Origin of the sequence: Pantoea sp. GABEPS69, assembly GCF_045780835.1 — a bacterium.
GTDB classification, from domain to species: Bacteria; Pseudomonadota; Gammaproteobacteria; order Enterobacterales; family Enterobacteriaceae; genus Pantoea; species Pantoea septica.
In genome coordinates this window covers 3,911,937-3,968,477 of the sequence record NZ_CP118618.1, presented here as the reverse complement: position 1 = coordinate 3,968,477, position 56,541 = coordinate 3,911,937, and the positions used below count along the sequence as shown (strand labels likewise).

The 56,541-nt window shown below is 58.9% G+C and carries 52 protein-coding genes, 1 tRNA gene and 1 pseudogene (2 of these 54 running past the window's edge); 32 read left to right on the top strand and 22 right to left on the bottom strand.

The window, feature by feature from the left end:
- Window positions 1-742: the 3' portion of an L-threonine 3-dehydrogenase gene (tdh, locus tag PVE98_RS19200; RefSeq protein WP_096072338.1), read on the top strand. It extends 287 nt beyond the left edge of the window; the window shows 742 of its 1,029 coding nt (coding positions 288-1,029); its start codon lies beyond the left edge, outside the window; it ends in the stop codon at window positions 740-742.
- A 25-nt stretch (window positions 743-767) separates the two neighbouring features.
- Here tdh and PVE98_RS19195 read toward each other — a convergent pair whose 3' ends face one another.
- From PVE98_RS19195 to envC, 4 genes are all read right to left on the bottom strand, one after another.
- Window positions 768-1,679: a hypothetical protein gene (locus PVE98_RS19195; protein ID WP_096072339.1), complete on the bottom strand. Its 912-nt coding sequence runs from the start codon at window positions 1,677-1,679 to the stop codon at window positions 768-770.
- Complete coding sequence (locus PVE98_RS19190) at window positions 1,672-2,898, bottom strand: glycosyltransferase (RefSeq protein ID WP_096072340.1); 1,227 nt, start codon at window positions 2,896-2,898, stop codon at window positions 1,672-1,674. Before PVE98_RS19190 ends, PVE98_RS19195 begins: the two co-directional genes overlap by 8 nt.
- 104 nt (window positions 2,899-3,002) lie before the next feature.
- Window positions 3,003-3,908, bottom strand: coding sequence for a divergent polysaccharide deacetylase family protein (locus tag PVE98_RS19185; RefSeq protein ID WP_096072341.1), 906 nt, complete (start codon window positions 3,906-3,908; stop codon window positions 3,003-3,005).
- A complete protein-coding gene (gene envC / locus PVE98_RS19180) occupies window positions 3,909-5,210 on the bottom strand; it encodes a murein hydrolase activator EnvC (protein WP_096072342.1) in 1,302 nt (433 codons plus the stop codon). It lies immediately after the preceding gene.
- A gap of 254 nt (window positions 5,211-5,464) precedes the next feature.
- On the opposite strand from envC, the gene PVE98_RS19175 reads away from it, so the two are divergent.
- The 5 genes from PVE98_RS19175 (at window position 5,465) to cysE (ending at window position 8,580) form a co-directional block, all read left to right on the top strand.
- A complete protein-coding gene (locus PVE98_RS19175) occupies window positions 5,465-5,896 on the top strand; it encodes a rhodanese-like domain-containing protein (RefSeq protein WP_096072343.1) in 432 nt (143 codons plus the stop codon).
- Window positions 5,897-5,916: 20 nt separating this feature from the next.
- On the top strand, window positions 5,917-6,171 hold the full coding sequence (gene grxC / locus PVE98_RS19170) for a glutaredoxin 3 (RefSeq protein WP_033754368.1): 255 nt from the start codon (window positions 5,917-5,919) through the stop codon (window positions 6,169-6,171).
- 39 nt (window positions 6,172-6,210) lie between these two features.
- The gene (gene secB, locus PVE98_RS19165) at window positions 6,211-6,675 is read left to right on the top strand and encodes a protein-export chaperone SecB (RefSeq protein ID WP_033754370.1); all 465 of its coding nucleotides are present in this window, start codon (window positions 6,211-6,213) and stop codon (window positions 6,673-6,675) included.
- Window positions 6,675-7,691 (top strand): NAD(P)H-dependent glycerol-3-phosphate dehydrogenase, encoded by a 1,017-nt coding sequence (gene gpsA / locus PVE98_RS19160; protein WP_187143614.1) that lies wholly within the window; start codon window positions 6,675-6,677, stop codon window positions 7,689-7,691. The genes secB and gpsA overlap by 1 nt, the downstream gene beginning before the upstream one ends.
- Before the next feature lie 67 nt (window positions 7,692-7,758).
- Complete coding sequence (cysE, locus tag PVE98_RS19155) at window positions 7,759-8,580, top strand: serine O-acetyltransferase (protein WP_033754376.1); 822 nt, start codon at window positions 7,759-7,761, stop codon at window positions 8,578-8,580.
- On the opposite strand, the gene trmL is transcribed toward cysE, so the two are convergent.
- From trmL to cpxR, 3 genes are read right to left on the bottom strand one after another with little or no spacing between them, the layout of a single operon-like run.
- Window positions 8,577-9,047: a tRNA (uridine(34)/cytosine(34)/5-carboxymethylaminomethyluridine(34)-2'-O)-methyltransferase TrmL gene (gene trmL, locus PVE98_RS19150; protein ID WP_096072345.1), complete on the bottom strand. Its 471-nt coding sequence runs from the start codon at window positions 9,045-9,047 to the stop codon at window positions 8,577-8,579. The two genes, cysE and trmL, sit on opposite strands and share 4 nt — an antisense overlap.
- Before the next feature lie 35 nt (window positions 9,048-9,082).
- The gene (gene cpxA / locus PVE98_RS19145) at window positions 9,083-10,462 is read right to left on the bottom strand and encodes an envelope stress sensor histidine kinase CpxA (RefSeq protein ID WP_407568534.1); all 1,380 of its coding nucleotides are present in this window, start codon (window positions 10,460-10,462) and stop codon (window positions 9,083-9,085) included.
- Window positions 10,459-11,157 (bottom strand): envelope stress response regulator transcription factor CpxR, encoded by a 699-nt coding sequence (gene cpxR / locus PVE98_RS19140; protein WP_033754385.1) that lies wholly within the window; start codon window positions 11,155-11,157, stop codon window positions 10,459-10,461. Before cpxR ends, cpxA begins: the two co-directional genes overlap by 4 nt.
- 149 nt (window positions 11,158-11,306) lie before the next feature.
- Here cpxR and cpxP point away from each other — a divergent pair, with 149 nt between their 5' ends.
- The 6 genes from cpxP to PVE98_RS19110 all read left to right on the top strand — a co-directional run bounded on the left by cpxP (window position 11,307) and on the right by PVE98_RS19110 (window position 16,803).
- Window positions 11,307-11,816 (top strand): cell-envelope stress modulator CpxP, encoded by a 510-nt coding sequence (gene cpxP / locus PVE98_RS19135; protein ID WP_333620362.1) that lies wholly within the window; start codon window positions 11,307-11,309, stop codon window positions 11,814-11,816.
- 509 nt (window positions 11,817-12,325) lie between these two features.
- Entirely contained in the window at window positions 12,326-12,511 is a 186-nt protein-coding gene (locus tag PVE98_RS19130) for a general stress protein (RefSeq protein ID WP_033754389.1), read from the top strand.
- Between the two features lie 208 nt (window positions 12,512-12,719).
- The gene (gene fieF, locus PVE98_RS19125) at window positions 12,720-13,622 is read left to right on the top strand and encodes a CDF family cation-efflux transporter FieF (protein ID WP_313619674.1); all 903 of its coding nucleotides are present in this window, start codon (window positions 12,720-12,722) and stop codon (window positions 13,620-13,622) included.
- A gap of 205 nt (window positions 13,623-13,827) precedes the next feature.
- Window positions 13,828-14,790, top strand: coding sequence for a 6-phosphofructokinase (gene pfkA / locus PVE98_RS19120; RefSeq protein WP_033754393.1), 963 nt, complete (start codon window positions 13,828-13,830; stop codon window positions 14,788-14,790).
- Between the two features lie 149 nt (window positions 14,791-14,939).
- A complete protein-coding gene (locus PVE98_RS19115) occupies window positions 14,940-15,929 on the top strand; it encodes a sulfate ABC transporter substrate-binding protein (protein WP_096072349.1) in 990 nt (329 codons plus the stop codon).
- A gap of 115 nt (window positions 15,930-16,044) precedes the next feature.
- The gene (locus PVE98_RS19110; RefSeq protein ID WP_096072350.1) at window positions 16,045-16,803 is read left to right on the top strand and encodes a CDP-diacylglycerol diphosphatase; all 759 of its coding nucleotides are present in this window, start codon (window positions 16,045-16,047) and stop codon (window positions 16,801-16,803) included.
- 40 nt (window positions 16,804-16,843) lie between these two features.
- On the opposite strand, the gene tpiA is transcribed toward PVE98_RS19110, so the two are convergent.
- The 3 genes from tpiA to fpr all read right to left on the bottom strand — a co-directional run bounded on the left by tpiA (window position 16,844) and on the right by fpr (window position 19,185).
- Window positions 16,844-17,611 carry a triose-phosphate isomerase gene (gene tpiA, locus PVE98_RS19105; protein ID WP_072010464.1) on the bottom strand — a complete coding sequence of 256 codons (768 nt, stop codon included), beginning with the start codon at window positions 17,609-17,611 and terminating at the stop codon, window positions 16,844-16,846.
- An 83-nt stretch (window positions 17,612-17,694) separates the two neighbouring features.
- Entirely contained in the window at window positions 17,695-18,321 is a 627-nt protein-coding gene (locus tag PVE98_RS19100; RefSeq protein ID WP_096072351.1) for a DUF1454 family protein, read from the bottom strand.
- A gap of 117 nt (window positions 18,322-18,438) precedes the next feature.
- The gene (gene fpr / locus PVE98_RS19095) at window positions 18,439-19,185 is read right to left on the bottom strand and encodes a ferredoxin--NADP(+) reductase (RefSeq protein WP_096072352.1); all 747 of its coding nucleotides are present in this window, start codon (window positions 19,183-19,185) and stop codon (window positions 18,439-18,441) included.
- A gap of 289 nt (window positions 19,186-19,474) precedes the next feature.
- Between fpr and emrD the strand changes: the two genes are divergently transcribed.
- A complete protein-coding gene (gene emrD / locus PVE98_RS19090; RefSeq protein WP_200879045.1) occupies window positions 19,475-20,665 on the top strand; it encodes a multidrug efflux MFS transporter EmrD in 1,191 nt (396 codons plus the stop codon).
- On the opposite strand, the gene glpX is transcribed toward emrD, so the two are convergent.
- The 3 genes from glpX to PVE98_RS19075 all read right to left on the bottom strand — a co-directional run bounded on the left by glpX (window position 20,655) and on the right by PVE98_RS19075 (window position 24,182).
- Window positions 20,655-21,665: a class II fructose-bisphosphatase gene (gene glpX, locus PVE98_RS19085; RefSeq protein WP_096072354.1), complete on the bottom strand. Its 1,011-nt coding sequence runs from the start codon at window positions 21,663-21,665 to the stop codon at window positions 20,655-20,657. The two genes, emrD and glpX, sit on opposite strands and share 11 nt — an antisense overlap.
- A 123-nt stretch (window positions 21,666-21,788) precedes the next feature.
- Window positions 21,789-23,306: a glycerol kinase GlpK gene (glpK, locus tag PVE98_RS19080; RefSeq protein WP_033754415.1), complete on the bottom strand. Its 1,518-nt coding sequence runs from the start codon at window positions 23,304-23,306 to the stop codon at window positions 21,789-21,791.
- 27 nt (window positions 23,307-23,333) lie between these two features.
- Window positions 23,334-24,182 carry an MIP/aquaporin family protein gene (locus PVE98_RS19075; protein ID WP_033754419.1) on the bottom strand — a complete coding sequence of 283 codons (849 nt, stop codon included), beginning with the start codon at window positions 24,180-24,182 and terminating at the stop codon, window positions 23,334-23,336.
- A 419-nt stretch (window positions 24,183-24,601) separates the two neighbouring features.
- On the opposite strand from PVE98_RS19075, the gene zapB reads away from it, so the two are divergent.
- Window positions 24,602-24,841, top strand: a complete 240-nt coding sequence (zapB, locus tag PVE98_RS19070; protein WP_033754422.1) for a cell division protein ZapB — start codon at window positions 24,602-24,604, stop codon at window positions 24,839-24,841.
- A gap of 55 nt (window positions 24,842-24,896) precedes the next feature.
- On the opposite strand, the gene rraA is transcribed toward zapB, so the two are convergent.
- From rraA to priA, 6 genes are all read right to left on the bottom strand, one after another.
- The gene (gene rraA / locus PVE98_RS19065; protein ID WP_033754424.1) at window positions 24,897-25,382 is read right to left on the bottom strand and encodes a ribonuclease E activity regulator RraA; all 486 of its coding nucleotides are present in this window, start codon (window positions 25,380-25,382) and stop codon (window positions 24,897-24,899) included.
- A 160-nt stretch (window positions 25,383-25,542) separates the two neighbouring features.
- Window positions 25,543-26,874 carry an HslU--HslV peptidase ATPase subunit gene (gene hslU / locus PVE98_RS19060; protein ID WP_033754427.1) on the bottom strand — a complete coding sequence of 444 codons (1,332 nt, stop codon included), beginning with the start codon at window positions 26,872-26,874 and terminating at the stop codon, window positions 25,543-25,545.
- 9 nt (window positions 26,875-26,883) lie between these two features.
- Window positions 26,884-27,414, bottom strand: coding sequence for an ATP-dependent protease subunit HslV (hslV, locus tag PVE98_RS19055; RefSeq protein ID WP_071997483.1), 531 nt, complete (start codon window positions 27,412-27,414; stop codon window positions 26,884-26,886).
- Window positions 27,415-27,504: 90 nt separating this feature from the next.
- Window positions 27,505-28,455, bottom strand: a complete 951-nt coding sequence (gene ftsN / locus PVE98_RS19050) for a cell division protein FtsN (RefSeq protein ID WP_096072355.1) — start codon at window positions 28,453-28,455, stop codon at window positions 27,505-27,507.
- A gap of 153 nt (window positions 28,456-28,608) precedes the next feature.
- Window positions 28,609-29,613 (bottom strand): DNA-binding transcriptional regulator CytR, encoded by a 1,005-nt coding sequence (cytR, locus tag PVE98_RS19045; protein WP_239670388.1) that lies wholly within the window; start codon window positions 29,611-29,613, stop codon window positions 28,609-28,611.
- 175 nt (window positions 29,614-29,788) lie between these two features.
- Window positions 29,789-31,984 (bottom strand): primosomal protein N', encoded by a 2,196-nt coding sequence (priA, locus tag PVE98_RS19040; RefSeq protein WP_096072357.1) that lies wholly within the window; start codon window positions 31,982-31,984, stop codon window positions 29,789-29,791.
- 233 nt (window positions 31,985-32,217) lie between these two features.
- Between priA and rpmE the strand changes: the two genes are divergently transcribed.
- Window positions 32,218-32,433, top strand: coding sequence for a 50S ribosomal protein L31 (gene rpmE, locus PVE98_RS19035; protein ID WP_033754439.1), 216 nt, complete (start codon window positions 32,218-32,220; stop codon window positions 32,431-32,433).
- 389 nt (window positions 32,434-32,822) lie between these two features.
- On the opposite strand, the gene metJ is transcribed toward rpmE, so the two are convergent.
- Window positions 32,823-33,140, bottom strand: a complete 318-nt coding sequence (gene metJ / locus PVE98_RS19030) for a met regulon transcriptional regulator MetJ (protein ID WP_033754441.1) — start codon at window positions 33,138-33,140, stop codon at window positions 32,823-32,825.
- A 265-nt stretch (window positions 33,141-33,405) separates the two neighbouring features.
- Between metJ and metB the strand changes: the two genes are divergently transcribed.
- From metB to metF, 3 genes are all read left to right on the top strand, one after another.
- Entirely contained in the window at window positions 33,406-34,566 is a 1,161-nt protein-coding gene (metB, locus tag PVE98_RS19025; protein WP_096072358.1) for a cystathionine gamma-synthase, read from the top strand.
- 2 nt (window positions 34,567-34,568) lie between these two features.
- On the top strand, window positions 34,569-37,004 hold the full coding sequence (locus tag PVE98_RS19020) for a bifunctional aspartate kinase/homoserine dehydrogenase II (RefSeq protein ID WP_407568533.1): 2,436 nt from the start codon (window positions 34,569-34,571) through the stop codon (window positions 37,002-37,004).
- A gap of 212 nt (window positions 37,005-37,216) precedes the next feature.
- Entirely contained in the window at window positions 37,217-38,113 is an 897-nt protein-coding gene (gene metF, locus PVE98_RS19015) for a methylenetetrahydrofolate reductase (protein WP_048785085.1), read from the top strand.
- Between the two features lie 29 nt (window positions 38,114-38,142).
- Here the strand turns inward: metF and PVE98_RS19010 are convergent, their stop codons facing one another.
- Window positions 38,143-39,744 (bottom strand): gamma-glutamyltransferase family protein, encoded by a 1,602-nt coding sequence (locus PVE98_RS19010; protein WP_407568532.1) that lies wholly within the window; start codon window positions 39,742-39,744, stop codon window positions 38,143-38,145.
- A gap of 525 nt (window positions 39,745-40,269) precedes the next feature.
- On the opposite strand from PVE98_RS19010, the gene PVE98_RS19005 reads away from it, so the two are divergent.
- On the top strand, window positions 40,270-40,563 hold the full coding sequence (locus tag PVE98_RS19005) for an HTH-type transcriptional regulator (protein ID WP_033754453.1): 294 nt from the start codon (window positions 40,270-40,272) through the stop codon (window positions 40,561-40,563).
- A 40-nt stretch (window positions 40,564-40,603) separates the two neighbouring features.
- Here the strand turns inward: PVE98_RS19005 and PVE98_RS19000 are convergent, their stop codons facing one another.
- Complete coding sequence (locus tag PVE98_RS19000) at window positions 40,604-41,197, bottom strand: HD domain-containing protein (protein ID WP_096072360.1); 594 nt, start codon at window positions 41,195-41,197, stop codon at window positions 40,604-40,606.
- Window positions 41,198-41,260: 63 nt separating this feature from the next.
- On the opposite strand from PVE98_RS19000, the gene PVE98_RS18995 reads away from it, so the two are divergent.
- The 13 genes and pseudogenes from PVE98_RS18995 to bcsB form a co-directional block, all read left to right on the top strand.
- Entirely contained in the window at window positions 41,261-41,725 is a 465-nt protein-coding gene (locus PVE98_RS18995; RefSeq protein ID WP_048785091.1) for a MarR family winged helix-turn-helix transcriptional regulator, read from the top strand.
- An 88-nt stretch (window positions 41,726-41,813) separates the two neighbouring features.
- Window positions 41,814-42,242 (top strand): organic hydroperoxide resistance protein, encoded by a 429-nt coding sequence (locus PVE98_RS18990; RefSeq protein ID WP_033754461.1) that lies wholly within the window; start codon window positions 41,814-41,816, stop codon window positions 42,240-42,242.
- Window positions 42,243-42,500: 258 nt separating this feature from the next.
- Window positions 42,501-44,174 (top strand): annotated as a pseudogene (eptB, locus tag PVE98_RS18985) (kdo(2)-lipid A phosphoethanolamine 7''-transferase); the annotation flags it as partial.
- 131 nt (window positions 44,175-44,305) lie between these two features.
- Window positions 44,306-44,382 (top strand) — tRNA-Pro (locus PVE98_RS18980).
- 1,179 nt (window positions 44,383-45,561) lie between these two features.
- Window positions 45,562-47,172, top strand: coding sequence for a dipeptide ABC transporter periplasmic-binding protein DppA (gene dppA / locus PVE98_RS18975; RefSeq protein WP_033754464.1), 1,611 nt, complete (start codon window positions 45,562-45,564; stop codon window positions 47,170-47,172).
- Window positions 47,173-47,471: 299 nt separating this feature from the next.
- Window positions 47,472-48,491, top strand: a complete 1,020-nt coding sequence (dppB, locus tag PVE98_RS18970) for a dipeptide ABC transporter permease DppB (RefSeq protein WP_033754467.1) — start codon at window positions 47,472-47,474, stop codon at window positions 48,489-48,491.
- A gap of 9 nt (window positions 48,492-48,500) precedes the next feature.
- Window positions 48,501-49,403 carry a dipeptide ABC transporter permease DppC gene (dppC, locus tag PVE98_RS18965; RefSeq protein ID WP_033754469.1) on the top strand — a complete coding sequence of 301 codons (903 nt, stop codon included), beginning with the start codon at window positions 48,501-48,503 and terminating at the stop codon, window positions 49,401-49,403.
- 11 nt (window positions 49,404-49,414) lie between these two features.
- Window positions 49,415-50,401, top strand: a complete 987-nt coding sequence (gene dppD / locus PVE98_RS18960; protein WP_033754472.1) for a dipeptide ABC transporter ATP-binding protein — start codon at window positions 49,415-49,417, stop codon at window positions 50,399-50,401.
- Complete coding sequence (dppF, locus tag PVE98_RS18955) at window positions 50,391-51,413, top strand: dipeptide ABC transporter ATP-binding subunit DppF (protein ID WP_096072362.1); 1,023 nt, start codon at window positions 50,391-50,393, stop codon at window positions 51,411-51,413. Before dppD ends, dppF begins: the two co-directional genes overlap by 11 nt.
- 450 nt (window positions 51,414-51,863) lie before the next feature.
- Complete coding sequence (bcsO, locus tag PVE98_RS18950; RefSeq protein ID WP_096072363.1) at window positions 51,864-52,448, top strand: cellulose biosynthesis protein BcsO; 585 nt, start codon at window positions 51,864-51,866, stop codon at window positions 52,446-52,448.
- On the top strand, window positions 52,439-53,242 hold the full coding sequence (bcsQ, locus tag PVE98_RS18945; protein WP_033754478.1) for a cellulose biosynthesis protein BcsQ: 804 nt from the start codon (window positions 52,439-52,441) through the stop codon (window positions 53,240-53,242). Before bcsO ends, bcsQ begins: the two co-directional genes overlap by 10 nt.
- Window positions 53,243-53,292: 50 nt before the next feature.
- On the top strand, window positions 53,293-55,392 hold the full coding sequence (gene bcsA, locus PVE98_RS18940; RefSeq protein ID WP_333620713.1) for a UDP-forming cellulose synthase catalytic subunit: 2,100 nt from the start codon (window positions 53,293-53,295) through the stop codon (window positions 55,390-55,392).
- Window positions 55,389-56,541 carry the beginning of a cellulose biosynthesis cyclic di-GMP-binding regulatory protein BcsB gene (gene bcsB / locus PVE98_RS18935; RefSeq protein WP_096072365.1) on the top strand. Its footprint extends 1,421 nt past the window's final position, so 1,153 of the gene's 2,574 nt are visible here — the first part of the coding sequence; the start codon lies at window positions 55,389-55,391; its stop codon lies off the right edge, out of view. Before bcsA ends, bcsB begins: the two co-directional genes overlap by 4 nt.

Here is a 56,541-nt window from a genome sequence, read left to right as displayed (position 1 = left end):
CTGCCGCAACTGTCGCGCCGGCCGCACCCATCTGTGCCGCAATACCATTGGCGTCGGCGTCAACCGGCAGGGCTGCTTTGCCGAGTATCTGGTGATCCCCGCCTTCAACGCCTTCCGCATTCCCGACAATATTTCCGACGAGCTGGCCGCGATTTTCGATCCCTTCGGCAATGCGGTGCATACCGCGCTGTCGTTCGATCTGGTGGGCGAAGATGTGCTGATCTCCGGCGCCGGCCCTATCGGCATTATGGCGGCGGCGGTGTGCAAACATGTCGGCGCGCGCAACGTGGTGATTATCGACATCAATGACTATCGCCTTGAGCTGGCGCGCACCATGGGCGTGACGCGCGCGGTCAACGTGGCGCATGAAGATTTGCGCGCGGTGATGCGCGAGCTGGGCATGACGGAAGGGTTCGACGTAGGGCTGGAGATGTCCGGCGCGCCGCCGGCGTTTCGTACCCTGCTGGAGGTAATGAATCACGGCGGGCGTATTGCGCTGCTGGGTATCCCGCCAGGCGAGATGGCGATCGACTGGAATCAGGTGATCTTCAAGGGGCTATTTATTAAAGGCATCTACGGCCGCGAGATGTTTGAAACCTGGTACAAGATGGCGGCGCTGATTCAGTCAGGGCTCGATCTGACGCCCATCATCACGCACCGCTACGCTATCGACGACTTCCAGCAGGGCTTCGATGAGATGCGCTCTGGACGTTCAGGAAAAGTGGTGCTGAGCTGGGATTAAAAAAAGCCGCGCGGGCGGCTTTGGTTTATTGCTGCTGCTTCTCCGCATCCGTCAGGTAGCGCACCTTGCGGGTGTAGTCCTGGCCTTTAAAGGTCAGCGGCTGACGAGGATCGGCCAGATATTTTTGCCATTCGGAAAGCGGGAAGCCGCCGTGCGCGCCTACCACCTCAGGCGGTATGACGCCCGGCTTGCCGCCGATGCGCTTGGATACCGGCCAGTTCGCCCACTCGCCCAGGTTGACGGTGCGCAGGTCGAGCAGATCCAGCAGGCACGCCAGCGGCAGCTGATCGGTCGGCGGCTGGCTGTCGTTCATTAATTTCCAGGTATCGTCGAACAGCGTCAGCCAGAGCGGGCAGACGCGCTGCCAGGTCTGGCGCGTGGCCGCCAGATAGGCGCCGTTAACGTGATCTTCGAGGAAAGGACGCACGCTGAGCTGATAGTAGGCGGGAATCGTCTCCTGCGCCGCGCCGGCCAGTTTGGCAATCATCTTGCCCTGGCGAAAGCTGGAGTAAAAATGGCCGTCTTTCATGTGAATGTCAGGCATTTTAAGCAGGTTGAGATCGGAATCGATCATCAGGATCCCGTCGCCCTGCGCATGCAGCGGCGCCTGCATTTTTATCAGACGGCTGCGATAAATTTGCTTGTAGGGATAGGTTTCTTCGCGATGAGGCACCTCCAGCGTCACAATGCGGGTTTTACGCGGCAATTCGCCAAAGGCGGCGGCGGGCTGGTCGCTAACGATAACGATCTCCTGCGCCGCGGTAGCAAAGCGCTCGGCAAACAGCGCGCTGAGCTTCGCTTCCTCAACGTAATCCTCTCCGGTACAGGGAATGACGATAGAGGTCACAGGGATGGCGCCCTGCACGTCGGGCTGCGCGTAAGGCAGATTATGGCGTGCGTGCGCGCGACGAAAACGGGGATTAAGAAAGTTAAGCATGCTTCTTCCTTGTGACGCTTTTTAGGATGGTTTCCACGCCGTTTACATAGTTTTCGATGGCGTACTGCGATCGAACGCGCGCCGACGCGGCATGGGTTAATCGTTGACGTAAGGCCTCGTCCTGCCAGAGCGTAACGAGATGCTGAGCTAACTGCGCCACGTCGCCATATTCGAACAGCAGGCCGGTGTCGTCAGGGCTGATTAGCTCCTCTGTGCCGACCACGCGTGAGCCTATCACCGCCGTATTGACCAGCATTGCTTCCAGCACCACGCGCGGCAGCCCCTCGCTGCGGGAAGCCAGGATGAAGACGTCGAAAGCGGCGAGGTAATCCAGCGCGTTATTCTGAAAGCCGGTAAAAATGACCCGATCGAGAATCGCCTCTCTGGCGGCCTGCTGACGCAGCGCAGCCGCTTCAGGTCCATCGCCGACCACGATCATTTTCCAGCTCGCTTCGGGACAGGCCTGTTTGAAATGGCTCAGCGCCTGCAGAACATGGTGGTTCGACTTACGCAGGATCAGCGAGCCGATGGTGCCGAAAATAAAGGTTTCCGCCGGCAGGTTTAAGCGCTGGCGCACCGCCGCGCGGTCAGGCAACGGCTGGTGGATATCAATGGCGTTAGAAACGGTAAAACAGCGTGACGCCTCAACGCCGCCGTCACGTAAGGTCTGATTCACGCCGTGAGAAACGGCGATAACGGCATCGCACCCATCATTCACCATTTTCGCCAGGCGGGCATTCATCAGCGGCTCAATGCGGCAGTGCTGTACCACGGCAATATCAAGCTCTTGTGCGGCGAGGTAGCCTTCAACATTGGTGCTGGGCTGATTATTCATATAGAGCGTATCGTAGCGGCCTTGCTGCAGCAGCGCGCGCAGCTTGCGGGCATTTGGCCGGACGCGCCAGCGCGCGTCGATAGCGTCGACCGCCTCTTTTTTCAGGCGGCGATTGAAGAAAAGCAGGGCGCGTGCCGCTTCCTTAGCGAGCTTCGCCCAGCCGGGCTGCTTTTTCTGAGGAATAAAGACGACCGGTATAGCGATGGCGTTCAGCACCGATTCGATGGTTTCACCGTTACCGCGCGCGTAGTTGTGGTAAAAGCAGCAGGTGATATCGAAAGCGTCGCGGTCGATGCGCTTAAGCAGTTCCAGCATGCTGTTGGTGCCGCCGCCCCATTCTCTGCCGTTATCCAGCAGCATAATCTTTTGTTTCGCCGTCCTCATCCTGACAGAAATCCTTATAACCGGTCTGCGTCGCTCGCACCGGATTATAGTGATTTCTGATCAGAAAAGAATGTTAAGGCTGAAACACCGCGCGAAATAGCGTGTTAAAAAAGCTGCTTCAGTCCGGTTACCACTACGCTCTGGCTCGCACTCTCCCACACCGCATCAAGCGCCTTCGTCGCCGGAACCGGCTGCGGCTGCACTTTACAAATGCCTGGCGGCTGGAAGCCCGGCTTATGCGGGCGCGGCCGCGGCTGCGGTTTCGCTGGCGACGTTGCGCCGTGCAGCGGTTCGTTCAGCAGCTGGCTTGGGCGCACCAGCGTAATATCCGCAGGCAGCGTCGGCAGCATCTGCTGCAGCACGCGCACCGTATTGGGATGCGGATGGCCGATAGCGATGGCGTAGCCGTCGCGCTGCGCCAGCTTCACGGCGCGCGTAAACTGCTGGCGAATCGCGTTGATATCCTGGCTGTCGTCCAGGAATACGCGGCGCTTCAGCACCTTCACGCGCGTGCCTTGCGCGGCGGGCACCGACTGGCTGTTGCCGATGGTCATGCTGTCGAGAAAGTAAAAATTGTACTGATTAAGCGCCTGCATCATCTTTACCATGCCGGGCAGGCTGGAAGTCATTTTGCTGCCCATATGGTTGTTCAGGCCGACGGCGTAAGGCACGCTGTTGACCGCGCTGCGCAGGATGCGCGCGATCTCTTCGCTGCTCATCTCCGGCGTCAAGGTATTCTTCTCCAGCGGCTGCTTGCTGAGCGGCGCCATCGGAAGATGGATCAGCACCTCATGGCCGCTTTGATGCGCTTTCGTTGCCATCTGGCGCGCGCCGGGCGCATCAGGCAGCACCGCGACGGAGATCGCGGCGGGCATCTGCAGCACTTTGTTCTCTTCAGAAGGGCGATAGCCGAAGTCGTCGATAACGATGGCGAGTTTGCCCGCATAGGCGGCGCAGCTTAACAGCAATCCGCCGATAGCGGCGGCGAGATGGCGACGTTGAAAAAACACTTATCTTCCTAACCACGGGAGTGGATTGACGGCCTGTCCCTGACGTCGGATTTCAAAATAGAGCGACGGCGTACCGCGTCCGCCGCTGGTGCCCACCAGGGCGATAGGCTGTCCTGCCTTCACCTGGGCGCCAACGCTAACCAGCGCGCTCTGGTTATAGCCGTAGAGACTCATATCTCCTTTGCCGTGCTCAAGCACCACGACGAGCCCGTAACCCTGCAGCCAGTCGGCCATCAGCACGCGCCCGTCGGCAATCGCTTTGACTTCGGCGCCTTCCGGCGCATCGATCACCAGCCCTTTCCAGCGCAGTTCGCCCTGAAGCTGTTCGCCGAAGCGATGTTCGATACGACCGCGCACCGGCCACAGCGCCTGGCCGCCTGCGCGGCCCAGACCGCCGGTTCGCGCCACCAGCTCGCGCTCGCTCTGGGTAGGCTGGTAGGTCGAGCCTTTGGCTTTCGCCTGCGCCTGACGCTGGCGCACTTTTTCCGCCTCCCGCGCCTCGCGCGCCGCGCGCTCTCGCGCTTCGCGTTCCGCCCGGGCGATTTTGTCCTGCAGGCGGCTTTCGTTCTGCCGCATCTCCACCAGATCGGCCTGGTCTTTTTCCAGCGCGTTCTCCAGTTCGCTCAGCGTTTTCTTACGTGCCGCGCTCGCCTGCTGCAGCTTCTCCTGCTGGCCTTGCTGCTGCGCCAGCAGCGTTTTTTGCTGCTGCTGTTTCTGCTCCAGCGACGCTTTTTGCTCACCCAGCGTTTGACGCGTTTTTTGCAGCGCGTCGATGCTCTGCTGACGCGCGTCGTTAAGGTAGCCGAAGTAGGCGAGAATACGTTCGCTGCGCTGGCTCTCTTCGCCGCCCAGCAGGAGCTGCACGCCGTTATGCTTGCCCTGACGGAAAGCCGCATCCAGCTGCTGAGCCAGCAGGGTTTCCTGCTGCGTCTGCTGCTTTTCAAGCCGCGCGATAGAGGCGGTGAGCTGGCTGACTTCGCGGCTGAGTGCGCTCAGGCTGTTGCGAGTGTCGCGCAACTGACGGCTGGCCTGCGCAATGATCTTTTCCTGGCTCTGCAACTGATCGAGCAGCTTGCTGCGCGCAATCTTCTGCGCCTTAACGCTTTTCTCTTTTTCGGCGATATTTTGCTGAATGGATTTCAACTGCGATTTGCTGTCGTCGGCGCTGTGCGCGGCCGCAGGCAATAACAGAACGCCCGCGCAGAGCAGGCTGAAGGAGAGAGTGGACAGGTGTGCAGGCAACGGGCGTTTCTTTCCGCTGTGACGAGTCCTTGTGGCTAAAACAGTCGCTTTTCCCTTCATAGGCCAATGATTATTCCACGATGAACAGCCGCTTACCAGCGCAACGCCGCGGGATTTCCTTTTCCAAAGATGTCGGTATTTATCCTGATGCCGAATAAGGGTTGCGTCATTTTTGCGATACGGCAATTTTTTTTAGAAAATGACGCACAAATCGTAACTCTGGCCGCTTAGCGTCTGTACATGAGAAGTGGCGCAGGTATACTCAGAACCCTTGTTTTTAGCTTAATTAGCCCGGTCTGGAGTCTTTACCCCTCATGCAAGAAATTATGCAGTTTGCAAGCAATCACACCATCCTCAGTCTGGCATGGGTCGTTTTACTGATTTTGGTGATTGTTACCACCTTTAAAGGGATGTTTTCTAAGGTGAAAGTTATCAGCCGCGGCGAAGCGACCCGCCTGATTAACAAAGAAGAGGCGGTAGTAGTGGACGTGCGGTCGCGTGACGATTACCGCAGAGGACATATTTCGGGCGCGCTGAACGTTGCGGCGGCGGACATCAAAAAAGGCAGCTTCGGCGAGCTGGAAAAGCATAAAGCTCAGCCCATAATTGTGGTGTGCGCTACCGGCCAGAGCGCGAGCGAGCCGGCTGAAAAACTGAGCGCCGCTGGCTTTAGCCAGGTGACCGTTCTGAAAGACGGCATCAGCGGCTGGAGCGGAGACAACCTTCCGCTGGTGCGCGGAAAATAACATCTACCGAGGTACGTAACATGGCTAATGTTGAGATTTACACCAAGGCGACCTGTCCTTTCTGCCACCGGGCGAAGGCGCTGTTGAGTCAAAAAGGTGTGTCGTTTCAGGAGATCCCTATCGACGGGAACGCCGCGAAACGCGAAGAGATGATCAAACGCAGCGGCCGCACCACCGTGCCTCAGATTTTCATTGACGCGCAGCACATCGGCGGCTGCGACGACCTTTACGCGCTGGACAGTCGTGAAGGATTAGATCCGCTACTGCAGGCGTAAGAGCGGCGCAGGATTTTTCAACTCACAGGACTTAGTCAGATGTCAGAACAAAACACCAACGAAATGCAATTCCAGATTCAACGCGTTTACACCAAAGACGTTTCTTTCGAAGCGCCGAACGCGCCGCAGGTTTTCCAGAAAGAGTGGGAACCGGAAGTGAAGCTGGATCTGGATACTGCGTCATCACAACTGGCTGACGAAGTGTATGAAGTGGTGCTGCGCGTGACCGTGACCGCCAGCGTTGGCGAAGAAACCGCATTCCTGTGCGAAGTTCAGCAGGCGGGCATCTTCACCATCAGCGGCATCGAAGGCACGCAGATGGCGCACTGCCTGGGCGCTTACTGCCCGAACATCCTGTTCCCGTACGCGCGCGAATGCATCACCAGCCTGGTGTCTCGCGGCACCTTCCCGCAGCTTAACCTGGCGCCGGTAAACTTTGACGCGCTGTTCATGAACTACCTGCAGCAGCAAGGCGAAGGTGCCGAACCACATCAGGATGCCTGATGACTACACACGCTTCGATTAGCGTCATCGGTGCCGGCTCGTACGGCACCGCTCTGGCCATTACCTTAGCCCGCAACGGCCATCCCGTGCTGCTGTGGGGACACAATCCCGCGCATCTGGCGCAACTGCAGGCCGAACGCTGCAACAGCGCTTTTCTCCCCGACGTGCCTTTTCCCGACAACCTTGAGCTTGAGCCCGATTTAGCCCGCGCCATTGCGGCCAGCCGCGATCTGCTGGTGGTGGTGCCGAGCCATGTGTTCGGCGACGTGCTGAAGCAAATTAAACCGCATCTGCGTTCTGAGTCGCGCATCGTCTGGGCGACCAAAGGGCTGGAGAGAGAGACCGGAAGACTGCTGCAGGATGTGGCGCGCGACATCCTCGGCGACGCTACGCCGCTTGCGGTGATCTCCGGGCCGACCTTCGCCAAAGAGCTGGCGGCGGGCCTGCCGACCGCGATCGCGCTGGCGGCGACCGATGCCACTTTCGCCGACGATTTGCAGCAAAAGTTGCACTGCGGCAAGAGCTTCCGCGTTTACAACAATCCTGATTTTATCGGCGTGCAGCTTGGCGGCGCGGTGAAAAACGTCATCGCCATCGGCGCGGGCATCTCCGACGGCATCGGCTTCGGCGCTAATGCGCGTACCGCGCTGATTACGCGCGGCCTGGCGGAAATGAGTCGTCTCGGCGCCGCGCTGGGGGCCGATGCGACCACCTTTATGGGCATGGCCGGCTTAGGCGATCTGGTGCTGACCTGTACCGATAATCAGTCGCGCAACCGTCGTTTCGGCCTGATGCTGGGCCAGGGTGAAGAGGTGGATAACGCGCAACGCATTATCGGACAAGTTGTAGAAGGCTATAGAAACACCAAAGAAGTCAAGGCGTTGGCTGAGCGTGTCGGCGTTGAAATGCCGATTACCGAGCAAATCTATCAGGTGCTCTATTGCGGAAAACCGGCGCGAGAGGCAGCATTGAGCCTGTTAGGCCGTACAAGGAAGGACGAAAACGGTTCAGGCTGATGCGGGATGCGCAGCATGGTCACCTGTAGCGCCATTCAGGCGCTTTTTTTTTCGGGAGAAAACTGCAATGTCGTCTGATGAGTTAGAACTGGTCTGGAACAACATCAAAGCGGAAGCGCGCGCGCTGGCCGATTGCGAGCCGATGCTGGCCAGCTTTTATCATGCGACTTTGTTGAAACACGAAAATCTCGGCAGCGCTCTGAGCTATATGCTGGCCAACAAGCTCGCCAATCCCATTATGCCCGCTATCGCCATTCGCGAAATCGTCGAAGAGGCCTATCGCCAGGATCCTTCGATGATCGCTTCGGCCGCTCTCGACATCCAGGCGGTGCGCCAGCGCGACCCGGCGGTAGATAAGTACTCTACGCCGCTGCTCTACCTGAAAGGCTTTCATGCGCTGCAGGCCTATCGCATCGGCCACTGGCTGTGGAACGAAGGGCGTCGCGCGTTAGCGGTCTATCTGCAAAACGAAATTTCCGTCTCCTTCGCCGTGGATATTCATCCGGCGGCGAACATCGGGCACGGCATTATGCTTGACCACGCCACCGGCATCGTTATCGGCGAAACGGCGGTCGTGGAGAACGACGTCTCAATCCTGCAGTCGGTGACGCTGGGCGGTACCGGCAAAACCAGTGGCGATCGCCATCCGAAAATCCGCGAGGGCGTGATGATCGGCGCAGGGGCGAAGATCCTCGGCAATATCGAGGTCGGGCGCGGCGCGAAGATCGGCGCAGGCTCGGTGGTATTGCAGCCGGTGCCCCCGCATACCACCGCCGCAGGCGTGCCGGCGCGCATCGTCGGTAAACCCGCGAGCGACAAACCCTCGATGGACATGGATCAACACTTCAACGGCACCGTGCCGGGCTTTGAGTTCGGCGACGGGATCTAACTGAGCCGCGCGCCTGCGTAATCAAGCTGGCGCCAGGCTTCATACACCACCACCGATACCGCATTCGACAGATTCATGCTGCGGCTCTCCGCACGCATCGGGATGCGGATTTTCTGCTCTGGCGGCAGCGCGTCGAGGATCTCGGCAGGCAGTCCGCGGCTCTCCGGGCCGAACAGCAGATAGTCGCCCGCCTGGTAGCTCACCGCGCTGTGCGCCGGCGTTCCCTTGGTGGTGAGCGCAAACAGCCGCGCCGGCTGCTCGGCGCGCAGAAACGCCTCATAGCTTTCATGCTTCTGAATCGCGGTAAATTCGTGATAGTCGAGACCGGCGCGACGCAGCCGTTTATCGTCCCATGCGAAACCGAGCGGCTCAATCAGATGCAGCCTGAAGCCGGAGTTGGCGCAGAGGCGAATAATATTGCCGGTATTCGGCGGGATTTCTGGTTCAAATAAGACGATGTTAAGCATAAGGCCCCCGATAACAGGGGCCGAAGCATAGCAAATTATTGGCGGCTGGAGGAGTAGAGCGGCAGCCAGAGCGTCAGGCGCAGCCCGCCGAGCGGGCTGTCGTCGGCCTTCACCCAGCCGCGGTGCTGCTGGATGGCTGTTTCGACAATCGCCAGACCGAGCCCCGTGCCGCCTGACTCGCGGTCGCGCGCCTCATCGGTGCGGTAGAAGGGACGGAATATCTGCTCGCGATCTTCCGGGCTGACGCCTGGGCCGTCATCGTCGACATGCACCGTCAGGCCGCTGATATCTACCGAAAAGCTGACGCTGATATGCGAGTGCGAGTAGCGTAGCGCGTTGCGCACGATGTTCTCCAGCGCGCTCTCCAGCGCATGCGGGTTGCCGTAAAGCGGCCAGGGGCCGGGCGGATAGGGCACGTCGAGCTGCTTGCCCATCTGTTCGGCTTCGAACTTCGCATCTTCCAGCACGTCGTTCCAGAGCTGATTCGCTTTCATCGCCTCGCTGACCAGCGCGTTCTTGTGCTGGGTGCGCGACAGCACCAGCAGATCGTTGATCATGCCGTCCAGACGCTGCGCTTCCATCTCGATACGCTCCAGCTCTTTGCCTTCGCTGTGGCGGCGGCGCAGCAGCGCCGTGGCCAGCTGCAGACGCGTCAGCGGCGTGCGCAGCTCATGGCTGATATCTGACAGCAGACGCTGCTGCGAGGTCATCATGCGCTCGAGCGCGCTCACCATCTGGTTGAAGCTGGAGCCGGCGGCGAGAAACTCCTGCGGCCCCGATTCCAGTTCCGGATGCTGGCGCAAATTACCGCTGGCGACTTCATCCGCCGCGTATTTCAGCTTTCGTGCCGGACGCGCCAGGCTCCACGCCAGCCACAGCAGCAGCGGCGAACTGATCAGCATGGTGACGATCAGCAACAGCAGCGGCCGGTCAAACAGCAAATTGATAAAATCGAGCTGCGAGCTGGTCGCCGGTCGAATCAAGTAGAGCTGATAGTTATCTTCGCCGTCGCGCACCGCGAAGGGGCCGACCATTTCGATACGGCCATACTTCTTTTTCTGCGGATGATCGGCATTGTCGGACTGTCCGATAAAGTTGCGGATCACCTGCATTTCATTATGCTGCGCACCAATGACGCGGCCTTCGCTGGTGACCAGCAGCAGGCGCTGGCCCGGCGGCGCCCATTTGTCGATAGCGCGTGAGAGCCGGCGCCACCACATCAAATCGTTGGGCGGATCCTGCGCCAGTTCCACTTCGACATGCTGTTCAATCATGGTGCCCTGGCGCTGCTCGCTATCGAGCAGCGAAACCATCTGGCGGGAATCGAGCTTGGGCACCATCAATACCAGCATCAACACCAGCGCCAGGGTTAGCCAGAAAATGGCGAAGATGCGGGTGGTGAGGCTGCCAATCATGAAGCCGAGACCATCAGATAGCCGCGGCCACGTAAGGTTTTGAACCAGGGATGGCCGTCGCGGCGCTCAGGCAGTTTGCGGCGCAGGTTAGAGATATGCATATCGATAGCGCGGTCGAACGGCGTCAGACGCTTGCCAAGCACCTCCTGGCTCAGATGCTCGCGCGAGACGACCTGGCCGAGATGCTGCGCCAGCAGGTAGAGCAGGGTGAACTCGGTGCCGGTAAGATCCAGCGTCTGATTGTCGAAACTCGCTTCCTGACGGCCTGGGTTCAGGCGCAGGCAGTCCACTTCCAGCGTCGGCGAACTGCTGTCGTGCTGCTGTTGCTGCTCGCTCCAGTTGGAACGGCGCAGAATCGCGCGTATACGCGCCACCAGTTCGCGATCGTTAAACGGCTTAGGCAGATAGTCATCTGCGCCCAGTTCAAGCCCCAGCACGCGATCCAGCTCGCTGCCGCGCGCGGTCAACATGATAACGGGCGTCTGATGTTGCTGGCGTAGCTCTTTCAGCGTGTCGATACCGTTCTTTTTCGGCATCATCACATCGAGCAAAAGTAGATCAATAGAGGTATCCAGCAGGCTTAACGCCTGTTCGCCGTCGCTGGCTACCACCACCTCAAACCCTTCCATTTCTAACAGTTCTTTAAGCAGCGAAGTCAATTCGCGGTCATCGTCAACCAACAGGATTTTATTCATTTTTTATTGCCCTCCGCAGGCAAAATACCGTGTTCCTGACTTGTCAATCCAACGCTTTACGTAGTTTTACACCCCCTGACGGATGTTTGCAGCTGTCGCCGTACACTGGTCCTCGTTGAATCGCAAAACGGAACGGACTGGAGTAAACGATGCGCACAGTAACCGCCGTCGTCATTGCCTCAGCGATGGTTCTCAATCACGCCAGCGCAGGAGTGGCAGACACGACGACGATTGACGAAATGCATCACGGCGGATTGACGACAGGCAGTATGACGCAAAATCCGCAAAGCCACATGTTCGACGGCATCGAGTTGACGGAAGAACAGCGTCAACAGATGCGAGACCTGATGACACAGGCGCGATATGAACGTTCCCCTGTCAGCATCGGCGATATCGAAAACATGCATGGCCTGATTACGGCGGACACTTTTAACGAAGCGGCTATCCGCGCCCAGGCTGAGAAAATCGCTCAGGCGCAGATCGAACAGCATGTCGAGATGGCGCGCATTCGCAACCAGATGTATCACTTGCTCACGCCGGCTCAGCAGGCCGCGTTGCAGAAGAATTACGAGCGGTGGCTTGCCGAGCTGCGCAAGCTCTCAAATTTGCAGTCGGCTTCATCGCTGCAAGCAGTGAGTAGTACCAGCAGTAACCAGTAACATAGTATCCCTGTTTTCCTTGCCATAGACACCATCCCTGTCTTCCCCGCCATGATGGCGGGGTTTTTTTTGCGTTTTTTCGCGTTTCCAGCCGTAGTGTCAACTTTGACAGGCCGATCTCTCTTCAGCATTAACACTTTATTTATGAAAGGCACTAACCCCTTAAATCTTCAGGCATTTAGCAAACTATTGTTCTTTATCGTCTCGTTTATTTTTTTATAAAGCATATGTTATGTCGTGAAAATATATCTACAAGCGAAGCGGATTTAAATAAAAAAGCGAAGCGACTATTTATTTAAATATATGATAAGAAGAAACTAAGCTTTACGATTATATTTAAAGTTAATAATTATCAATAAGTTAATTATTTTGCCGTTTTCTTGAATTCTTCTGGCTTACCTCTACACTTAATTTTGTCGCAGCAAGGAAAGCGCACACCCCGGGAATTTAAATGGAGTGCAGTAACCACATTACGTAAACAATCTGAATATATATTAACGGAGTAAGTTATGGCAGAACATCGTGGTGGTTCAGGCAATTTCGCAGACAATCCGCAAAAAGCCTCTGAAGCCGGTAAAAAAGGCGGCAAAAGCAGCGGCGGTAGCGGTAATTTCAAAAACGATCGTGAAAAAGCCTCTGAAGCAGGCAAAAAAGGCGGTCAGAACAGCCACGGCGGCGGCCGTAGCTCTTCCTGACGAGGTTAGAGCTTAGCGGTAAACCGTGCGTTTCCCACGCGGGAAACGGTACCCCGTCCTCTTTGAGGGCGGGGTTTGTTTTTTCTGGCATTCTGCCAGCTTTTCTCTTCTGATGACGCAGGGTTTATGCGCAGCGACAATCTGGATGTTAAACTTTAGCCATTCCTTTGTTTCGGGTGCATGCCTGTAATGGCTGAGGGAGCACACTATGCAACCCACCTATGCTCGTCTGGTCAAGCGCGCGGCGCTGGCGGCGACGATCCTGGCGACCTGCCTGCTTCTCGTCAAAATTTTTGCCTGGTGGTATACCGGTTCGGTCAGCCTGCTGGCGGGCCTGGTCGACTCGCTGGTGGACATCGCCGCCTCGCTAACTAATCTTTTAGTCGTGCGCTACGCGCTGCAACCTGCTGACGCTAACCATACTTTTGGTCACGGCAAGGCGGAATCGCTGGCGGCGCTGGCGCAAAGCATGTTTATCTCTGGTTCGGCGCTGTTCTTGTTTTTGACCGGCCTCCAGCATCTGGCTTCGCCGAATACGCTGCGCGCGCCGCTGGTCGGGGTGGGGGTTACCGTGGTGGCGCTCTGTTCGACGCTGCTGCTGGTCGCGTTTCAACGCTGGGTCGTGCGCCACACGCACAGTCAGGCGATTCGCGCCGACATGCTGCACTATCAGTCCGATGTGGTGATGAACGGCGCTATTCTGATCGCTCTGGGCTTAAGCAGCTATGGCTTTGCTCGCGCAGACGCGCTGTTCGCGTTAGGTATCGGCGTCTACATCTTGTACAGCGCATTGCGGATGGGCTATGACGCCGTGCAGTCGCTGCTGGATCGCGCGCTGCCGGAGGAAGAGCACAATATCATTCTCGACCTGGCGCTGAACTGGCCGGGCGTGGAGGGCGTGCATGACGTGCGTACGCGTCAGTCGGGGCCGACTAAATTCATCCAGCTCCATCTGGAGCTTAATGACGATTTACCGTTAGTGCAGGCGCATCGCGTAGCGGATCAGGTAGAGAAGGCGCTGCGTCAGCGTTTCCCCGGCTCGGACGTGATTATTCATCAGGATCCCTGCTCTGTCGTGCCGATTGAACAGCAGAATTCACCCGGCTTTTAACCTGATTGAATCAATTTAATCTATTTAAAATGACGAAGCGCTAACATTACTGCAAAAAAATTAGTGAAAACTTGTCTGACCTGAATCAATTCAGCAGCAAGCCTTTGATATACTATCTGCCATCACGGGTCGCGCATAGGGTATGCCGCTTAGCGGCGCACGACAGGCAGGATTAACTTTTCGTTTTAACAATCCAGAGGTTGTCATGATCAAAAAAATTGGTGTATTGACCAGCGGCGGCGACGCCCCCGGCATGAACGCAGCCATTCGCGGCGTTGTGCGATCAGCGCTGAGCGAAGGACTGGAAGTTTTTGGTATCTATGACGGCTATCTGGGACTGTACGAAGATCGGATGATCAATCTCGACCGCTACAGCGTATCGGACATGATTAACCGCGGCGGCACCTTCCTGGGTTCGGCGCGTTTCCCTGAGTTCCGCAACGATGAAGTGCGCCAGGTCGCGATTGAGAATATGAAAAAGCGCGGCATCGATGCGCTGGTTGTCATCGGCGGCGACGGCTCCTATATGGGCGCGAAGCGTCTGACCGAAATGGGCTTCCCGTGCATTGGCCTGCCAGGCACCATCGATAACGACGTTGCGGGTACTGACTACACTATCGGCTACTTCACCGCGCTGGAAACCGTGGTCGAGGCGATTGACCGCCTGCGCGACACCTCCTCTTCGCACCAGCGCATCTCTATTGTCGAGGTGATGGGACGCTACTGCGGCGACCTGACTCTGGCGGCGGCGATTGCGGGCGGTTGCGAATTTATCGTGCTGCCGGAAATTCCTTACACCCGCGAAGAGCTGGTCATGGAGATCAAAGCGGGCATCGCCAAGGGCAAAAAGCACGCCATCGTGGCGATCACCGAACATATCTGCGATATCGACGACCTGGCGAAGTACATCGAAGCGGAAACTAAACGCGAAACGCGCGCGACCGTGCTCGGTCATATTCAGCGCGGCGGCGCGCCCTGCGCTTACGACCGTATCCTCGCGTCTCGCATGGGCGCCTATGCCATTGAGCTGCTGCTGCAGGGCTACGGCGGCCGCTGCGTCGGCATCCAGAACGAGAAGATGGTGCATCACGACATCATCGACGCTATCGAAAACATGAAGCGTCCGTTTAAGCGCGACTGGCTGGAAACCGCGAAAAAACTCTATTGATCCTAAACACGCTTCAGGCGCGCCTCTCAGGCGCGCTTTTATTTTAGTTGTCTATATTCCTGCCAGTTATAAATGCTTATTTTTAATTCTTTTAGCTCTAAAATGGTTTATGTCACGCTACCGGTATAATGACATCGGGAGCGTGCATAATGAACAAGTGGAGTATCGGTATTACCCTTCTGCTGGCCTCTGCCAGCGTTCTGGCAAAGGATTACCAGCTGTTAAACGTCTCTTACGATCCGACGCGCGAGCTGTACGAGCAGTACAACAAAGCCTTTGCGGCGCACTACAAGCAGGAAACCGGCGACAACGTGGTAATCCGCCAGTCGCATGGCGGCTCAGGCAAGCAGGCGACCTCGGTTATTAACGGCATTCGCGCCGATGTCGTGACGCTGGCGCTGCAATCCGATGTCGATGCCATCGCCGAACGCGGCCGTATCGATAAGAACTGGCTCAAGCGTCTGCCGGATAACTCCGCGCCTTACACCTCCACCATCGTTTTCCTGGTGCGCAAAGATAATCCCAAAGGCATTCACGACTGGTCCGATTTAATTAAGCCAGGCGTTTCAGTCATTACCCCGAATCCGAAAACCTCAGGCGGCGCGCGCTGGAACTATCTGGCGGCATGGGGCTGGGCGCTGGATCAAAACAACGGCGATCAGGCGAAGGCGCAGGCTTACGTAAAAGCGCTGTTTAAAAACGTCGAGGTACAGGACTCCGGCGCGCGCGGCGCAACCAATACCTTTGTAGAGCGCGGTATCGGCGATGTGCTGATCGCCTGGGAAAACGAAGCCTATCTGGCAGTCGATAAGCTGGGCAAAGACAAATTTGAAATCGTCACGCCGAGTGAATCCATTCTGGCTGAACCCACCGTTTCCGTGGTGGATAAAGTGGTGGACGATCAGGGGACGCGCGCAGTTGCGGACGCCTACCTGAAGTATCTCTACTCGCCGGAAGGCCAGACTATCGCAGCGCAAAACTACTATCGCCCGCGCGATGCGGAAGTGGCGAAGAAATTCGCCAGCACTTTCGCGCCGGTGAAGCTGTTTACCATCGATAATAAGTTCGGCGGCTGGACGCAGGCGCAGAAAACGCACTTTGCCGATGGCGGCACCTACGATCAGGTGATGAAGCCTTAATCGCGCCAGCGCAGTTAAGACGGCCAGCCAGCGTGCTGGCCGTTTTTATTTGTGCGTGACATTGCGCGGCAGCCAGGCGAGGATGCGCAAAAAAAGCGGAAAGAGGAGTCTTGCTATGCAGGGACGTCGTCGTGCGCTGGGCCTGATTGCGCTGCTGCTGTTGATCCTGATAAGCGGTTTAGCGATTGCCGCCTTCCACCTGCATAAAAACAGCGATGCGCTGTGGCACATCGTCAGTGAAAAGTGCGAGCCGAATCAGCGCGCAACGGGCAAGCCCACGCCTTGCCAGCGCGTCGAGCTTGAGCAAGGCTATGCGCTGCTCAAAGATCTGAACGGGCCGCTGCAGTATCTGCTGATCCCGCTGGCGAAAATCACCGGTATGGAAAGCCCGGCGCTGCTCAATCCGGCGACGCCCAATTTCTTCGCCTTCGCCTGGCAGGCGCGCACGCAGCTGGCGGCAAAGCGCGGCTCGCCCATTGCCGATAGCGCGCTGTCGCTGGCGATCAACGCCGAATATGGCCGCACCCAGAATCAGCTGCATATCCATATCTCCTGCCTGCGTCCCGATGTGCGCCGCGCGCTGGACCGCCTTGCACCCGCGCTCTCCAGCCGCTGGCAGACGGAACAGCTGCGCCAGCACGCTTACCGGATACGCGCGCTCAGCCTGCCGGAGCTGACGCAGCAGAGCCTGTTTATCCGTGTGGCCAACGAAATCCCCAACGCGCGCAGCGAGATGGGCAAATACGGGCTGGCGCTGGCGGCGCTGCCGGATGGACGCCTGGCGGCAATGGCGCTTGAGCGAAACTGGCTATTGCTAAATCGCGGCTCGGCGGAAGAGCTACAGGACCACAGCTGCGAGATTTTGCGGCAATAAAAAAGGCGGCCATCAGGCCGCCTTTTTTGCGTATCGAAGGTTACGCTTTTTTCGCTTCCGCAGCCGCTTTAACGATAACGGCGAAGGCGTCAGCCTTCAGCGAGGCGCCGCCGACCAGCGCGCCGTCGATGTCCGGCTGGGTAAAGAGTTCAGCCGCGTTCTTATCGTTAACAGAACCGCCGTACTGAATGATCACCTGCTCGGCGACCGCAGCGTCTTTCTTCGCGATGTGCTGGCGAATAAATTTGTGTACCGCCTGCGCCTGCGCCGGGGTCGCTGATTTGCCGGTGCCGATAGCCCAGACCGGCTCATAGGCGATAACCACGCCGTTAAAGGCTTCCGCGCCCTGGGTTTCCAGCACAGCGTCGATCTGGCGCGCGCAGACTTCTTCAGTCTGACCCGCTTCGTTTTCCGCTTCGGTTTCACCAATGCACAGCACCGGCACCAGGCCAGCTGCTTTCAGCACGGCGAATTTCTTCGCGATGAACTCGTCGCTCTCTTTGTGGTAGGTACGACGCTCAGAGTGGCCGATGATGATATATTTCGCGCCGATATCTTTCAGCATGTCCGCGGAGGTTTCGCCGGTGAAAGCGCCCGAGAGGTTGACGTCGACGTTCTGCGCGCCCAGAGCGATGTGGCTGCCGGAGATGGCGTGTTTCGCCTGGTCGAGATAGATAGTCGGCGGGGCGATCGCCACGCCGCAACCGTCAACGCCGGAGAGCGCTTTGCGCAGGCCTTCGATCAGCTCGCCTGTCATCTGCTTGCTGCCATTCAGTTTCCAGTTACCCATAACCAATGGATGTCGCATTCTATCCTCCGCGTTACGCGATTCATTAAATTGCACTGCCGTCAGGCAGCGTAGACTGCCAGACAGTATAGAGATCTATCAGGTCAATGGCTTTGCTTTTCGTCATTTTTGCCGCCCTGATCGGCAGGCGGCAGCGCCAGTTTTATGGGCTCGACGGCGAAGGTCAGGCCCTTGTCGCCGTTGTCCGCGACCACGAAACGCAGGGCGCCTTCGGTGTGGGAAAAATAGCGCGCGCCTTTGCCTTCGCTCAGCAGCGCGTTCAGCTTTTGCCGCGCTTCGTCCGGGGAAAGACCGGGTACAAAAAAGCGCAGCAGCGCCGTCATGTAGGCGAGCGCTTTCTCCTGCGACGCTTTCTGATCCGGTCCCGGCACCGGCAGCCAGGTCAGCTGTAGCGTCTTCACTTTTCCGGTTCCCTGTTCCAGCGCGGTGGAGGCGTAGAGCGTTTCGCTGATTTTACTCGCCGCGCGCGTCAGGCGGCTGCTGTCGTTTCTGTTATCGATGGCGCGATACTCCATCAGCGGCAGGTCGGCGTTGGCGGCGTTATACCTTTCGCGGAACTGGCCGATGGTCATATCAAAGGTAGGCGCGCCCGGCAGCAAATAGGGTGCGGCAGGCACGGATTCGCTGCGCTCGCGCAGCGTGGGATCGGCGGCAAATGCCGGGGCCGTTAGCGCAAGGCTCAGCAGCAGCGCGCCAGGCAAATTCTTCATTTCGTAGGCTCGACCAGTAAACTCTGCGCCAAATTAGAACGGGTTTTACCTGCGAAAGTCAAAAGCGCGACGGGCAAAACTTGCCCCAGGATAAGAATTATCTCATCCCAGCGCAGCTTACCAGTAGTGCTCGCTGGTGATATGCCCGGGTTTACGCTTCAGATGCTTGCGCATATCGCGCGTCTCTTTCAGCATCTGCTGAGTATCGCGCACCATCTGCGGGTTGCCGCACAGCATAATATGGCCCGACTCCGCCTCTATCGGCAGGCCCACCGCACGCTCCAGTTCGCCGCTTTCGATTAGCGCCGGCACGCGGCCGGTGAGGGATCCCGCTGCGTTTTCGCGACTCACCACCGTCTGAATGCGCAGCTTGCCGTTGTAGATCTGCTGCAGCGACTGCATCAGCGGCAGGTAGCTGAGATCGGCGGCATAGCGCACCGCGTGCACCAGCACGATATGATCGAAGCGATCCAGCCCTTCGCCCTGTTGCAGAATAGAGAGGTAAGGCCCAATCGCCGTGCCGGTCGCCAGCATCCATAGCGTTTTGCACGGCGGGATCTCATCCAGCACAAAAAAGCCGGCGGCCTCTTTCGTTACCATCACGGTGTCGCCCGGCCTGAGCGCCTGCAGACACGGGCTCAGTTTGCCCTCCGGCACCGTGACCAGATAGAACTCCAGTAAAGGATCGCTGGGCGCGTTCACGTAAGAGTAAGCGCGCTGCACGCGTTCGCCGTCTATCTCCAGCGCCAGCTTGGCGAACTGACCGGCGGTGAATGCATCGATCGGCGCATGCACCCGCAGACTGAACAGCGCGTCCGTCCAGTTCTTCACTTCCTTTACTTGCGCATTGACCCATTCAGCCATCGTTACTCTCCTGGTCGTTGATTTTTCAGGCACAGTGTTATCATCGCGGCTGCTCGACGCTTTTTCCACCCGCGCGCCCCTTTTTTGGCTCTAATCGACAAATGCGCAGCACGTCTCAACACGCCGTTGTCCGCGGTTGACAAGGTGGTACGAAAACTTGACGCCTTTACGCCAGCCTCTTTACGCCCGTCTCTCGATTTGTCATGTAATCCTGATATTTTTCCCGCCATTAACCCGATACAGCGCATTTTGCTGCTGAATTAACTTTATTTCCCAGACCGAGATATCGATGAAGAAGATGGAAAATCGTCCGCTGTTGCTGATGTTGATTTTAATGCTGGCGGTTGGGCAAATGGCGCAGACGATCTATGTCCCGGCGATGGCCCAGATGGCGGACGCGCTCAACGTGCACGACGGCACGCTGCAGCGCGTGATGGCGGCCTATCTGATGACCTATGGCGGATCGCAGCTGATCTATGGTCCGCTCTCCGACAGCATCGGGCGCCGTCCGGTGATCCTCGCCGGCATGACGATCTTTATGATCGGCGCCGTAACCGCGATGCTGGCGCCGTCGCTGAACGTGCTGGTGCTGGGCAGCGCCATTCAGGGGCTGGGCACCGGCGTGGCGGGCGTGATGGCGCGCACCATGCCGCGCGACCTCTATGCGGGCGTCGCGCTGCGTCAGGCCAATAGCCTGCTCAATATGGGACTGCTGGTCAGTCCGCTGCTGGCACCGGTCATCGGCGCACTGCTGACGAAGCTGTTCGGCTGGCACGCCTGTTTCGCTTTCCTGCTGCTGCTCTGCGTCGCGGTGACCGGCGCGATGATGCGCTGGCTGCCGGAGACGCGTCCGCAAGGCGGCGAAGTCACGCCTTTTTTTCGCCGCTATCAGCGACTGCTGCGCGACGCCAGCTTTGTACGCTTTATTGTGCTGCTGATCGGCGCGCTGGCGGGCATTGCGGTCTTCGAAGCGAGCTGCGGCGTGCTGCTGGGCGGCGTGCTGGGGCTGGATGCCTTTACCGTCAGCATTCTGTTTATTCTGCCGATCCCCGCCGCCTTTTTCGGCGCCTGGTTCGCCGGACGCGAGGCGCGCTCCTGGCATAGCCTGATGTGGACCGGCGTCAACAGTTGCCTGCTGGCGGGCGCGCTGATGTGGATCCCGGCGTGGTTCGGCATCATGAATATCTGGACCCTGCTGGTGCCCGCGGCGCTCTTCTTCTTCGGAGCGGGCATGCTGTTCCCGCTGGCGACCTCAGGCGCGATGGAGCCCTACGCGTGGCTGGCCGGCAGCGCCGGCGCGCTGATTGGGGGATTGCAAAACCTGGGATCGGGCGTGGTCGCCTGGGCGTCTGCGCTGCTGCCGCAGCGCGATCAGTTCAGCCTGGGCATGCTGATGTTCGCCACCGCGCTGGTAATGCTGCTCTGCTGGCTGCCGCTGTCGCGACAGCCAGAAAGCCAGAGCGGCACGGTTACAGGATAAAGGGATGCAGCGCCGCGTCTTTGCGGTCCAGATAGTGGATCGACTGGATGCGGCGAATAGTGCGCGATTTACCGCGGATCAGCAGGGTTTCGCTGGTGGCGATATTGCCCTGACGCGTAATGCCTTTCAGCAGATCGCCGCTGGTAATGCCGGTAGCGGCGAAGATCACGTTGTCGTTGCGCGCCATACGTGACAGCGGCAACACCTCGCCCGCTTTAATGCCCATCTCGTCGCAGCGCGCCAGCTCCTGCTCGCCGATGCGGCGATTCTCTTCGCTCTCGCCCTTAACCTCATGACGCGGCAGCAGACGGCCCTGCATATCGCCATCCAGTGCGCGGATCACCGCCGCCGACACCACGCCCTCTGGCGCGCCGCCGATGCCGTAGAGCACGTCGACCTCGCTGTCAGGCATGCAGGTCAGGATAGAGGCCGCCACGTCGCCGTCCGGGAAGGCGAAGACGCGCACGCCAAGCTGCTGTAGCTGCGCGATAACCGCGTCGTGGCGCGGTTTCGCCAGAATAGAGACCGTCAGCTGCGCCAGCGGCTTACCCAGCGCTGCGGCGATATTACGCAGGTTAGTTTCCAGCGGCAGACTGAGATCGATATGGCCGCGCGCCGCAGGGCCGACTATCAGCTTCTCCATATACATATCTGGCGCGTGCAGAAAGCTGCCCTTGTCGCCGACCGCCAGCACCGCCAGCGCGTTGGCCTGGCCCATGGCGGTCATCCGCGTGCCCTCGATCGGATCCACCGCGATATCGACCGCGTCGCCGCGCCCGCTGCCGACTTTTTCGCCGATATAGAGCATAGGCGCTTCGTCGATCTCCCCTTCGCCGATCACAATCTGGCCGTCGATATCAATGGTATTCAGGACGTGTCGCATGGCGTGGACGGCAGCGCCGTCGGCGCCGTTTTTATCGCCGCGCCCCAGCCAGCGGTAGCCAGCTAACGCCGCCGCTTCGGTTACGCGGGAAAATTCTATGGCAAGTTCTCGTTTCATGGCCTGCACCTGCTGAAAAAAGGGCAGTGTAGCATAGCGGGGAAGGGCAAAAAAAAGCCCGCGACAGCGTCGCGGGCCCGGAAGGTTGAGATGTTTGCCAGCGGCTGCTGGCGAACGCTCATATTACTCGTCGTGATCTTCCCACGCCTGCGCGCGCGCCACCGCTTTTCTCCAGCCGGCGTAGCGAACGTTGCGCTCGGTGGTCTCGATGCTCGGGCGGAATTCGCGTTCGATGACCGCCTTAGCGCGCACCTCTTCCAGGTCGCCCCAGAAGCCTACCGCCAGACCCGCCAGATAGGCGGCGCCCAGCGCGGTGACTTCGCGCACTTCCGGACGCTCAACGCGCGTGCCGAGAATGTCCGACTGGAACTGCATCAGGAAGTTGTTCGCGACCGCACCGCCGTCCACGCGCAGCGACTGCAGGCGGGTATCGGCATCGTTCTGCATCGCTTCCAGCACGTCGCGCGTCTGGTAGGCGATAGACTCCAGCGTGGCGCGAATAATGTGGTTGGCGTTAGCGCCGCGCGTCAGGCCGAAAATCGCGCCGCGCGCATAGGGATCCCAGTAAGGCGCGCCCAGGCCGGTAAAGGCCGGAACCATATAAACGCCGTTGGTATCCTTCACCTTAAGGGCGAAGTACTCCGAGTCGGTCGAGTCGCTAATCAGCTTCATCTCGTCGCGCAGCCATTGAATCGAGGCGCCGCCGATAAACACTGCGCCTTCCAGCGCGTAGTTCACTTCGCCGCGCGGACCGCAGGCGATGGTGGTCAGCAGGCCGTGCGAAGAGGTCACCGCTTCGGTGCCGGTGTTCATCAGCATAAAGCAGCCGGTGCCGTAGGTATTTTTCGCCATGCCCGGCTGAACGCAGAGCTGGCCGTAAAGCGCCGCCTGCTGGTCACCTGCGATACCGGCGATAGGAATACGCGTGCCGCCTTTACCACCGATGTTGGTCTGACCGTACACTTCTGAAGAGCCTTTCACTTCCGGCAGCATTTCACGCGGGATATCGAGGATTTCCAGCATGCGCTGATCCCACTCCAGCTTGTGAATGTTGTACATCATGGTACGCGAGGCGTTGGTGTGATCGGTCACATGCACGCGCCCCTGGGTCATTTTCCAGATCAGCCAGGTATCGACGGTGCCGAACAGCAGCTCGCCGCGCTTCGCGCGTTCGCGCGCCCCTTCCACATGGTCGAGGATCCACTTCACCTTAGTGCCGGAGAAGTAGGGGTTAATCACCAGGCCGGTGGTGTGCTGGATATACTCTTCCAGCCCCTCTTTTTTCAGCTTGTTGCAGTAGTCCGCGGTGCGCGGATCCTGCCAGACGATGGCGTTATAGATCGGCTTGCCGGTCTCTTTGTCCCAGACGATGGCGGTTTCGCGCTGGTTGGTGATGCCGATCGCGGCGATCTCATCGGAACGGATGTCGGCGTGCGCCAGCACCTCTACCAGCGTCGAGCTTTGCGATGCCCAGATGTCCATCGGGTCATGTTCAACCCAGCCCGCTTTCGGGTAGATCTGGGTAAATTCGCGCTGCGATACCGCAACGATGTTGGCGTCGTGATCCAGCACGACGGCGCGTGAGCTGGTGGTGCCCTGGTCGAGCGCAACAATATATTTTTTATCAGTGGTAGTCGTCATAATGCATTCCCGATGAAAAGGTGAAACTTACGCTTTACGCTGCTCAGCGCGTGCGACCGGTTTTTCTGTTTTGCTGCTGGCCAGTACGGCGCCAGGCAGGTGGCGGCCAATCAGCGCGCGATAGCCGAAGGCGCCCAGACAGGCTCCCACTAACGGGCCAAAGATCGGTACCAGGAAGTAGGGGATATCTTTACCGCCCGTGAAGGCCACGTTACCCCAACCCGCAAAGAAGGCGAACAGCTTGGGTCCGAAATCGCGCGCCGGGTTCAGGGCGAAGCCGGTCAGCGGACCCATTGCGCCGCCGATAACGGCAACCAGCAGGCCGATCAACAGCGGCGCCAGCGGACCACGCGGTACGCCGTTGCCATCGTCGGTCAGCGCCATAATTACCGCCATCAGCACCGCCGTGATCACCATTTCAACCAGGAACGCCTGGCCTACGCTGATGTGCGGATTAGGGTAGGTTGAGAAGATACCGGCCAGATCCAGACTCTGAACCGTGCCGCGCACCATCTGATGGCTTTGCTCGTAATCGAAGAACAGATTGTAATAAAGGCCGTAAACCAGCGCGGCAGCGCAGAATGCGCCAGCGACCTGCGCCAGGATATAAGGCACCACCTTGCGCCCTTCAAAGTTGGCGAACAGACAAAGCGCCACCGTGACGGCAGGGTTAAGATGAGCGCCAGATACGCCGGCGGTAAGGTAGACGGCCATGGAGACGGCGAGTCCCCAGATAATACAGATTTCCCATTGCCCGAAGGCGGCGCCGGCGACTTTCAGCGCGGCTACGCAGCCTGCGCCAAAGAAGATAATCAGGCCGGTTCCGATAAATTCGGCGATGCACTGCCCTTTCAGTGTGTTCGATGTCTGACTCATAATGGTATTCCTGAAGCGAGGTTAAATTTTATCAGTTTTTGTTCTCAATCCATGAGTCACCCAGCTCTCTTGTAGGGCTGGTGTAAATTTATCGTTAACGAGCATAAACGAGAAATAGCGAAATCTAAATCTGTGTGCTGAGTCAAAAAAATGCGCGTTTTCGCGCCTTTTCACTTTCATGAAACATCATTTCAACTTTTCCGCCGCCTCGTTTTCCGCCGCGCGCATGCGCAGCGGCAATCAGCCAGGTATAAGCCGAAAAGTGTTACAGACTGCGCCCGCAGTGCCCGCGTCGCTGGACTTGCGCTATCAGGCTACATACAATCGGAAACATTGTTGCTGGCCTGGCTGATACAGGGCGTCACGCGCTAAGGCTGGCATCATCAACGCCCTGCGAGAATTTAGGAGAGGTCAGAAAGATGTCATTTGAAGTATTCGAGAAACTGGAAGCGAAAGTACAGCAGGCGATTGATACCATCACCCTGCTGCAGATGGAAATCGAAGAGCTGAAAGAGCAGAACAACGCGCTGAAAAACGAAGCGCAACAGGCGGCGGGCAATCATGACTCGCTGGTGCGTGAAAATCAGCAGCTAAAGGAAGAGCAGCATCTGTGGCAGGATCGCCTGCGTGCGCTGCTGGGAAAAATGGAAGAGGTGTAAGCGCCTCATTAGAATGAAAAACGGGAGCGCATCGCTCCCGTTTTCGTTTTCGGCATTACTCGATATCGAGCGGATCTTCAGAGAGGATTATGCCGGTATTGTCGGCGTAGAGATGGTCGCCGGAAAAGAAGGTGACGCCGCCGAAGTTAACGCGCACATCGCTCTCGCCAATGCCTTCGCCCGCCGCGCCCGCCGGCACAGCGGCAATCGCCTGAATGCCGATCTCCAGCTCCTCCAGGTCATCTACCTGACGCACGGAGCCGTAAACCACTAAGCCTTCCCATTCGCTTTCGACCGCCAGACGCGCCAGCTGCGCATCCACCAGCGCGCGCCGCACCGAACCGCCGCCGTCAATCACCAGCACGCGGCCCCGGCCGTTCTCTTCCAGCAGATCGTAGAGCAGGCCGTTGTCTTCAAAACATTTCACTGTGGTTATCTGACCACCAAATGAGGTGCGGCCACCAAAGTTTGAAAAAAGCGGTTCAACAACGTTCACTTCTTCATGGTAGATGTCGCAGAGTTCAGAGGTATCGTATTTCATGATGGGTTCATCTGTTTGCCACAGGAGGGGTAAGTATACCGCCAGTTGCGGATTGTTGGCAAAATCATCAGCGGAAAAAAAGGCGCTGCATCAGCAGCATGCAGAAAAAAAAGCCCGACTCATTGGCCGGGCTTTGCGCAAGCGCATAGAAAAAACGGAATTACAGAATAAAGCGGCTGAGATCTTCGTCTGCCACCAGCTCATCCAGATGCTTGCTGACATACTCCGCATCGATGGTAACGGAGTCGCCGTGGCGATCGCTGGCGTCATAGGAGATATCTTCCATCAGACGCTCCAGCACGGTGTGCAGACGGCGCGCGCCGATATTCTCGGTGGTTTCGTTGACCTGCCATGCCGCTTCAGCGATGCGGCGAATACCGTCCTCGGTGAACTCGACGTTAACCCCTTCAGTGCCCATCAGCGCTTTGTACTGCACGGTCACAGAAGCGTTCGGCTCGGTGAGAATGCGCTCGAAATCGTTTACGGTCAGCGCCTGTAGCTCAACGCGGATCGGCAGACGGCCCTGCAGTTCCGGGATCAGATCCGACGGGCTGGCGACCTGGAACGCGCCTGAGGCGATAAACAGAATGTGATCGGTTTTCACCATGCCGTGCTTGGTCGATACGGTACAGCCTTCTACCAGCGGCAGCAGATCGCGCTGTACGCCTTCGCGCGACACGTCCGGGCCGGACGACTGGCCGCGCTTACAGATTTTGTCGATCTCGTCGATAAACACGATGCCGTGCTGCTCTACCGCTTCGATCGCGTCCTGCTTCAGCTCTTCCGGATTGACCAGCTTGGCCGCTTCTTCTTCAATCAGCAGCTTCATCGCGTCTTTGATTTTCAGCTTGCGCGGCTTCTGTTTCTGGCCGCCCAGATTCTGGAACATCGACTGAAGCTGGTTGGTCATCTCTTCCATGCCCGGAGGCGCCATGATTTCGACGCCAGCCGGCGCGGCCGCGAGGTCGATCTCAATCTCTTTATCGTCCAGCTGGCCTTCGCGCAGCTTCTTGCGGAACGACTGGCGCGCGGCGGAAGGTTCGCTGCTCTGCTCCGGCTGGCCCCAGTTGTTCTTGGCGGGCGGGATCAGCACGTCGAGGATGCGCTCTTCCGCCATCTCTTCGGCACGGTATTTGTTCTTTTCAATCGCCTGGCTGCGCACCATTTTCACGGCGGCGTCGGTCAGGTCGCGAATAATGGAATCGACTTCTTTACCGACGTAACCCACTTCGGTGAATTTGGTCGCTTCCACCTTGATAAACGGCGCGTTGGCGAGTTTCGCCAGGCGACGGGCGATTTCGGTTTTACCGACGCCGGTCGGGCCGATCATCAGAATATTTTTCGGCGTCACCTCGTGGCGCAGCTCTTCGTCGAGCTGCATACGGCGCCAGCGGTTACGCAGCGCAATGGCGACGGCTTTTTTTGCGCCGTCCTGGCCGATGATAAAGCGATTCAGTTCGCTGACGATTTCGCGGGGAGTCATCTCAGACATCTTTAATCCTTACGCCCTGGACGGCAGTTCTTCGAAGTTAACATTGTGGTTGGTGTAGATGCAGATGTCGCCTGCGATATCTAAGGATTTCGCGACGATGTCATGCGCGCCCAGCTCGGTATTCTCCAGCAGCGCACGCGCCGCTGCCTGAGCGAAGGGGCCACCGGAACCAATGGCGATGAGATCGTTTTCGGGCTGGATAACGTCGCCGTTGCCGCTGATGATCAGCGAAGCGTTTTCATCGGCGACCGCCAGCAGCGCTTCAAGACGGCGCAGCATGCGATCGGTGCGCCAGTCTTTCGCCAGCTCGACGGCGGCTTTCACCAGGTGACCCTGATGCATTTCCAGTTTACGTTCGAAGAGTTCAAAGAGCGTGAAGGCATCTGCAGTGCCGCCAGCGAAACCGGCAATTACCTTATCGTTGTAAAGACGACGCACTTTTTTCACGTTGCCTTTCATCACGGTATTGCCGAGCGTTGCCTGGCCATCACCGCCGATAACGACTCGTCCGTTGCGTCGTACGCTTACTATTGTTGTCACGGGCAGACCCCTTGTTGCAGTAGAAAAAAAGCGCCGCGCGGCAAGGCGCGGCGCATCATGCAACCAGATATGGGGCGGCTTTGGCGGGTTTCAACCCCCGACGGCGAGCGGAATACAGTTTGAATGGCCGTTGCCGCGCAGCCGCTTCAGGGTGCTGTCGGCGGCGCTGCGATCCTTAAATGGACCTATCACCACGCGATTCCAGCCGCCGCCGGTGGTAATGCGGCTTTCGAAACCTTCGAACGCCAGACCGGCGCGCACCGATTCCGCCTGGTCGGAGCCTTTGAACGAACCGCACTGTACCATCCAGCGCTGCGAAGAGGCCGGTTTTTCCGCCGTTTTCTTCGCCGTCTCCTGCGCAGGTTCGCGCGTGACGGGCGCAGGCTGCTGCGTCTGCGTCTGGCGCGGCTGCGGTGCCGGACGCGCGCTCGGCTGCTGCTGCGGCTGAGACTGATGCGTAGTCTGCGTCTGACGAGCAGGCTGGCTCGGCTGCGTGGTCTGTTGACGCGCCGGCGCGCTTTGCGTCGCCTGCTGCTGCTGCTGACGCGACTGCATCTGAAGCTGCTGCTGGCGCTGCAGGGTCTGCTGACGCTGCGCCGGCGTCTGTTCGTTCCACGGCACTTCATTCAGCTGCGTCGGCGACTGGCGCATATCCGCCTGCATCTGCTCCAGCAGCTGGCGCTGTTCGTCGGTGAGCTGCGTATGCGACTGGACCTCGCCGCCCGCCGAAGGTTCGGTCGGCGTCGGCACCGTCACCTGACGGTTCTCCAGCTCTTTAATATATTTCCAGCGCTCTTCAGGCTTCGGCGGCAGGCCGTTGCCGTTGGCTTTATGATCCGGGATCACCGGCACATCTTCTTTTTTATGATGCGCAAGGAACCATAAACCACCGGCAAAGGTCACCAGCACCGCGACGGCCAGCCCTATCATGAGTTTGGAAACACCTGAACCGCCTTTGCTTTTCTTTCCACGGCTGGTGCTGCTTTTTTTGCGACGCGTCCCTGTTGAACGCCCGCGGCCTACGTAATCTCTCTGTGCCACTCTCGTTCTGATACCCTTCAAAAAATCGTGCCAACGGGGCGAAAACGCCTGAAAAGACCGCCCGGCAAGGAGTCCGCCATGTTACTTAAGGGTTGGAACTTTGACCAGCAGTGTTCGCCTTAAGAATCTACTGAAAATAACCCAAAAGTGCGGCTATTTCTCGCGCTTCTTCTCAGGCGCGGTGCTGCCGCGCACGGTGAGTTCGGCGTCCAGCAGACGCGAACCGTTATTCACGCGCTTGCCCTGCAGCTCATCCAGCAGCAGCAGCATCGCTTCGCGCCCAATCTGATAGCGCGGCTGCGTCACGGTGGTGAGCGGCGGCTCACAGTAGCGCGAGAGCTCGATATCGTCGAAGCCGACAATCGAGAGATCCTGCGGCACGCGCAGGCCAAGGCGTTTAGCCTGATTCATCGCGCCGAGCGCCAGCATATCGCTGTGACAGAAGAGTGCGCGCGGCGGCTGCGGCAGCGCCATTAGCTGTTTTAGCGCCTGCGCGCCCGCTTCAAAGCTGAAGTCGCCGCGCACGATATAGGTGGGATCAACGGTGAGATTGCTGCGGCGCAGCGCCTGAATATAGCCCTGGGTGCGGTACTGGCACAGCGGCATCGCTTCCGGCCCGGCGATGCAGGCGATCTGGCGATGGCCCAGCTGCAGCAGATGGTTGACCGCCTCGAAAGCGGCCGTCAGGTTGTCGATATGCACGGTAGGCAGCGCCATCTCCGGGGCGAACTCGTTCGCCATCACCATTGGCGGCAGATTGCGCTGCTCCTCGTGAACGGGATCGAACGGGATCTGCGAGCCGAGCAGCACCATGCCGTCGATCTGGCGCGTCAGCAGCAGATCGAGAAAGGTTTTCTCCTGCTGGTTCTGGTGCGCGCAGTCGCCAATCAGCACCAGATAGCCTTCCTGCGCCGCCGTCACTTCGACGCCGCGAATAATTTCGCTAAAGAAGGGGTCGCAGATATCGGGGACAATTACCAGGATGGTCTGCGTGTCGCCGCGACGAGCGTTGCGCGTCAGGCCGTGCGACGCATAGCCGACGGCGATCACCGCCTGTTCGACTTTTTGCCGCGTCGCCGCCGACACTTTTTCAGGATTCATCAGCGCACGTGAGACGGTGGCGGTCGAAACGCCGGCCTTTTCAGCCACATCTTTCATGGTGGCGGGCGCTTGAGGGTTCTGCTCCAACACTCTACTCCTGACGCATTCAAAGGATAGTTGTGGCCGAAAAAAGCCACGCCGCGCACATTGTTAACGATTGCGCGGCTGTGTTGTTACTTAATTTGCATAAAAATTGTGACTTGTGCGACTTTTTTCGATCTGGCTCGCAGGCTCAGCTTTCGGTGGGGTCGATATCGAGCGTCCATTTAACTTTGCGCGCGGCGGGCAGGGTCGCGATCAGCGGCAGCGAGCCGTCGAGCAGCTGCTGTAGCCGCTTACGCGAGGCGTGCTGTACCAGCAGCTGCCAGCGCCAGCGTCCGCCGCGCTTCGGCTGCAGCGCCGGTACCGGGCCCATGAGCCACATCGCGGTATCCTTCAACGGGCTGGCGTCGAGCAGATTGCGCAGCTGCTGCAAGAATTCAGCGGCCTGCTGGTTGTCGTGATCTTCGGCGCGAAACAGCGCGTGGCTGGTCCAGGGCGGCAACATAACCGACTGGCGCTCCAGCAGCGTCTGCTGGGCGAAGGCGAAATAGCCCTGGTGCAGCAGCGTTTGCAACAGCGGATGTTCCGGATGGTGGGTCTGCAACAGCACTTCGCCCTGTTTGCCCGCGCGGCCGGCGCGACCGGCGACCTGCGTATAAAGCTGCGCGAAGCGCTCGGCGGCGCGAAAGTCGGCGGAGAAAAGCGCGCCGTCGACATCCAGCAGCGACACCAGCGTCACGTCCGGGAAGTGGTGGCCTTTCGCCAGCATCTGCGTGCCCACCAGGATGCGCGCGCCGCCGCGATGCACGTCGGCCAGATGCTGCTCCAGCGCGCCTTTGCGGCTGGTGGTGTCGCGGTCGATACGCGATATCGGCACGCCAGGGAAGAGCGTGCCGAGCTGCTGCTCCAGCTGCTCCGTGCCGACGCCGACCGGCAGCAGATGGGTCGAGCCGCACTGCGGGCACTGATTGGGCAGCGGTCGCTGGCTGTCGCAATGGTGGCAGCGCAGCTGGCGCTGCTGCTGGTGCAGGGTGTAGTAACGTTCGCAGCGCTGACACTCCGCAATCCAGCCGCAATCATGGCAGAGCAGCGCGGGCGAATAGCCGCGACGGTTGAGAAACAGCAGCACCTGATTATCCGCCTGCAGATGCTGGCGCATTTTGCCGATCAGCGCGGGTGCCAGCCCGCCAATAAGCTGCTGGCCTTTGAGATCCACCAGCTGCTGCAGGGCCGGTTTCGCATTGCCGGCGCGCTTCGTCAGGTCGAGCTGGCGATATTTGCCGCTGCGCACGTTGTGCAGCGTCTCCAGCGCGGGCGTCGCCGAGCCCATCACGATCGGGATATCCTCTTCGCGCGCGCGGAATACCGCCAGGTCGCGCGCCTGATAGCGCCAGCCTTCCTGCTGTTTATAAGAGCTGTCGTGCTCTTCGTCGATAATGATCACGCCCGGACGCGCCAGCGGCGTAAACAGCGCCGACCGCGTGCCGATGATAATGGCGTTTTCGCCCTGGCGCGCGCGCAGCCAGACGGCAAGGCGTTCGCTGTCGTTGAGCGCGGAGTGCAGCACGTCGACCGGCGCGTCGAAGCGCTCGCGGAAGCGGGCGATGGTCTGCGGCGTCAGGCCGATCTCCGGCACCAGCACCAGCGCCTGCTTGCCGCGCGCCAGCACATTTTCCAGCACGCTAAGATAGACTTCGGTTTTGCCGGAGCCGGTGATGCCGGCCAGCAGCCAGGCGGCGTAGTGCTCATCTTCGCTGCGGATAGCGCCGACCGCCATCGCCTGATCGGTATTGAGCCGTAGTCGCTCGCCTTTAACGGCGTAGCGCGTGCGCCAGTCCAGCCGCTGCGGCTGGTGTTCGCGCAGGTCGCACAAGCCTTTCGCACGCAGCGCCTGAAAAGCGGTTTCGGTAAGATCCTGCTCCGCGACCTGATGGCGATAGAGCGGCTGATGACGCAATGCCGCCAGCGCCTGCTGCTGTTTCGGCGCGCGCTTCAGGCTCTCCGGCGTGGTCGCCTGACCCTGTTCGGTGATGATCCATTGCCACAGCGGCGCCTCCTGCGCCGGCTTGCCCTGGCGCAGCAGCACCGGCAGCGCGTGGCTCAGCACCTCGCCCACGGGCGAATGGTAGTAGCCCGCCGCCCAGTTGAGCAGCCGCCATAGCGAAGGCGGATAGAGCGATTCGTTGTCCAGCACGTCGGCGACGCGCTTGAGCTGCGCCTCCGGCAGATCGCTCTGGTCGCGGAAACCCACCACGACGCCGACCATTTTCCGGTTGCCGAACGGCACGCTGACGCGCCCGCCCAGCACCGGCTGCGCGCCGTGCGGCAGCAGATAGTCAAACAGACGGGGTAGCGGAACGGGCAGGGCAACCTGAACGACGGGCATGGCGATCTCTTTCCGGTTCAACGATTCATAGCGGGACGCCTAGTGTACACGCTGGCGCGACCAGCGGGTATCTTGCAGAGGATTTGCTAAAAGCGGTTATTTTCTGTATAGTATGCCGCCTTTGGTGAGAAAGGTCTCGCCAGAGCTTAAACATTAATGTTCAACCGCGTGTGGTGCTGTGCAGGTTTTTAGCCTGGCACGGAGAGCGACACGGCCTTTTATGAGGTTCTCCCATGAAACAAGGTATTCACCCGAAATACGAAGCTGTGACCATCACCTGCACCTGCGGTAACGTGATTCACACTCGCTCTACTATGGCTCACGACATGAACCTGGACGTCTGCGGTAAATGTCACCCGTTCTACACTGGTAAGCAGCGTGAAGTTGCCACCGGTGGCCGCGTTGACCGCTTCAACAAGCGTTTCAGCGTACCGGGCGCTAAAAAATAAGTTTTCTGAGCGGAATGATTCGCGCCTGGCGCTGAGTCATTCCGCTCTGCTGTTTTCCCTCGCATTATCTCTCTGACTCTCTCCGTTCTGTACTCCCTGATAAAAATCCTTTTACTGCCTGTATGCGCAGCGCACGCTTACGCCTTTATTCATACGGACGCGGAATAACCTGACCATTCAGGCTTTTTTTATTTTCTGTTCCTTAAAATGCCAGAGAATGTCGCAAAGATAGTTCTGCAAAGAAAAGACAATAATTAAACAGGGAAGGGACTCTGGTGCCGAAAAATTAAGTTTTGATGAGACCAAGCAGAAAATTAAGAAGAGGGCGGGATAAAACTATGGCAGCAGAGTCTCAAACGATAATCTGCTGCCAGCGGCAGGCTATGCTATTAATATTCCCAGGTGTCGGGATCGACGCCTTTTTCGCGCATGATTTTTTTCGCTTCTTCCGGAATTTCATCGCTGCGTTCTTTACGCAGATCGACATCGTCCGGCAGCGGCTGTCCGGTGAAGGCATGCAGAAAGGCTTCACACAGCAGTTCGCTGTTTGTGGCGTGACGCAGGTTGTTCACCTGACGACGAGTGCGCTCATCCGTTAAAATTTTCAGCACGCTCAACGGGATAGAGACAGTGATTTTTTTAACCTGCTCACTCTTCTTACCGTGTTCAGCGTAGGGGCTGATATATTCGCCGTTCCATTCAGCCATGGGTTACCTTAATCAAAAGTTGAAAGTGGGAAATCCGTGGATTATGCCCGATTTTACCGTGCCTGACCTCTTGAACTGCGGGGTTTCTTCATCCTGGCCGCAAAAGCGGACGCAAAACGCAGGCAATGAGGGGTAATTTTAGCGGGTTATAGCATTCTGCTCAATCTATACGCAAAGACATTTAGATGTCCAGATGTATTGACGTCCAATTGTGGAATGTTATCCTGATGCCTCTTTATTACTCTCTTCAGGAACAAAAAGCACCATGACGCGTAAACAGGCAACCATCGCAGTCCGCAGCGGTTTGAATGATGACGAGCAATATGGCTGCGTTGTCCCGCCGATTCACCTCTCCAGCACCTATAACTTCCTCGATTTTAACGAACCGCGCGCGCATGACTATTCGCGCCGCGGGAACCCGACGCGCGACGTGGTGCAGCGCGCGCTGGCGGAGCTGGAGAGCGGGGCGGGCGCGGTGCTGACCAATACCGGCATGTCGGCGATCCATCTGGTGACGACGGTGTTCCTGAAGCCGGGCGATCTGCTTGTCGCCCCGCACGACTGCTATGGCGGCAGCTATCGCCTGTTCGACAGCATGGCGAAGCGCGGCGCTTACCGCGTGAAGTTCGTCGATCAGGGCGATCGCGCGGCGCTGGATGCGGCGCTGGCGGAAAAACCGAAGCTGGTGCTGGTGGAGAGCCCGAGCAATCCGCTGCTGCGCGTGGTGGATATCGCTGCTATCTGCGAGGCGGCGCGCGGCGCAGGCGCCGTCAGCGTGGTTGACAATACGTTCCTCAGCCCGGCGCTGCAAAACCCGCTGGCGCTGGGCGCGGACCTGGTGATCCACTCCTGCACCAAATATCTCAACGGCCACTCCGACGTGGTGGCGGGCGCAGTGATTGCAAAAGATCCGGCGCGGGTAACCGAACTCGCCTGGTGGGCGAATAATATCGGCGTCACCGGCGCCGCTTTCGACAGCTACCTGCTGCTGCGCGGTCTGCGCACGCTGGCGCCGCGTATGGCGGCGGCGCAGCGCAACGCGCTGGCGATTGTGAGCTATCTGCAACAGCAGCCGCTGGTGAAAAAGCTGTATCATCCTTCGCTGCCGGAAAACGCCGGACACGAATACGCGGCGCGTCAACAGCGCGGCTTCGGCGCGATGCTGAGTTTCGAGCTGGACGGCGACGAAGCCTTGCTGCGTCGTTTTCTCAAGGCGCTGCAGCTGTTTACGCTGGCGGAATCGCTCGGCGGCGTAGAAAGCCTGATTTCCCACACGGCGACCATGACGCACGCCGGCATGTCGGCGGAAGCGCGCGCGGCGGCGGGCATTTCCGAGACGTTGCTGCGCGTCTCGGTGGGCATTGAGGATCATGAAGATTTAATTGCCGATCTGGATAATGCGTTCCGGACGGCATCCGAGGGTTAAAAATGACGATTTCAGCCGGCGCGGCAACGCCGAATAGTAAGCAGTTGCACAAATTTGGTGGCAGCAGCCTGGCGGATGCGCGCTGTTACCAGCGCGTCGCCAGCATTATGGCGGATTACAGCCAGCCGGGCGATTTGATGGTGGTGTCCGCGGCTGGCTCTACCACTAACCAGCTGATTAGCTGGCTAAAACTCAGCCAGAGCGATCGCCTGGCCGCGCATCAGGTGCAGCAGGCTTTACGGCGTTATCACAGCGAGCTGATCGCCGGACTGCTGCCGGTTGAATATGCCGAGCCGCTCATGGCGAATTTTATTCGCGATCTGGAAAAGCTCGCCGCGCTGCTCGACGGCGCTATCAGCGACGCGGTCTACGCCGAAGTGGTCGGCCACGGCGAAGTGTGGTCGGCGCGGCTGATGGCGGCGGTGCTGAGCCAGCGCGAGTTCGACGCCTGCTGGCTCGACGCGCGCGACTTCCTGCGGGCAGAGCGCGCCGCGCAGCCGCAGGTCGACGAAGGCAAATCCTGGCCGCTGCTGCAAACGCTGCTGGCGCAGCATCCGCACCAGCGTATCGTGGTGACCGGCTTTATTAGCCGCAACGACGCGGGCGAGACCGTGCTGCTGGGGCGCAACGGTTCCGACTACTCCGCCACGCAGATCGGCGCGCTGGCGGGCGTCGGCCGCGTCACCATCTGGAGCGACGTGGCCGGCGTCTACAGCGCCGACCCGCGTAAAGTTTCCGACGCCTGTCTGCTGCCGCTGCTGCGCCTCGACGAAGCGAGCGAGCTGGCGCGCCTCGCCGCGCCGGTGCTGCATACGCGCACGCTGCAGCCGGTGTCCGGCAGCGATATCGATCTGCAGCTGCGCTGCAGCTATCAGCCGGAGCAGGGCTCGACGCGCATCGAGCGCGTGCTGGCGTCCGGTACCGGCGCACGCATCGTCACCAGCCACGACGATGTCTGCCTGATTGAAGTTCAGGTGCCGGATCAACACGATTTCGCGGCGCTGCATAAAGAGGTCGAGCTTCACCTCAAGCGGGCGCAGCTACGCCCGCTGGCGACCGGCGTGCATCCGGATCGCCAGCTGCTGCAGCTCTGCTATACCGCCGAAGTGGTCAACAGCGTGTTTCAGCTGCTGCAGGATGCGGGCCTGCCCGCTCATCTGCAGCTGCGCGAAGGGCTGGCGCTGGTGGCGCTGGTCGGCGCGGGCGTCACGCGCAATCCGCTGCACAGCCACCGTTTCTGGCAGGAGATCCAGGACCAGCCGGTCGAGTTCGTCTGGCAGTCGGAAGATCACATCAGTCTGGTGGCGGTGCTGCGCGTCGGGCCGACGCAGTCGCTGGTGCAGGGGCTGCATCAGTCGCTGTTTCGCGCGGAAAAACGTATCGGCCTGATGCTGTTCGGCAAAGGCAATATCGGCTCGCGCTGGCTGGAGCTGTTCGCGCGCGAGCAGGAAGCGCTGTCGGCACGCACCGGCTTTGAATATGTGCTGGCGGGCGTGGCGGACAGTCGTCGCAGTCTGCTGAGCTATGAGGGGCTTGACGCCAGCCGCGCGCTCGCCTTCTTCGATGACGAAGCGGAGGAGCGCGACGAAGAGTCGCTGTTCCTGTGGATGCGCGCGCATCCGTTCGACGATCTGGTGGTGCTCGACGTCACCGCCAGCACGCCGCTGGCGCAGCAGTACCTCGATTTCGCCAGCCACGGCTTTCACGTCATCAGCGCGAATAAAGTCGCCGGGGCGTCCGACAGCCAGACCTGGCGGCAGATCCGCGACGCCTTTACCAAAACTGGACGACACTGGCTCTATAACGCTACGGTCGGCGCCGGTTTGCCGATTAACCACACGGTGCGCGATCTGCGCGACAGCGGCGACACCATTTTAGCCATTAGCGGCATCTTCTCCGGCACGCTCTCCTGGCTGTTCCTGCAGTTCGACGGCACGGTGCCCTTTACCGAGCTGGTGGACCAGGCGTGGCAGCAGGGTCTGACCGAACCCGATCCGCGCGTCGACCTGTCGGGACAGGACGTGAAGCGCAAGCTGGTGATCCTCGCACGCGAGGCGGGCTACAACATCGAGCCTGACCAGGTGCGCGTCGAGTCGCTGGTGCCGGCCGGCTGCGAGGCGGGATCGATCGACGACTTCTTCGAGCATGGCGAGGCGCTTAACGAGCAGATGCTACAGCGTCTGGAAGCGGCGCAGGAGATGGGGCTGGTGCTGCGCTACGTGGCGCGTTTCGACGCCAGCGGTAAAGCGCGTGTCGGCGTGGAAGCGGTGCGGCCCGAGCATCCGCTGGCGTCGCTGCTGCCGTGCGATAACGTCTTCGCAATCGAAAGCCGCTGGTATCGCGACAATCCGCTGGTAATTCGCGGTCCCGGCGCGGGACGCGACGTCACCGCCGGCGCAATTCAGTCTGATATTCATCGACTTGCTCAACTGCTGTAATCTTTTGCGCGCCTGCCCCGTTGGCAGGCGCTCAACGCCACTTTTTCATCCGCATGAATTTCCCTCACTCTGTTTGAATATTTGTCACGCCGCTTTATCACTTTTCAGTTGACGACTCCCTGAGATTGGGTCATTTTGTGCATCTGGACGTCTAAACGTATGGATGTTCGCAGGCCGCAAATTAACCCGACGTTTTTGATGAGGTAAGCAGGATGAGTTTCTTTCATGCCAACCAGCGCGAAGCGCTGAATCAGAGCCTGGCGGAGCTGAACGGGCAAATTAATGTCTCATTCGAGTTTTTTCCGCCTCGTACCAGCGAAATGGAAGAGACCCTGTGGCACTCGATCGATCGTCTCAGCAGCCTGAAGCCGAAATTCGTCTCCGTCACCTACGGCGCCAACTCCGGCGAGCGCGACCGCACCCACAGCATTATCAAAGGCATTAAAGATCGCACCGGCCTCGAAGCCGCACCGCACCTGACCTGCATTGACGCCTCGCGCGACGAGCTGCGCGCGATTGCGGAAGATTACTGGAACAACGGCATTCGCCACATTGTGGCGCTGCGCGGCGATCTGCCGGCGAACGGCGGCAAACCCGATATGTACGCCTGCGATCTGGTGTCGCTGCTGAAAGAGGTCGGGGATTTTGATATCTCGGTGGCCGCCTATCCGGAAGTGCATCCCGAGGCGAAAAGCGCGCAGGCCGATCTCATCAACCTGAAGCGCAAAATCGATGCGGGCGCCAGCCGCGCGATCACCCAGTTCTTTTTCGATGTCGAGAGCTACCTGCGGTTTCGTGACCGCTGCGTCGCCACCGGCATCGACGTCGAGATCGTGCCAGGCATTCTGCCGGTGTCGAACTTTAAACAGCTAACGCGCTTCGCCACCATGACCAACGTGCGTGTGCCGGGCTGGATGAATGCGATGTTCGAGGGGCTGGATGATGACCCGGAAACGCGCAAAATGGTCGGCGCCAATATCGCCATGGATATGGTAAAAATCCTGTCGCGTGAAGGAGTGAAGGATTTCCATTTCTATACGCTGAACCGTGCGGAAATGAGCTACGCCATTTGTCACACGCTGGGCGTACGGCCGGTGCTGGCCGCCTGAGCGGGGCAGCGCTGCTGCCCCCTGTCTCGCTAAAACACCACCGCCTGACCATCCTTTCTGCTCTCTGTCGCCGCGATATAAAACCCCTGCGAATCACGAACGATCGCCTGCGCGCCGCCGAAGTTATAGCCCTGCAGCGGATCCTCCAGCGTCACCTGATGTCCCAGTCGACGCAGCGCTGCCAGCGTATTGCGCTCAAGCGCGGATTCGAACACCACGTGCCGACCCTGCTCCACGCGCCAGCGCGGCGCGTCGATTGCCGCCTGCGGATTCTGTTTGTGCAGCATAATGCGCAGCGCCAGCTGCAGGTGGCCCTGCGCCTGCATCGGCCCGCCCATAACGCCGAACGACATGAGCGGCGCGCCCTGCGCGTCGAGCGCGAAAGCCGGGATAATGGTATGGAAAGGGCGCTTGCCGCCCGCCACCACGTTGGGATGCGCGGGATCGAGCGAGAAGCCCGCGCCGCGATTTTGCAAACTGATGCCGGTGCCAGGCACCACCACGCCGGAGCCAAAGCCCATAAAGTTCGACTGAATAAAAGAGACCATCATGCCGCTGGCATCGGCGGCGCTGAGATAGACGGTGCCGCTCTGCTGCGGCGCGCCGAAGACGAAGTCGCCCGCGCGTTGAGGATCGATGAGCGCCGCGCGCTGACGCAGATAGCCCTCGCTCAGCAGCCGCTGCGCCGGAAACTCAAGATGATCTTCATCGCTGACGTAACGCGCCAGATCCACCAGCGCCAGCTTCATCGCCTCAATAGAGAGGTGCAGCCAGGGAACGGAGTCGGGCGCGTAGCGGCCGATATCGAGCTGCTCGAGAATGCCCAGCGCAATCAGCGTGGCGATCCCCTGGCCGTTGGGCGGCAACTCCTGTACCGAACCGCCGGCAAACGGCTGCGACAGCACGCTGACCCAGTCGGCTCGATGTCTGTCGAGATCCTCCAGCGTCAGCGCGGCGTTATGCTGGCGGGCGAAGGCGACCATTTTTTCCGCCAGCTCGCCGCGATAAAAACTCTCTCCGTTGCTTTCGGCGATCTTTTGCAGCGTGTCGGCCTGTGCCGGATTGCGAAACAGTTCGCCAGCGCGCGGCGGCCTGCCGTCGGGCGCAAAACATGCGCCAAAGCCGGGCTGATGCTGGAGCTTGTCGAAACCGCGCAGCCAGAGTTCGGCGATCAGCGGCGAGACCGGAAAACCGTTGCGCGCGTAGTCGATGGCAGGCTGTGCCAGCGTGGTCAGCGGCAGGGTGCCGAAGCGCTGCGCCAGCGCCGCCCAGGCCGATACCGCGCCCGGCACGGTGACCGCTTCCCAGCCGATCTCCGGCATACGGCTGCGGCCGACGAAGCGCCCGGGATGCCAGGCGGCCGGCGCGCGGCCCGACGCGTTCAGACCGTGCAGCCGACTGCCGTCCCAGATGATGGCGAAGGCGTCGCTGCCGATGCCGTTGCCGGTCGGCTCCAGCACCGTTAGCGCCATGGCGGTGGCGATCGCCGCGTCCACCGCGTTGCCGCCCTGCAGCAGCATACGCAAACCTGCCTGCGACGCCAGCGGCTGAGAAGTGGCCACCGCGTTGCGGCCCATCACCGGCACACGGTGCGACGCGTAGCTGGCGTGAAAATCGAACTCAGAATGCATTTCCCGTTCCTTAGCTGAGTGCAGCTGCGCCATAACAATGCGCCGAGGTGGTGCAATGTCTATCCTGTCGCAGGCCGGGGGAGAGGTGAAACAAGAAAAAATCACAGGCTTTGCATCCTGGCGCGATTTTTGCCTGATTATTAGACAGAAAGCTTTACAGTAGCAGTGTAAACGGTGCGCATTTTTTGCAATTTTTGCGCTTTTTTTAAGCGCAGCGCGGTGGGTTTGCCTTTTGTGATCAAGGGCTTGTTTTGCTTATAGCAAAAAGGACAGCTTTAGCTAAAAAAATAATCGATATTCACGCAGCAAATCGTCAGGTCTCTATCCATACTTAGAATCCCGGCGAGATGACCCATTGCTCTGACAACCTTATCAGACAGTGGGCATCAGGCTGTGTCCCGTAGGGGTTTCACTAACGATAACCATAAACCCTTGCGGGATACAGCCTGCAAAGATCGGTGTGTGAACCATTTGGTTTTTACCTCTACTTTCACGTGATTCATAGTGAGTTTTAAGGAGTTCTCTATGGAAGTAAAAGATCCTGTTTTTGAATTGCTCAGCAGCCTTGAGCAGATTGTACTGACACGTGATGCAACACCTGCCACAACTGAAATTCAGCTTCAGCCCGCCATGCCAGAGCCGCAGCGCCTGCGTGAGTTAACCGGAATGAAAGTAGATGAATTTGCCAAAGTGATGGGCGTCAGCGTCTCCTCGGTAAAAAGCTGGGAAGCGCGCCGTACACGTCCTTCCGCGACGGCGCAGAAACTGATGAAATTGCTGCATGCCAATCCCTATCTCGGACGGCAGTTACTAGACTAAAAACAAGAACAAAAGATAACCCGCCGCGGCGGGTTTTTTTTTAGCTCAGCCCGCTATATTTCGCCGCCTGTTTAACGAACCAGCTTTCCGGCACGCTGTAGGGCGGTTGGCCGAGCTGCGCGATCCCCTGTTCGATAACGGCGCTGGCCTGCTGCCATAGCTGGGCGTCGCCCTGCTTCAGCAGCTGGATCTGAACGCGTTTCTCCACCAGATAGATGCGGGCGAAGTGGGGATCGAAGCGTACGATGGCGCGCGTATTATCGATAATATCGGCCAGCTTGACGGTTTGCGCCTCGGGCGACGCCTCGGCAGTATGGCGAAAGTGCGCCAGCTTGCGCGCGGCGCGGTTTTTCGCCTGCGGCTGGGCGCTATCGGTCAGCATCCCGACCAGCTGTGCCACGCGCGAACCGAAGTGCGATTCAATGTCGGCCAGCGTGGTGGCGGTATCTTCAACCGTATCGTGCAGCCAGGCGGTCGCCAGCAGGGCGTCGTCTGCGCTGACGCTGCGCACCAGCTCCGCCACGGCGGCGGGATGAACGATATAGGGTTCGTCGGTATATTTGCGCCGTTGACCGGCTTCAGCATGAGCGCGCGTCGCGTAGCGTCGTGCCTGCTCTTCCAGAGATTCCAGCATGCAAAAGCCCTCCTGGTTAAAAGTTGCTTGCAATTGTCTAGCGCGCTATTTATATTGATTGCCATGAACAGTAACCAAAATGACAAAAAAGTGAAGGCGGCGCCACTGTTGGTCAATCAACAGCTTTGCTTCGCACTCTATTCCGCCAACCTGGCGATGAATAAAGTCTATCGGCAACTGCTGTCGCAGGTCGACCTCACCTATCCGCAATATCTGGTGATGCTGGTGCTGTGGGCGCAGGACGATCTCACCGTCTCTGAAATCGGCGAGCAGCTGTTTCTCGATTCCGCCACGCTGACGCCCCTGCTGAAGCGGCTGGAAAGCGCAGGGTTGATTAACCGCCAGCGTTCGCGTCAGGATGAACGTCAGGTGGTTGTCACGCTGACGGATCAGGGCCGCGAACTGCAAAGCCAGGCGAGCGCCATTCCAGAGACGGTTCAGTGCGCCACGGCCTGCGATGAAGAAACGCTGCTGGCGCTGAAGAACGGGCTCGATTTACTGCGCGACAATCTTAACCGGTCGCGCTGAAGATTTAGCGGGCGCTCGCGCCCGTCGACACACCTGCTACACTTTTATTAATCGCGTACGATTAAATCGTTTATAAAGAGAGGAAGTTATGTCTTTAGAGAAAGTTGTTTATACCGCAAAAGCCAAAGCAACCGGCGGCCGTGATGGTCGTGCAACCTCTTCTGACGGCGTGCTGGACGTGAAGCTGGGCGTGCCGAAAGAGATGGGCGGCGCCGGCGGCGAAGTCACCAACCCGGAGCAGCTGTTCGCTGCCGGCTATTCCGCCTGTTTCCTCGGCGCGATGAAGTTTGTAGCGGGCCGCGACAAAATCGCGATGCCGAAAGACGCATGGATTGAAGGCGAAGTCGGCATCGGTCCGATTCCGAACGGTTTCGGCATCGAAGCCAAACTGAATATTCACCTGCCGGAGATGGACGAAGCGGAAGCGCAGAAGCTGGTTGACGCCGCGCATATCGTTTGTCCGTACTCTAACGCCACGCGCAACAACATCGACGTGACGCTGAATATCATTCGCTAAGCTTTACGGGCCCGGCAGCGGGCCCACTTTCATTTTCCCCGCTTTTCTGGCGCCTGTTCGCTGCCGTCTTTTCTGGCCTGCCTGGTTATTTTATGTTCTACTGTGCAGCCTCGTGAAAGAGCCGTCCGATCCCGTTCAGATTCTTCTTGTTCGCCTGACAATCGTTATGTCTCTGCGCTAATTCAGCGAACTCTTCCGCGTTGCGATAGTCACAATAGCGTTCAACATCGTGCTTAAGTCCCGGGAAAACCCTTTAAGATGAATTATATTAAGACCATAACTCAGCAAAAGCTGTCGCTGCTGCTGGCGTTATACATCGGCATCCTGCTGAATTTGCCGATTTTTTACCGTCGTTTTGACGGCTTTCTTACCAAATCCACACCCACCAACTGGCTGACGGCTTTCACGGAAGTGATGGCTATCGTCGTGCTGACTTTTTTCCTGATGCGTTTGCTGTCGCTGGGCGGCAAGCGGCTCTATCGCATACTCGCGACGCTGCTGGTATTGATTTCCGTCGCTGCGGCCTACTATATGGCCTTTTTTAACGTGGTTATCGGCTACGGCATCGTCGCCTCGGTGATGACCACCGACGTCGATCTGTCGAAAGAGGTGGTCGGCCTGCACTTCGTGCTCTGGATGGTCGGCGTCAGCGCGCTGCCGCTGCTGATGATCTGGCGTAATAACCTCAGCCAGACGCTGATGGAGCAGCTGCGCACGCCGGGACAGCGCCTTAAGCCTGCGCTGTTGATGCTGTTGTGCGTGGCGCTGGTGTGGCTGCCGATCCGCTATTTCGACAAGCTGCAAAAGGCTAATGAAGAGATTACCAATATCGATCTGCCGAGCTACGGTGGCGTGGTGGCGCACTCTTATTTGCCGTCAAACTGGCTGGCAGCGGTAGGGCTGTTTGCCTGGACGCGCATTGATGAGACGCTGGACAGTCAGGAGCTGCTCGATCCGGCGAAGAAGTTTACCTATGTCGCGCCGCCGGGCATTGACGATACCTATGTGGTGTTCGTGATCGGCGAGACCACGCGCTGGGATCATATGGGCATGCTGGGTTACGATCGCGATACCACGCCGAAGCTTTCTAAAGAGAAGAATCTGGTGGCGTTCCGTGGCGAGTCGTGCGACACCGCCACCAAGCTGTCGCTGCGCTGTATGTTCGTGCGCGAAGGCGGCACCGAGGATAGTCCGGGACGTACGCTGAAAGAGAAGAATATTTTTGCCGTGATGAAGGAGCTGGGCTTTTCGTCCGAGCTGTTCGCCATGCAGAGCGAGGTCTGGTTTTACGATAACGCGGAGGTTAATAATTTCGCCTTCCGCGAGCAGATTGGCTCGGAGCCGCGCAATGCCGGCAAGTCGGTAGACGATATGCTGCTGGTGCCGGAACTGAAGGCGTCGCTGGATCGCTATCCGCACGGCAAGCATCTGGTGGTGCTGCATACCAAAGGTTCGCACTATCTCTATTCGCAGCGCTATCCGCGCAGTTTCGCGCGCTATCAGCCGGAGTGTATGGGCGTCGATGAGACCTGCAGCAAGGCGCAGCTGATTAACGCCTACGATAACTCGATTCTTTACGTGGATAGCATGCTCGATAGCGTGTTCGATCAGCTGCGCGATAAGAAAGCGATTGTGTTTTATGCCGCCGACCACGGCGAGTCGATTAGCGAGAATATGCACCTGCACGGTACGCCGCGCGAGCTGGCGCCGCCGGAGCAGTTCCGCGTGCCGATGATGGTGTGGGCGTCGGATAAGTATCTGGCCGATGCCAATAACCGCGCTAATTTCGAGCGTCTGCAGGCGCAGCAGCGCGTCGGTAAGACGCATCGCCACGTTGAGCTGTTCGATACGATTCTGGGTTGTCTGGGCTACAGTTCGCCGAACGGCGGTATTAAAGCGGCGAATAACTGGTGTCAGGCGCCGGTTTCGTCGCACAGCGACGCGCGGGATGTGACTGAGAAGCACCAGAATTTTGGCGGGCAGGCTGCTTTCCAGGCGAACGCGGCTAAACCGCTAAAAAGCGGTTGACGCTGACAATCGGGCGCAGTAACATGCGCCCCCATCGGTGAGTGGCGCAGCCTGGTAGCGCACTTCGTTCGGGACGAAGGGGTCGGAGGTTCGAATCCTCTCTCACCGACCAGATTTAAGAAACCTGCTTGAAAAAGCAGGTTTTTTTTCGTCTGCAGGAAAACGACGCTGTAAGACTCGTGCTCACGCGGATGGTATGGACGGATCGCAAAGTCGCTGTACGCATCCCTGCGCGCTCGGCCCGCGACGGCCCTGTCGCGGGACGCTTTGCTCTTCCGTCCATACCATCCGCGTTTCGACTGAGGCGCTGTCTGTTTGAAAAGAGATTGCTCACGACTCGTGTTTCTCCGCCCATGCCATCCGCGTTTCGACTGAGGCGCTGTCTGTTTGAAAAGAGATTGCTCGCAACTCGTGTTTCTCCGTCCATGCCATCCGCGTTTAAGCTCAGGTGCGGCCTGTTTGAAACATATGTCGCCTAAGAACTTTAATGCAGCATATTGGCACTTGTTTTAATGTCATTCTCTTCATGCTCGAATGCGCTATCCAATAAAAAGCAGGCATGATTAAACTGTCATTCGCATAAGTTTTTGTGAGGCGTTAACCGCGCGTTTCGATCAATTTCGCTGGCTCTTTTTTCGCTATAATATCGCCTGTGATTGTTTCTGCTTTTTCCCACAGTTTTATTAAAAACTTCACTAAATTCCCCATTGCCGCCGTTCAGGCGGGTTTCATCTGATTATTGCCATTTTCAACGCGCTAATGCGCGCCGCATCAGGCCCAGACGCTTATTTCGCATCGCGTTTTTCTTATGACCTTTTTTATCGTCATGCGGATTGCTTATGCCTGAATCCCAGCATTTTCTACTCCCTGGACGCGATAACGCACGCTGAATCGTTCAGTTATTCAACATTTATCGCGCAAGCGCCGATGTTTTTTAGCGGTGAGAATCACTGTCAATTATCGTCAGGCTTAGTGAGATATATGGTCTGGCAGCGAAAAGCGCTGTGCAATATCTGGCGATTAAGCGAGAAGGCTTTTTTTTACCGTTGCTTGCTATTCCTCACACTCTGTGTAAATAACTCGCGGCTGTATTGACGTTCATTGCAACTGTTGACAAATTGATGCGTCAATAAAGTTGCAGAAGCGGCGTGATCCGGCAGTTTCCACGGCGTCGGGAAAACACAACAAGAACGCTCCGCACTTTCGACCACGTCAGTGGTCCGCCTGAACCGCATAAAAAAAACAGAGGTCGGGCAATACACACAACATCACATCACAATGGAGCAAAAGCATGATCAACTCCCTGGCCAAATCCAGGATGCTGAAGGTCGGTCTGAGCCTGATTGCTATGACCGTCGCCGCAGGTGTTCAGGCAAAAACCCTCGTTTACTGTTCAGAAGGCTCGCCGGAAGGCTTTAACCCGCAGCTGTTCACCTCTGGCACCACCTATGACGCCAGCTCCGTGCCGATCTATAACCGTCTGGTTGAGTTCAAAATAGGCACCACCGAGCTGCAGCCTGGCCTGGCGGAGAAGTGGGACGTCAGCGATGACGGCAAAACCTACACTTTCCACCTGCGTAAAGGCGTGAAGTGGCAGACCACCAAAGAGTTTAAGCCGACGCGTGAATTCAACGCCGACGACGTCGTGTTCTCGTTCGAGCGCCAGCTGGATAAAAACAACAGCTTCCACAACGTTTCCGGCGGCAGCTACGAATATTTCGAAGGCATGGATATGCCGAAGCTGATCGGCAAAATCGAGAAAGTCGACGACTACACCGTGCGCTTTACCCTGACGCGCCCGGAAGCGCCGTTCCTTGCCGACCTCGGCATGGATTTCGCGTCGATTCTGTCGAAAGAGTATGCGGACAAGATGCAGAAAGCCGGTACGCCGGAGAAGCTGGATCTGAACCCGGTCGGCACCGGTCCGTTCGTGCTGCAGCAGTACCAGAAAGATTCGCGCATTCTCTATAAGGCCAACCCGGACTTCTGGGGCACCAAGCCGAAAATCGATCGTCTGGTCTTCTCTATCACGCCGGATGCCTCCGTGCGTTATGCCAAGCTGCAGAAGGGCGAGTGCCAGGTGATGCCGTACCCGAACCCGGCCGACATCGCCAGCATGAAGAAAGACACCAAGATCAACCTGATGGAGCAGCCGGGCCTGAACGTTGGTTACCTCTCGTTCAACACCGAGAAGAAGCCGATGGATAACGTCAAGGTGCGCCAGGCGCTGACTATGGCGGTGAATAAGCAAGCGATTATCGACGCTGTTTATCAGGGCGCAGGCCAGGCCGCGAAGAACCTGATCCCGCCGACCATGTGGGGCTACAACGACGCGATTCAGGACTACGCCTACGATCCGGAAAAAGCCAAAGCGCTGCTGAAAGAAGCGGGTATGGCTGACGGCTTCTCTATTGACCTGTGGGCGATGCCGGTTCAGCGTCCTTACAACCCGAACGCGCGTCGTATGGCGGAAATGGTTCAGGCTGACTGGGCGAAAATCGGCGTGAAAGCCAAAATCGTGACCTACGAGTGGGGTGAATACCTGAAGCGCGCGAAAGCGGGCGAACACCAGTCGGTGATGATGGGCTGGACCGGCGACAACGGGGATCCGGACAACTTCTTCGCCACGCTGTTTAGCTGCGCGGCGGCAAAAGATGGCTCCAACTACTCGCGCTGGTGCTACAAGCCGTTTGAAGATCTGATCCAGCCGGCGCGTGCGGAGTCGGACCACAATAAACGTATCGAGCTTTATAAGCAGGCGCAGGTAGTGATGCATGACCAGGCGCCGGCGCTGATTATCGCTCACTCTACGGTGTTTGAGCCGGTGAGCAAAAAAGTCTCTGGCTACGTGGTCGATCCGTTAGGTAAACACCATTTCGAAAACGTCGATATTCAGGAATAACTCCTGTGGTGCGGGCCGACCTGTTCGGCCCCTGAGCGGGCGCTTGCCCGCTTAGTCGACGCGCATTTTCGGCTAACTTCTTCGAATAAAACCCAACATCTTCGCGCTGCAGGAAAGCGGCGAGCCGACCAGTCTCCGACATTTGCCGCGGTAAACGTCGGGCCGGGGCCCTCGCGCCTGCGCAGCGAAAGATGACGGTTAACGCACTTTGCGTCGCGCCCGCGATTTTTTTCGGGAGCGAGTTGTGAGCAATAGATCCCGCAGCTTACCGCGGCGGGAAAAGACTGAGAATCCGGCTTATGCTGCAGTTCATACTCCGACGTCTGGGACTTGTCATCCCGACATTTATCGGCATTACCCTGTTGACCTTCGCATTCGTGCATATGATCCCCGGCGATCCGGTGCTGATCATGGCGGGCGAACGCGGGATCTCCCCGGAACGTCACGCCCAGCTGATGGCGGCCTTTGGCCTCGACCAGCCGCTGTGGAAACAGTACGTTCACTACATTTACGGCGTGCTGCATGGCGATCTGGGCATTTCGCTCAAGAGCCGCATCCCGGTATGGGATGAGTTCGTACCGCGCTTTAAAGCCACGCTGGAACTCGGCATCTGCGCCATGATCTTCGCCGTCGCCGTGGGTATCCCGGTAGGCGTTCTTGCGGCGGTGAAGCGCGGCTCTATCTTCGACCATACCGCGGTCGGCATCTCCCTGACCGGCTACTCCATGCCGATTTTCTGGTGGGGCATCATGCTGATCATGCTGGTGTCGGTGCAGCTTAACCTGACGCCGGTTTCCGGCCGCGTCAGCGACACCGTGTTCCTGGACGACAGTAATCCGCTTACCGGCTTTATGCTGATCGACACCTTCTTCTGGGGCGAGGCGGGCGACTTCAAGGATGCGGTGATGCATATGATCCTGCCCGCTATCGTGCTCGGCACTATCCCGCTGGCGGTGATTGTGCGTATGACGCGTTCAGCAATGCTGGAAGTGTTGGGCGAAGATTATATCCGCACCGCGCGTGCGAAAGGCCTGACGCGCATGCGCGTTATCGTGGTTCATGCGCTGCGTAACGCCATGCTGCCGGTGGTCACGGTGATCGGCCTGCAGGTCGGCACGCTGCTGGCGGGCGCTATCCTGACGGAAACCATCTTCTCCTGGCCTGGCCTCGGCCGCTGGCTGATCGAAGCGCTGCAACGCCGCGACTATCCGGTAGTGCAGGGCGGCGTGCTGCTGACTGCGGTGCTGATTATCCTGGTCAACCTGCTGGTTGATCTGCTGTACGGCGTGGTCAATCCGCGCATACGACATAAGAAATAAGGGGGCGTCATGTCTGTTGTTGATCCCGCAAGCGTACCCGCTGCACCCAAGCCGATGACCCCCATTCAGGAGTTCTGGCACTATTTTAAACGCAATAAAGGCGCGGTCATCGGCCTGGTCTATGTGGTGTTGATGCTGCTGATCGCCATCTTCGCCGGCGCGCTGGCGCCGCATGCGCCCGCAGAGCAGTTCCGCGATGCGCTGCTGCATCCGCCGGTCTGGCAGGAAGGCGGCAGCTGGAGCTATATCCTTGGCACCGACGATGTGGGCCGCGACGTGCTGTCGCGTCTGATGTATGGCGCGCGCCTGTCGCTGCTGGTGGGCTGTATGGTGGTGGTGCTGTCGCTGATCCTCGGCGTGGTGTTCGGCCTGCTGGCGGGCTACCTCGGCGGCGTGGTGGACGCCATTATCATGCGCATCGTGGATATTATGCTGGCGCTGCCGAGCCTGCTGCTGGCGCTGGTGCTGGTGGCGATCTTCGGTCCGTCGATCGTCAACGCCTCTATCGCGCTGACCTTTGTCGCGCTGCCGCACTATATCCGTCTTACCCGCGCCGCGGTGCTGGTTGAGGTTAACCGCGACTACGTCACCGCTTCCGGCGTGGCGGGTGCGGGCATGCTGCGTCAGATGTTCGTCAACATTCTGCCTAACTGTCTGGCGCCGCTGATCGTGCAGGCGTCGCTGGGCTTCTCCAACGCCATTCTCGATATGGCGGCGTTGGGCTTTCTCGGTATGGGTGCGCAGCCGCCGACGCCGGAGTGGGGCACCATGCTCTCCGACGTACTGCAGTATGCGCAAAGCGCCTGGTGGGTGGTGACCTTTCCCGGTCTGACCATTCTGCTCACCGTGCTGGCCTTTAACCTGATGGGCGACGGCTTACGCGACGCCCTCGACCCGAAACTCAAGCAGTAAGAGGCACCGAGATGGCGTTATTAAATGTAGATAAATTATCGGTGCATTTTGGCGACGATAAGACACCGTTCCGCGCGGTCGACCGCATCAGCTATCAGGTTGAGCAGGGGCAGGTCGTGGGGATCGTCGGCGAGTCCGGCTCGGGCAAATCGGTCAGTTCGCTGGCGATTATGGGCCTGATCGACTTTCCCGGCAAAGTGATGGCGGAGAAGCTGGAGTTCAACCAGCGCGACCTGAAACGCATCTCCGAAAAAGAGCGCCGCCAGCTGGTGGGCGCGGAAGTGGCGATGATTTTCCAGGATCCCATGACCAGCCTGAACCCCTGCTACACCGTCGGCTACCAGATCATGGAAGCGATTAAGGTGCATCAGGGCGGCAACCGCCGCACCCGCCGTCAGCGCGCTATCGATCTGCTGACGCAGGTCGGCATTCCCGACCCGGCGTCGCGACTGGATGTCTATCCGCACCAGCTGTCGGGCGGCATGAGCCAGCGCGTGATGATCGCCATGGCGATCGCCTGTCGGCCAAAGCTGCTGATCGCCGACGAGCCGACCACGGCGCTGGACGTGACCATTCAGGCGCAGATTATCGAGCTGCTGCTGGAGCTGCAGCAGCAGGAGAATATGGCGCTGATCCTGATTACGCACGATCTGGCGCTGGTGGCGGAAGCCGCGCACCACATCATCGTGATGTATGCGGGTCAGGTGGTCGAGAGCGGCAAGGCGAGCGATATCTTTAAAGCGCCGCGCCACCCCTATACGCAGGCGCTGCTGCGCGCGCTGCCGGAGTTCGCCGCCGATAAGGCGCGTCTGGCGTCGCTGCCGGGCGTGGTGCCGGGCAAATATGACCGTCCTGTCGGCTGTTTGCTGAATCCGCGCTGCCCCTACGCCACCGATCGCTGCCGTAAAGAAGAACCTGCCTTACGCGACATTCCGGGGCGTCAGTCCAAATGTCACTATCCGCTGGATGATGCCGGGAGACCGACCTATGAGTCTTGATAATACCAGGCAGGATTACCTGCTACAGGCGATTGACCTGAAAAAACACTATCCGGTGAAGAAAGGCCTGTTCGGCCAGGAGCGCCTGGTGAAAGCGCTGGACGGCGTCTCCTTTAATCTGGAGCGCGGCAAAACGCTGGCGGTGGTCGGCGAGTCCGGCTGCGGGAAATCGACGCTCGGCCGCCTGCTGACCATGATTGAAACGCCGACCGAAGGTCAGCTCTTCTGGCACGGTCAGGATCTGCTGAAGCACGATCCGCAGGCGCAGAAGCTGCGTCGTCAGAAAATCCAGATTGTGTTCCAGAACCCCTACGGTTCGCTTAATCCGCGCAAGAAAGTCAGCCAGATCCTTGAGGAACCGCTGCTGATTAACACCGCGCTGAGCAAGGCGGAGCGTAAAGAGAAGACGCTGGAGATGATGGCGAAGGTCGGCCTGAAAACCGAGCATTACGATCGCTATCCCCATATGTTCTCCGGCGGCCAGCGTCAGCGTATCGCCATCGCGCGCGGGCTGATGCTCGAACCCGACGTGCTGATCGCCGACGAACCGGTCTCGGCGCTCGACGTCTCCGTGCGCGCGCAGGTGCTTAACCTGATGATGGATTTGCAGCAGGAGATGGGGCTCTCTTACGTCTTTATCTCGCACGATCTCTCGGTGGTGGAGCACATTGCGGACGAGGTCATGGTGATGTATCTGGGCCGCTGCGTGGAGAAGGGCAGCAAAGAGGCGATCTTCAGCAATCCGCGCCATCCCTATACTCAGGCGCTGCTGTCGGCCACGCCGCGTCTTAATCCAGACGACCGGCGCGAACGCATCAAGCTGACCGGCGAACTGCCCAGCCCGCTCAATCCGCCGCCGGGCTGCGCCTTTAACGCGCGCTGCCGTCGCCGCTTCGGGACCTGCGTGCAGCTACAGCCGAAGCTGAAGCGCTACGGCGATCAGCAAATCGCCTGCTTCGCCGTCGACCAGGATGAAAACCAGCCGGTCGGCGCGGCGGAAGGGATTGTTTAAACAGAGAGGCTCCGTAAGGAGCCTTTTTATTGCCCACTCTTCATGTCATCTGATACATCTTCAGCTGCCGTAATAACATTTAGGTAAAAGATTATCGTCGCTGACGTGAGCGGCTGTCGCGACGCTTTGTCTAAAGCGTAAAACGCCTGTCAGCTTTGCATTAAGAAAAAACGCAAAAAAGTCTCTATACGCTATTGGCAGCGCCATCAAAGGGTAAGGCGTAACTTTTATTATTGGACCCCCAATAATTGCTTATCTATTTCAGTTAAGGCTAATTAATTAATTTATTAACAAAACCGACAAGAACGGCTTGTGAGAGTTTTAAATCAATCATAAAGATAAAACTCTTTTATTGAATGTGCGTCTTTTATAATCAGATTTTTCTCACCGGGCCTAAATGAATGTGATATATTCCTGGCAAATTTTTTCCTGAATGCAGGCCATGGCCCGATGAAAAATTACGACGATTTGCAGCGTTTCAAAGAAAAAACGCAAACGCTCGATATCGCCTTTAAAGATATGTCAGGCCAGCTGCAGGAACCCGCTGAAAATAGCCAGTGGGCGCTTATTCGCCAGCTGGCAAATGAAGACGCCTCAACGCCGTTCAGCGGCAGCCAGCGTATCGATTTGCCGCAGCCGCAGCCGCTGCGTGGCGATGAGTTTCGCGCGTCAGCCGCCTCGCCGCTGATGCGTCAGCCCGCGGCGTCGCAGCCTGTCGGCGCACGCAGCAGCATTCTCGATAGCCTGACGGATCGCGCGCCTGCTGCTGCGACGCCCCGATCTTCGCTCTTTCCGGCGCCGCCTGAAGCCGTCGCACCGCCCGCCGTCGCGCCCGTTTCCCCGTCGCCTGTTCCGCCGCTTAGCGTACCCGCCGCATCCGTTTCCGCGCCGCCCGTTCAGGCGTTTAGCCTGCCCGCGGCCGCGCCCGTGCGCCGCTTTGGCGGCCTGTTTCGCGCGCGCCACAGCGAGCCGGTCAGCCTGCCGAAAGAAACCCTGCTCAAACCGTTACTGGAGAAGATTGCGCTATGCCGTTAGTTTGTGTGTGCTCGCCAAAAGGGGGAGTCGGGAAAACCACGCTGGCAGCCAATCTGGCCTGGGGATTAGCGCGGGCGGGCAGCAAGGTATTAGCGATCGATTTTGACGTGCAGAACGCCCTGCGTCTGCATTTCGGCGTGCCGCTCAACGACGGCCGCGGCTTTGTCGCGCGCTCGGAAGAGCAGGCGGACTGGAGCCAGTCGATCCTTACCACCGGCGGCAACATTTTTGTCTTGCCCTACGGCGACGTGACCGAGCCGCAGCGCGAGCGTTTTGAAGAGAACCTGGCGAAAGATCCCCACTTCCTGCGGCGCGGGCTGGATACGGTGCTGAACTATCCCGGTCTGGTGATCGTTGCCGACTTTCCGCCCGGCCCCGGCCCGGCGCTAAAAGCGATGAGCGCGCTGGCGCAAATGCATCTGGTGGTGATGCTGGCCGATACCGCCTCGGTTTCGCTGTTACCGCAAATTGAAAATAACCGCATGATTGGCCAGCCGCTAAATAATCAGCTGGGTCACTACTTCGTGCTGAACCAGAGCGATAACCGCCGCAATATTAGCCGCGACGTCACCGCTTTTATGCAGCAGCGGCTGGGCGACAGCTTACTGGGCGTGGTGCATCGCGATGAGAGCGTGGCGGAAGCCAACGCCTCACAGCAGTCGGTTTACGATTTCAGCCCTGCGTCCGCCGCCGCGTTCGATATTGAACTGATTGGAAAACGCGTGGCGAATATCCTCAATATTTCCGTCGGCAATGGCGAAGTTCAGGCGCCGATCCGCAGCAGCCACTATTAATTGCCTGGCGTCGCCGGGCTATAAAAAACAGCGCTTTTCCAGGGTGAATCATGAATAAGATCGGGTTTTACCTGTTGCTGCTGGTGCTTGCGCCGGCGGCCGCGGTAATCGTCATTACGCCGATGGACAGCCAGAAACAATATATATTTGGCTTAATCAGTATTTTGATGATGTTTTTACTGGGGTTCAGCAAAAGCCGTAAAATAACGGTGGTGATGGTTATTCTCTCTGCCCTGATGTCCACCCGATATATCTGGTGGCGCACTACGGAGACGCTCCATTTTAATTCCGAAACGGAAGCGATCCTCGGCATCGGCTTATATCTTGCTGAAATCTATGTCTGGCTGATTCTAATTCTCGGCTTTCTGCAAACCACCTGGCCGCTAAAGCGCACCATCGAACCGCTGCCGGACGACGTCACCCTCTGGCCGACCGTTGATGTCTACGTGCCGACCTATAACGAAAGCCTCGACGTGGTGCGCGATACGGTGCTGGCGGCGCAGTGTATCGACTACCCGCGCGACAAGCTGAAGGTCTATCTGCTGGATGACGGCAAGCGGCCGGAGTTTGCGGTTTTCGCCGCCGACGTCGGCGTCGGCTATATTACGCGCGACGACAACAGCCACGCCAAAGCGGGCAACCTGAACCACGCCATGAAGATCACCAAAGGCGAACTGATCTGCGTGTTTGACTGCGACCACGTCGCCACGCGCACCTTTCTGCAGGCCACCGTCGGCCCATTCCTGTCCGATCCGAAGCTGGCGCTGCTGCAGACGCCGCACTACTTCTATTCGCCCGATCCCTTCGAACGCAACCTGCGCGCGGCGCGCACCATTCCCAACGAAGGCGCGCTGTTCTATGGCCCGGTACAGCAGGGCAACGACAACTGGAACGCCACCTTTTTCTGCGGCTCCTGCGCGGTGATCCGTCGCGTGGCGCTGGAGGAGATCGGCGGCTTTGCGGTGGAAACGGTGACGGAAGATGCCCATACCGCGCTGAAAATGCAGCGGCGCGGCTGGGGCTCGGCGTTTCTGGCGATCCCGCTGGCGGCCGGTCTGGCGACTGAGCGTCTGGGTCTGCACGTGGTGCAGCGTACGCGCTGGGCGCGCGGTATGACACAGATTTTCCGCGTCGACAATCCGCTGCTGGGACGCGGCCTGAAGTGGCAGCAGCGCCTCTGCTACCTCAACGCCATGCTGCACTTTCAGTTCGGCCTGCCGCGGGTGGTGTTCCTGACCGCGCCGCTCGCCTATCTGCTGTTCAATCTCAATATCATTCACTCGTCGGCGTCGCTGATCTTCGCCTATGTGCTGCCGCACCTGGTGATGTCGCTCTACGTCAACTCGCGCATGAACGGCCGCTTTCGCTACACCTTCTGGGGCGAAATCTACGAAACCGTGATGTGTTTCCACCTGGTGATCCCGACGCTGCTGACTCTGCTGTCGCCCAGGCACGGCAAATTTAACGTGACCGACAAAGGCGGCCTGCTCGATCAGGGCTTCTTCGATTTTCACATTGTGCGTCCGCACGTCATCGTGGCGGCGCTGCTGGGCATCGGCATCGCCGCAGGCGTGGGGCGCGCGGTGATGCACGACTACTTCGGCGTCGACCCTTACGTGATTGCCCTGAACGTCGGCTGGGCGCTCTTTAGCCTGATTATCCTGATGGCGGCGATCGCGGTGGCGCGTGAAACGCGGCAGGTGCGTAAAACCATCCGCATCGAGGTAGAGATCCCGGCGATTATCCACTACGCCAGCGGCATTTCGTCGCGCACCCGCACCAGCGATCTCTCCATGGGCGGCGCGCAGCTGGATGCGCCGGATAACCGTCATGAAACCGATGAGATTGAAGAGATCGATCTGCTGCTGCAGTCGGGCGCTATTACCATTCCGGTGAGCAAAATTTCCGGCGACGACAAGTCGATTCGCCTGCGCTTCGCCGCGATGCCGCTGGCGCGTCGGCGCGAGCTGGTGCGCGTGGTGCTGGCGCGCGCCGACGCCTGGCTTCAGCCGGAGTACAAAAAAGACAATGCGCTGCTCTCGCTGGGCACCATTATTCGCACCGTGTTCGAGCTGTTCTGGCTGACCTGGAAGGATCGACGCGCCAAAGGCCACGCGCCTGCCGCGGCAAAAGAGGACGGCGCAGCATGAAAATCATGACTCACTCTCTGCTGGCGTCATCGCTGGCGGCGGCGCTGTGGCTGAACGCAGGCTGGGCGGAAGCGCCCGATAATTCTGCCGCGCCGGTCAACAGCGCCGCGCCCGCCGCGCCGGAGCCGGCTGTGCCTGCCGCGCCACAATCGAGCGCGTCCACCGCGCCGGAATCGAACCCGCTCGCCGCGCCCGAACTGAACGCGCCAGCTGCGCCTGAGTCGAGCGCGCCTGCTGCACTGGAATCGAGCGCGCCCTCAACCCAGCAGGAGCGCGTGCTGTCTGACTTGCCGCCGCCGGCGGGACTGGAGCAGGCCGATCCGCAGCTTTCGTCCGCCGCCGCCGCCGCGCCCTTTGTGCCGGGCCAGCCGGTAATTGCGCCTGCGCCAGCCGCGGCGCTGAACCAGCCGATCAGCAGCACCATTTCCGTCGCGCAGATGGGCCAGCAGCAGGGCATTATCCTGAGCGGCGGCCAGCTGCAGTCCGGCATCGTTTTTACTCTGCCGGGTGATGAGGTAATCACCAACGCGCACCTCAATTTGTCGCTGCGCGTCTCTCAGGCGCTGGCGGCACGCAACACCTCGCTGCAGCTGATGCTCAACGGCCAGCCGCTCGGCACGCTGCCCCTTGGCGCCAGCGACAGCGACGTCAGCGACTATCAGCTCGAGATCCCCGCCGCAATGGTGGTCGCCAGCAATAACCTCAGCTTTAAAATTAACGATGCGGATAAGCTGCTGTGCGAGAAAGAGAGTGCGCAGAACTATCAGGTTACGATCCTGCCGAAAACTACGCTGAGTCTGGAAGGGCAGCAGCTGAATATCGGCACGCGCCTGCGCAACTTCCCGCGTCCGTTTATCGACCCGTTGCGCATGACGCCCGCGTCGGTCACCATGGGCTTCGCCAGCAACGTCGCGCCGGACGCGATTAGCGCCGCCGCGCTGGTGGCGTCGTGGCTCGGCATTCAGAGCGACTATCGCACCATCCGCTTCCCGGTATCGCGCGGCGAGCTGCCCGAGCAAAATGGCATTCTGTTCGGTCATCCGGGCGATCGTATCGGCGCTCTGACTCTGCCGCAGGCGAGCGGCCCGCAGCTGACGCTGGTGGATAACCCTAATAACCCGGTCTATAAGCTGCTGCTGGTAACGGGCG

Excerpts from the sequence above, each read along its gene's own strand:
- PVE98_RS19195 (WP_096072339.1), bottom strand. The coding sequence starts at position 1,679 with ATGCTTAACTTTCTTAATCCCCGTTTTCGTCGCGCGCACGCACGCCAT.
- PVE98_RS19190 (WP_096072340.1), bottom strand. The coding sequence starts at position 2,898 with ATGAGGACGGCGAAACAAAAGATTATGCTGCTGGATAACGGCAGAGAA.
- envC (WP_096072342.1), bottom strand. The coding sequence starts at position 5,210 with ATGAAGGGAAAAGCGACTGTTTTAGCCACAAGGACTCGTCACAGCGGA.
- PVE98_RS19175 (WP_096072343.1), top strand. The coding sequence starts at position 5,465 with ATGCAAGAAATTATGCAGTTTGCAAGCAATCACACCATCCTCAGTCTG.
- grxC (WP_033754368.1), top strand. The coding sequence starts at position 5,917 with ATGGCTAATGTTGAGATTTACACCAAGGCGACCTGTCCTTTCTGCCAC.
- secB (WP_033754370.1), top strand. The coding sequence starts at position 6,211 with ATGTCAGAACAAAACACCAACGAAATGCAATTCCAGATTCAACGCGTT.
- gpsA (WP_187143614.1), top strand. The coding sequence starts at position 6,675 with ATGACTACACACGCTTCGATTAGCGTCATCGGTGCCGGCTCGTACGGC.
- cysE (WP_033754376.1), top strand. The coding sequence starts at position 7,759 with ATGTCGTCTGATGAGTTAGAACTGGTCTGGAACAACATCAAAGCGGAA.
- trmL (WP_096072345.1), bottom strand. The coding sequence starts at position 9,047 with ATGCTTAACATCGTCTTATTTGAACCAGAAATCCCGCCGAATACCGGC.
- cpxA (WP_407568534.1), bottom strand. The coding sequence starts at position 10,462 with ATGATTGGCAGCCTCACCACCCGCATCTTCGCCATTTTCTGGCTAACC.
- cpxR (WP_033754385.1), bottom strand. The coding sequence starts at position 11,157 with ATGAATAAAATCCTGTTGGTTGACGATGACCGCGAATTGACTTCGCTG.
- cpxP (WP_333620362.1), top strand. The coding sequence starts at position 11,307 with ATGCGCACAGTAACCGCCGTCGTCATTGCCTCAGCGATGGTTCTCAAT.
- PVE98_RS19130 (WP_033754389.1), top strand. The coding sequence starts at position 12,326 with ATGGCAGAACATCGTGGTGGTTCAGGCAATTTCGCAGACAATCCGCAA.
- fieF (WP_313619674.1), top strand. The coding sequence starts at position 12,720 with ATGCAACCCACCTATGCTCGTCTGGTCAAGCGCGCGGCGCTGGCGGCG.
- pfkA (WP_033754393.1), top strand. The coding sequence starts at position 13,828 with ATGATCAAAAAAATTGGTGTATTGACCAGCGGCGGCGACGCCCCCGGC.
- PVE98_RS19115 (WP_096072349.1), top strand. The coding sequence starts at position 14,940 with ATGAACAAGTGGAGTATCGGTATTACCCTTCTGCTGGCCTCTGCCAGC.
- PVE98_RS19110 (WP_096072350.1), top strand. The coding sequence starts at position 16,045 with ATGCAGGGACGTCGTCGTGCGCTGGGCCTGATTGCGCTGCTGCTGTTG.
- tpiA (WP_072010464.1), bottom strand. The coding sequence starts at position 17,611 with ATGCGACATCCATTGGTTATGGGTAACTGGAAACTGAATGGCAGCAAG.
- PVE98_RS19100 (WP_096072351.1), bottom strand. The coding sequence starts at position 18,321 with ATGAAGAATTTGCCTGGCGCGCTGCTGCTGAGCCTTGCGCTAACGGCC.
- fpr (WP_096072352.1), bottom strand. The coding sequence starts at position 19,185 with ATGGCTGAATGGGTCAATGCGCAAGTAAAGGAAGTGAAGAACTGGACG.
- emrD (WP_200879045.1), top strand. The coding sequence starts at position 19,475 with ATGAAGAAGATGGAAAATCGTCCGCTGTTGCTGATGTTGATTTTAATG.
- glpX (WP_096072354.1), bottom strand. The coding sequence starts at position 21,665 with ATGAAACGAGAACTTGCCATAGAATTTTCCCGCGTAACCGAAGCGGCG.
- glpK (WP_033754415.1), bottom strand. The coding sequence starts at position 23,306 with ATGACGACTACCACTGATAAAAAATATATTGTTGCGCTCGACCAGGGC.
- PVE98_RS19075 (WP_033754419.1), bottom strand. The coding sequence starts at position 24,182 with ATGAGTCAGACATCGAACACACTGAAAGGGCAGTGCATCGCCGAATTT.
- zapB (WP_033754422.1), top strand. The coding sequence starts at position 24,602 with ATGTCATTTGAAGTATTCGAGAAACTGGAAGCGAAAGTACAGCAGGCG.
- rraA (WP_033754424.1), bottom strand. The coding sequence starts at position 25,382 with ATGAAATACGATACCTCTGAACTCTGCGACATCTACCATGAAGAAGTG.
- hslU (WP_033754427.1), bottom strand. The coding sequence starts at position 26,874 with ATGTCTGAGATGACTCCCCGCGAAATCGTCAGCGAACTGAATCGCTTT.
- cytR (WP_239670388.1), bottom strand. The coding sequence starts at position 29,613 with ATGAAAGATGTGGCTGAAAAGGCCGGCGTTTCGACCGCCACCGTCTCA.
- priA (WP_096072357.1), bottom strand. The coding sequence starts at position 31,984 with ATGCCCGTCGTTCAGGTTGCCCTGCCCGTTCCGCTACCCCGTCTGTTT.
- rpmE (WP_033754439.1), top strand. The coding sequence starts at position 32,218 with ATGAAACAAGGTATTCACCCGAAATACGAAGCTGTGACCATCACCTGC.
- metJ (WP_033754441.1), bottom strand. The coding sequence starts at position 33,140 with ATGGCTGAATGGAACGGCGAATATATCAGCCCCTACGCTGAACACGGT.
- metB (WP_096072358.1), top strand. The coding sequence starts at position 33,406 with ATGACGCGTAAACAGGCAACCATCGCAGTCCGCAGCGGTTTGAATGAT.
- PVE98_RS19020 (WP_407568533.1), top strand. The coding sequence starts at position 34,569 with ATGACGATTTCAGCCGGCGCGGCAACGCCGAATAGTAAGCAGTTGCAC.
- metF (WP_048785085.1), top strand. The coding sequence starts at position 37,217 with ATGAGTTTCTTTCATGCCAACCAGCGCGAAGCGCTGAATCAGAGCCTG.
- PVE98_RS19010 (WP_407568532.1), bottom strand. The coding sequence starts at position 39,744 with ATGCATTCTGAGTTCGATTTTCACGCCAGCTACGCGTCGCACCGTGTG.
- PVE98_RS19005 (WP_033754453.1), top strand. The coding sequence starts at position 40,270 with ATGGAAGTAAAAGATCCTGTTTTTGAATTGCTCAGCAGCCTTGAGCAG.
- PVE98_RS19000 (WP_096072360.1), bottom strand. The coding sequence starts at position 41,197 with ATGCTGGAATCTCTGGAAGAGCAGGCACGACGCTACGCGACGCGCGCT.
- PVE98_RS18995 (WP_048785091.1), top strand. The coding sequence starts at position 41,261 with ATGAACAGTAACCAAAATGACAAAAAAGTGAAGGCGGCGCCACTGTTG.
- PVE98_RS18990 (WP_033754461.1), top strand. The coding sequence starts at position 41,814 with ATGTCTTTAGAGAAAGTTGTTTATACCGCAAAAGCCAAAGCAACCGGC.
- dppA (WP_033754464.1), top strand. The coding sequence starts at position 45,562 with ATGATCAACTCCCTGGCCAAATCCAGGATGCTGAAGGTCGGTCTGAGC.
- dppB (WP_033754467.1), top strand. The coding sequence starts at position 47,472 with ATGCTGCAGTTCATACTCCGACGTCTGGGACTTGTCATCCCGACATTT.
- dppC (WP_033754469.1), top strand. The coding sequence starts at position 48,501 with ATGTCTGTTGTTGATCCCGCAAGCGTACCCGCTGCACCCAAGCCGATG.
- dppD (WP_033754472.1), top strand. The coding sequence starts at position 49,415 with ATGGCGTTATTAAATGTAGATAAATTATCGGTGCATTTTGGCGACGAT.
- dppF (WP_096072362.1), top strand. The coding sequence starts at position 50,391 with ATGAGTCTTGATAATACCAGGCAGGATTACCTGCTACAGGCGATTGAC.
- bcsO (WP_096072363.1), top strand. The coding sequence starts at position 51,864 with ATGAAAAATTACGACGATTTGCAGCGTTTCAAAGAAAAAACGCAAACG.
- bcsQ (WP_033754478.1), top strand. The coding sequence starts at position 52,439 with ATGCCGTTAGTTTGTGTGTGCTCGCCAAAAGGGGGAGTCGGGAAAACC.
- bcsA (WP_333620713.1), top strand. The coding sequence starts at position 53,293 with ATGAATAAGATCGGGTTTTACCTGTTGCTGCTGGTGCTTGCGCCGGCG.